Origin of the sequence: Pseudomonas sp. FR229a, from assembly GCF_030209115.1 — a bacterium.
Lineage (GTDB): Bacteria > Pseudomonadota > Gammaproteobacteria > Pseudomonadales > Pseudomonadaceae > Aquipseudomonas > Aquipseudomonas moraviensis_A.
In genome coordinates, this window is record NZ_JARVSP010000011.1 from 1 (window position 1) to 57,671 (window position 57,671).

The window sequence follows — 57,671 nt, forward strand, 5'->3', positions numbered from 1 at the left end:
ACGGCGGCCTTACGGTGGAAACTGCCGTGACCCTGAGCGGCGTCGCGGCCAAAGGCCAGAAGGTCGAAATCTTTGACGGCACGGTCTCCAAAGATCAGGCAACGGCACATGCCACAACCGGTGTCTGGACGCTGCTCGTCAGTGCCCTGGCTGTGGCAGCGCACAGCTTTACCGTCAAGGCATTGTACGGCTCCGGCGCCGTGTCGGCAGCCAGAACACTGACCGTGACGCCGGTTGTCGTCCCTACGCTGAGCAACGTGCTTGACGACAAGAACGTTGAAATCCCTGAGGGACAAATTACCGTCAGCACCGCCCTGAAGCTCATAGGCACCGCGAGCAAGGGCCAGAGAGTCGAAATTTTTGATGGAAACGGCCCGAGCCACACCTCCAAGGGGGTGGCCACCGCCTCGACAGCAACAGGCATGTGGGAGTTGCCTATTACTGTTGCAGTGGGTGCCCGGAGGTTATACGCAGGGTCGCTGTATACACCGTCCCCGCAATGGTCAAATGTGCGTAATTTGACTGTGAAAGAAGATATTGCCCCCACTATTGAGTCTGTTATAGGCACAGTCAGTGGTGAGGAAATTCCTCAGGACGGTACAACAGCAGAAACTACAGTGGTCCTGACTGGTATCGCCACCAAGGGATTAAAAGTCGAAATATTTGACGAAACAATCTCAATAGACCAAGCCATTGCCGATGTAACATCAGGCATTTGGAAACAGACAGTTCAAAACCTCAGCACTGGCCCACATAACTTCATAGCCAAAGCCTTATATGGAGCACATAAAGAATCAAACCCATGGAAGTTTAGAACAGGGGACATCGAAAACTTCGAAGGCGTCGAAGATATAACACTTGACACGGCCGGACAATCCGCGATGGCCGGCAAACTAAAATTAACCTTCATAAGTCAAAGTAACAGCGGCTGCTCCGTAGAGATCAGAAACTTTACTCAAGCTCCACCCATGAAAGGAAAAATGGTTTACTCATTCGTTAATTTTAGTGACTGGTCTATTACGTATCAATTAGACTTAATGAATCGAACAACAAGCAGAATACGATTTTGGGCCAAACCAGGCAACGTCTCATCAAGACCAAATGCAGCGTTCTCTTTTTTAAATTCATCCGGCACAACATTACGCATTATAAATATGCCCCTTATTGCCCTGGCACCACCTCAACAAATTGACTCGGGAACACTATCCGATATCGCATCAATCAGAGTAACTACATACGGGCAAGTCTTACTTGATGAATTTGAGTTTGGGGAATAAACGAAATCGGACTTTGAGGAATCTCCATAAAGCTACTCCAAGCTCTGCGCCTGAGATAGCACCTCATCACGCAAAGCTGTCTCCAATGTTCCCGGTGTTTACTGCGCTCTAATCTGGACGTTATCAGGCGCAGACCACGTTCATTCACCCAGACAATCTCCCACGAAAAGGGAACGAACTTATTTAATTAGTGATTTAAAACGGCGGGGCTTGATTGAGGTTGTTGTGCTGACCGCGAAGGGGCCAGTGAAGTCAGCGCAAATCGCCTTTTAAACTCAGGCGTTTAAAAGACACCTTCAGACACGCCTTTCAGGCTACAAATTCTTGCGCAATTGCCTACGGCCAAGCCAGAATCCGCCGGCTTGTGCGCTTTGGGGTCGGGTTCTATTGTGGTCCGGTCGCTGACGAATCAGCGATCGGGTTTAGCGACTCGAACTCAAGTCAAAGGTGCATCGGCGTTCCAGGCTTCGTTGCGGATCTGTATTTTCGCGATTTCGTCATGGTGGCTGTATGCGGGAGACCTTCGGGTCTGCCGGGTGCCTTTGACCGGTTCGCTAACCTGCGTACAGCCGCCACCCTCCTGTTTAGCGACAGGTTGTAGCGGCTCCACTTCAAAGGAGCTTCACCATGATCAAACCAACACCCAACCCACCCGAAACCGACCCCACCTCCCCCTACGAATCCCTCGATTCCAAAAAGCTCCACCAAGCCGCCGACCGTGCCCTCGACCACTACCTCTGCCCACCCGGCTCCACACCACCACCCTTCAGCCCTCGCGCCATGTACGCCGTCACCGCCGACACCAAAAACGAAGACCTGCTGGCCAACGCTTGCGAAACCCTCGCCTCGGCCAAAACCATCGCCCAGGAATTCGCCGGACTGGTCAAACCATCCCAGCGCCGGACGCTGATGGGCATCGCGCAGCTGATCATGCTCGGCGAATTGGCGGTGAATCGGGTGCTGGATAATCTGGAGTTGCCGGGTTGACGCAGGCATTGGGGACACCAGTTGATTGATCCAGCGTCAATTCTGACGCCTTCGCGAGCAGGCTCGCTCCCACCGTTGAACGGCTTCCAACGTGGGAGCGCGAATACTGGCTAAGGCGCAACACAAAACCTTGAGGCAGAAAAAGCCCGCTGCCCCCTTTCAATCGGGGCGGCGGGTTGCAGATCACTACGCCGTTAAAACCTGTTCAGGTGTAATCGGGCCGAAACCGAGATTCTTGCCGTTGATATAGCGCGCGCCCTTGAGCAGCTCCGTACCCTCGATAACGACGACCGCGTCCTGCGTGTACATAAACGTCACCACCGATACCGGCGTCGTACGCTCCGGCAGCCCCCAAGACACTTTTGTCCGCTGCTCTATGAGGGTCAGTGCCCAATCAAACCAAATGATGGGGAGGTCTTCGATCCTGATTTCGCGCTCCGGATCTTCCCAACGAAAGTCCTGCCGCGCCGTCATCAAAAGCGCACTTCCCTCAATGACGAATTCCGGCTTGCCAAATCGCCTCTCCATTTCATTGTTGATCCAGCCATCCAGGTACAAATCCGGATCGGTGAAGAGTTCGAAAAGCATCGCACTGTTGACGATTTTTCCTGCAGAACCACCAATCACACTGTAGTGATTGTGGTACGCCAAACCCTCCAGCTCCGGCCGAATCGCGTTGCTCGACACCTCCAGATAATTGGCGCTGTAGGCGTTGGCCATCTGCTTGAAATGGGTGAAGTCCAGCATCAACTTGAAAGTCACGGTGTAACCGATTGCGCGATCGGCTGTACGTCGTTCCAACACTCCCGAGACGAATTCAACCTCCATACCTTGCAACTTTATGTAGGGCTGGTCTGCCATGATTGCTTCCTCTGAAACCCGATGCAGGCGCCGCTCCCTGGTACTCGCATCAAATGATCAGAGCGACCAATGCAGGGAAATGCCGGGAGAATTCCCATGGCAATGAGAGCGCCGGCGGGCGCGGCCGTCTACTGTCAGACTTGACAGGTTGAGAGGTTTTCCAGACAGACGGTAACCGTCAGGAATCGCGCCGCAGATCAGGCGGAATCGGCAAATCATCCTTGAGCGGATCCGGCCGTTTACCCTTGCCCGCCTGGTGTTGGCGGATCTGGTAGACGTAAGCCAATACCTGCGCTACGGCCAGATACAGACCACCGGGGATTTCCTGCTCCAGTTCGGTGGAGTAGTAGATCGACCGGGCCAACGCCGGCGATTCGAGGAGCATGACGTTGTTGGCGACGGCGATTTCGCGGATTTTCAGGGCGATGAAGTCGCTGCCCTTGGCCAGCAGCACCGGCGCGCCGCCCTTCTCCGAGTCGTACTTGAGGGCGACGGCGTAGTGGGTCGGGTTGGTGATGACCACATCGGCTTCGGGGATCGCCGCCATCATCCGCCGCTGGGACATTTCGCGCTGGGTCTGGCGGATGCGCTGCTTGACCTCGGGACGGCCTTCCTGATCCTTGTGTTCGTCGCGCACTTCCTGCTTGGTCATCAGCAGTTTCTTGTGCGCTTCCCAAAGCTGCACCGGCACGTCGACGGCGGCGATGATGATCAGGCCGCAGGCCAGCCACAGCGTGCTCCAGCCCACCAGCAAAACGCTGTGGATGATCGCCATGTCCAGTGGCTCGTGGGCAATGCGCAGAAAGTCATCGACGTCGGCGGACAACACCACCAACGCCACGCCCAGGGTAATCAGAAACTTCGCCAGTGCCTTGAGCAGTTCGACCACAGCCTTGAACGAAAACATGCGCTTGAGGCCGGCGGCCGGGTTCATCCGGCTGAATTTGGGCGCCAGGGAGCTTGCGGCGAACAGCCAGCCACCGAGCGAGATCGGGCCGATCACGGCGGCGAGCAACAGGGTGATCATGACTGGCTGAATCGCCAGCAAGGCAATCAACCCTGACTCCAACAGAAAACGGCCCATGGCGCCCTGGTCCATGACCACTTCACGGGACAGGGTGAAGTTCAGGCGCATCACGTCCATCAGTTCTTGCGCGAGCATGCCGCCAAAAATCAGCAGCGCAGCGGCACCGGCCATCATCACCGCAAGGGTGTTGAGCTCTTTGGAACGGGCAATCTCACCCTTCTCTCGGGCATCCTTTTTACGTTTGTCCGTGGGGTCTTCTGTTTTGTCCTGACCGCTTTCGCTCTCTGCCATGACTCAGCGCGCCCGTGCCAGTTCGCGTAGCAACTGCAAGGCCTCGCTGGCCAGCGGTTGATACTGGTTGAGAATGTCCGCCAGACCCACCCAGACGATGAACAGGCCGAGCACCATGGTCAGCGGAAAACCGATCGAGAAGATGTTCAGTTGCGGCGCGGCGCGGGTCATCACGCCGAAGGCGATGTTGACCACAAGCAACGCGGTGATCGCTGGCAGCACCAGCAGCAACGCGGCGCCAAGCACCCAGCCGAGTTTGCCGGCCAGCTCCCAGTAATGCTCAACCATCAGGCCGCCGCCGACCGGCAGCGTGGTGAAGCTTTCAGTCAGGACTTCGAACACCACCAGGTGGCCGTTCATCGACAGGAAGAGCAGCGTCACAAGCATGGTGAAGAACTGACCGATCACCGCCACCGAAACGCCGTTGGTAGGGTCGATCATCGAAGCGAAGCCCATACCCATCTGCACCGCGACAATCTGCCCGGCAACGGCAAAGGCCTGGAAGAACAGTTGCAGGGAAAATCCGAGCACGGCGCCGACCAGAATCTGCTCGCCGATCAACAGCAGACCGCTGAGGTCAAGCGGGCTGACGGCGGGCATCGGCGGCAGCGCCGGGGTGATGACCACGGTGATCGCCACGGCGAAATACAGGCGCACGCGGCGCGGGATCAGGGTGGTGCCGAACACCGGCATGACCATCAGCATCGACGCCACGCGAAACAGCGGCAACATGAACGACGCCACCCAGGTGCTGATCTGGGTGTCGGTCAACTGAAGCAGCGATTGCATGGCTTAGCCGATGACCATCGGGATGTTTTTGTACAGCTGGATGATGTATTCCATGAACGTCTGCACGATCCACGGACCGCCGATGATCAGGGTCACCAGCATCACCAGAAGACGCGGCAGGAAGCTCAGGGTCTGTTCGTTGATCTGCGTGGCGGCCTGGAACATCGACACCAGCAGGCCGACCAAAAGGCTCGGCACCACCAGGATGGCGACCATCATGGTGGTCAGCCACAGCGCTTCACGAAAGATATCGACCGCGACTTCCGGCGTCATGGCGAAACACCTCCAAAACTGCTGGCCAGGGTGCCGATGATCAGCGCCCAGCCATCCACCAGCACGAACAGCATGATCTTGAACGGCAACGAGATGATCAGCGGCGAGAGCATCATCATACCCATGGCCATCAGCACGCTCGCCACGACGAGGTCGATGATCAGGAACGGGATGAAGATCATGAAGCCGATCTGGAACGCGGTTTTAAGTTCGGAAGTCACGAACGCCGGCACCAGGATGGTCAGCGGCGCCTGATCCGGGGTGGCGATGTCGGTGCGCTTGGACAGGCGCATGAACAGCTCCAGATCGCTGGTGCGGGTCTGCGCGAGCATGAAGTCCTTGATCGGCACCTGAGCCTTTTCCACCGCTTGCTGCGCAGTGAGGGTTTCCGCCAGATACGGTTGCAATGCGTCGTTGTTCACCCGGTCGAACACCGGCGCCATGATGAACAGCGTCAGGAACAGCGCCATGCCGGTGAGGATCTGGTTCGACGGCGTCTGTTGCAGACCGAGGGCCTGACGCAGGATCGAGAAGACGATGATGATCCGCGTGAAACTGGTCATCAGAATGACCGCCGCCGGAATAAAGCTCAGCGCGGTCATGATCAGCAGGATCTGCAGACTGACCGAATATTCCTGCGCGCCGTCGGCATTGGTGCCCAGCGTAATCGCCGGGATCGACAACGGATCGGCGGCCAACGCCAGCGGCGCGGCCAGCAACAGGACCAGCGTCAAGACGATGCGGAGCGCACCCATTACTTCGTATCCTTCTGATCCTTGCCGAGAATTTTCAGCAGATGCTGAGCAAATTCCGGCGTCGCTTTTTCACTGGCGGAGGGGACTTCGACCGGTTCCTTGAGCACGTGCAGCGCGGTGATGGTGCCGGGGCTAAGGCCGAGCAGGATCTGCTCATTGCCGACCTGCACCAGCATCAACCGGTCACGCGGGCCGAGCGCGCGCGAACCGATCAACTCGATCACCTGCCCCTTGCCCGCCGGCCCTGCCTGCTGCACGCGGCGCAGCAGCCAGGCGAGGAAGAAGATCAAGCCCAGCACCAGCAGCAAACCGAACACCAGTTGCGTCAACTGCCCGGCCACGCCGCTGTTGACCATTGGCGCGGTGGCGGCAGGCGCAGCCGTGGTTGCGCCCGGCTCGACCGCCAGCACGCTCAACGGCAATGCCAGCAGAACCCAGAGAAACCTTTTCACTCAGCGCAGCTTCTTGATGCGTTCGCTTGGGCTGATCACGTCGGTCAGGCGGATGCCGAACTTCTCGTTGACCACCACTACTTCGCCGTGGGCGATCAAGGTGCCGTTGACCAGCACGTCGAGCGGCTCACCGGCCAGACGATCGAGCTCGATCACCGAACCCTGGTTGAGTTGCAGCAGGTTGCGGATGTTGATGTCGGTACTGCCGACTTCCATGGAAATCGACACCGGAATATCGAGGATCACGTCCAGGTTCGGACCGTCGAGGGTCACCGGATCGTTGTTCTTCGGCACGCTGCCGAACTCTTCCATCGGCAGCCGGTTGGAGCTGGAAGTGCCGGCGTCGGCGGCCAGCAGTGCATCGATGTCAGCCTGGCCGGCGTCACCGGTTTCTTCCAGGGCCGCAGCCCATTCATCGGCCAGTGCCTGATCGTCCTGCGCGTTCATATCGTCGTTCATCATGTGTCCTCGGCGGGCAACAATTCGGTTAAATACGGGGGTGAAAGGCGCCGCCTCAGCGACGCTCGATCGGCTCGATCACTTGCAACGCGAGGTTGCCTTTGTGCGAGCCCATCTTGACCTTGAAGGCCGGCACGCCGTTGGCGCGCATGATCATGTCTTCCGGCATCTCGACCGGGATCACATCGCCCGGCTGCATGTGCAGGATGTCGCGCAGCTTCAACTGGCGGCGGGCCACGGTGGCACCGATGGGCACGTCGACATCGAGCACGTCCTGGCGCAGGGCATTGACCCAGCGCTCGTCCTGATCGTCGAGGTCGGACTGGAAACCGGCGTCGAGCATTTCCCGCACCGGCTCGATCATCGAGTACGGCATGGTCACGTGCAGGTCGCCGCCACCGCCATCGAGTTCGATGTGGAAGGTGGAGACGACAATCGCTTCGCTGGGGCCGACGATGTTGGCCATGGCCGGGTTCACTTCCGAGTTGATGTACTCGAAATTGACTTCCATGATCGCCTGCCAGGCTTCCTTCAGATCGACGAAGGCCTGCTCGAGAACCATGCGCACCACGCGCAGTTCGGTCGGGGTGAATTCACGCCCTTCGATCTTGGCGTGACGGCCGTCGCCGCCGAAGAAGTTGTCCACCAGTTTGAACACCAGTTTGGCGTCGAGGATGAACAGCGCAGTGCCGCGCAGCGGTTTGATCTTGACCAGATTGAGGCTGGTCGGCACGTACAGCGAGTGCACGTATTCGCCGAACTTCATCACCTGCACGCCACCGACGGCAACGTCCGCCGAGCGGCGCAGCATGTTGAACATGCTGATGCGGGTGTAGCGGGCGAAACGCTCGTTGATCATTTCCAGCGTCGGCATGCGTCCACGGACGATGCGATCCTGGCTGGTCAGGTCGTAGCTTTTGACACTGCCGGGTTCGGCAGCATTATCGGTCTGTACCAGACCATCATCGACGCCATGCAACAGCGCATCGATTTCATCCTGGGACAGCAGATCCTGCACGGCCATGTCGTGTTCCTACTGCAGTACGAAATTAGTGAAAAGCAACTGTTCGATGACCACTTTGCCCAGTTCTTTCTGCGCCACTTCCTGGACGCTGGCGGTGGCCTTCTGGCGCAACATCTCCTGGCCGACCGGGGTCGCCAGTGTGGCGAAATCCTGACCGGAGAAGAGCATCACCAGGTTGTTGCGGATAACCGGCATGTGCACTTTGAGCGCGTCCAGATCGGCCTGGTTACGCGCCAGCATGGTGATGCTCACCTGCATGTAGCGCTGACGGCCGTTCTGGTTGTAGTTGGCAACGAAGGCTGGCGCCATCGGCTCGAAAATCGCTGCCTGCTTGCCGACCGGCGCTGCTTCAGCGGCCTCGGCAGGCTTGCTCTGGGCGCCGTGCATGAAGAACCAGGTCGCCCCGACGGATGCACCAATGGCCACCAGCAACGCCAGCACGATCACGATGATCAGCTTGAGTTTGCCTTTGGTTGCGGGGTCTTTTACTGCTGCAGCTTCGCTCTTCGCCATGCCAATAATCCGTCACTAATCGGGGGTTTCACAGTCGCACGGCAAGGCAAGAGCAAGTGTTATGCCAGAAGTGTCGGAGGCTGAAGGGAGGGCGACATAAAACAAATGTAGGAGTGAGCCTGCTCGCGATTGCGGTGTGTCAGTCAACGAGTCCGCTAACTGACACACCGCAATCGCGAGCAGGCTCACTCCTACAGGGGGGGACTGTGCTTTATCAGGCGTAATAGTCGACCGCGCTGGTACCGATGACGCTGGTGGTCTGCGCCGCCACTTCAGCCACAGTGGCCGGTGCCAATTCTTCATCCGCCGAATCCAGGCGCCCGCCGGCGGCGCTGGTGCGTCCGGTGTGGCCCTGCTGCGCCTGTTCCTGGCCTTGCTGGCCCTGCCAGCCACGGTTCTGGTCGGAGACGTTGACGTCGACCTGGCCCATGCCCTGCTGGTTGAACATGTCGCGCAGGCGATGCATCTGGCTGTCGAGCGCTTCACGCACGCTCGGGTGCGCGCTCATGAAGGTCACCTGGGTCTGCTGATCGGGAACCATGTTCACGCGGATATCCAGACGCCCCAGTTCAGCCGGTTGCAACTGAATATCGGCGGCCTTCAGGTTGACGCTGGACAGATACATGACGCGGTTGACCACTTCTTCGGTCCAGCCGCTCTGGTGCATGGCGATCGGCTGATTCACCGGCAGCGCATTCGCAGTTTTTGGCGTAGCGGCCTGGGTCAGTGCCGCCAGACGGTTGGCGAAGTCGTCGACGCGGGTATCGCTGGTGGCTGATTTCAGATCCTTCAGACCATCATCGATCAGCCCGCTGAAGGCTTTTTCGCCACCTTGGCTGGTGCTGTCCTTGTCGGCCTGGACGTCGAGCATGCTGGCCATGCCGGCGGCAAAGTTCTGCGCAGCGGTCAATTCGCCGTCGGCCTGAGCCTGAGCGGGAGAGGCTTTCGGTTGTGCCTGACTGGCGGCAGAAATATGCCCGCCCTGCTCCATCGCCATGCGCACGGCCGGCATCGAGTCGAGCGGGTCGGCCGAGGGATCGAAATCGCTATCGGTAGCCGCCGGATCTTTGACCATGCCCGGCACGGCGGCCAAAGCAGGCGTTTCAGCTTCCGGCTGGGCTCGCGCCCCGACTACCGGGGTTTGCACGACAGGCGCTGCGACCAATGGCTGGACGACTTGCGCCAGGGCTGGATCCAGCGCCGGGTCTACAGGCGCGGTATCGACCACAGGGGTTTGTACGGTTTCAGCGGTGTCATCGGCAGTGGCAGCTGCGTCGTCACTCGCCGCCGCTTTCTCCGCAGGCAACGCTTTGCCGCTATCGGCAACTGCTGGCTCGGGCGCGGCAGACTGATCTATGCCGATATCCTTTTTGCCGCTGTTGTCAGCGACCTTGTCGCGTGCCGGTTTGACTGAATTATCGGCGCTGGCGGCAGGCTTGGCCGGCGCTTGATTGGCGAACACTTTGGCGAAGCTCGAAGCCTTGTCCCCGGCGTCTGCGGCCATTGCCGACGATTTGGCAGAGGCGGCTTGCGCCTTGGCCTGGGCGGCGGTCTGAAGAAGAATGTTGGGGGTCGCAGGCATGACACGGTCTCCGCTGCACTGGGATCGTAGGTACAGTTGAGCAAGATGACTGCAAGTGCCGGGCCAGTTTGGCCAGACACTTGCGAAAAACGCCGGAAGGCGGCTTCAGTGGGTATGGGCGTGGTGCTTTTCGTCTTCGTACACGGGGCGTACGTCGGCGAACTCGGAATGGATGTCGGCAACCAGCTGAGCGAGTGCTTCCGGGCTTTTGTCCTTGGCATTCGACTCCAGGTCCTGGCACAACTCAGCGAGTCGAACCGCGCCCATGTTGCAGGCGCTGCCTTTGAAACTGTGGGCACAACTCATTAGCTGATCGGCGTCTTTGGTTGCGCGCAAGTTGCTCAAGCGCTCCTCAGAGTCATTCAGAAAAGTATCCAGAAGCTCTGGGTAATCGCCCTCCATTACCTCGCGCAAGGTATCGAGAACGTCGCGATCTACATTTGGGTCAGTCACTTGCTCACTCCTTGATCAAGAATGGGCGGATTATGCCTCAATCTCCCAGAAAAACTCCACGCTGGCACTACGACCTTGGTCCGACCAGTTGGCGTTGTGCCCCAGTTGCCGGACCAGGCTGATGCCGCGTCCCGACAGGCGGACATTGTCCAGAGGCCGCTGCATGACCCGCGCCACATCGAAACCCTTGCCACTGTCCTCGACCCGGATGGCCAGACGCCCGCCCTCGCCTCGCGGTTGCACCTGCAGATGCACCCGCACGAACCCCTCCTGCAGCGCCTCCAGGCGTGCCGCACGCATTTCGTAGTAGCGGGCAAACCCGGCCGCATCGCGCTTGAGGCTGGAATCGAGCCCGAGCACGCCATGCTCCAGCGCATTGGAATACAACTCGGCGAGTACGCTGTACATGGCTCCGCTTTGCGAGCGCAGGCCGTGCACCTCAAGCAACAACTGCAAGAGAAATGGCAGCGGATTGAAGCGCCTGAGCGTGGCACCGCGAAACTCGAAACTGGCCGACCAGTCCAGCGGGCACGACTGGCCGCTGTCCGAATACACCGGTGCCGCGCCGTGGGCCTGCGTCGACTCGAGCAGGCTGACCTCGACCATGCTCACGTCATCACGCGCCTGTCCGCGAAAATCGCGCAACGCCTGCTCGATGTCCTCGAACAGCCGATCCGGATCGCTATTGGCGGCAAAGACCTGCTGCAAACGCTCGACACCGAACAACTGGTCATTGGCATCGCAGGTATCGATCACCCCGTCCGATAACAGAAACACCCGATCATCAACGGCCATCGGATACACATCCGTACGGTCATCGAAGGCCTGCGCACTGAGAATTCCCAACGGTAGATGCCGCGCTGGCAGCGGCACGCGCTCGCCACTCGCCATGCGGTGCAAGTAACCGTCGGGCATGCCGCCGTTCCACACCTCCACCGAGCGGCTCTGGAAACTCAGACAGAGCAACGTGGCGCAGCAGAACATGTCCACCGGCAGGATGCGCTTGAGCTTGGCGTTCATCTCGCGCAGGGTTTCGGCCAGACCGTAGCCCTTGGCGGTCATGCCGTAGAACACTTCGGCCAGCGGCATCGCGCCGACTGCCGCCGGCAAGCCATGCCCGGTGAAATCGCCGAGCATGACGTGCATGTCACCGGCCGGCGTGTAGGCCGCCAGCAACAAATCGCCGTTGAACAGTGCGTACGGCGATTGCAGGTAACGGATGTTCGGCGCACTCAGGCAGCCAGAATGCGCAACCTTGTCGAACACCGCTTTGGCCACGCGCTGTTCGTTGAGCAAATAGTCGTGATGTCTGGCGATCAAGTCGCGCTGCTGCAGAACCGTCGCCTGCAGCCGGCGCAAGCGATCCATCGCCTTGATTTTGGCGGCCAGGATCACCTGGTTGTACGGCTTCGCCAGAAAATCGTCGCCGCCGGCCTCAAGACAACGGGCCAGCGCTTCGCTCTCGGTCAGCGAGGTAAGAAAAATGATTGGCACCAGCGCTTCGCCCGCCAGCGCCTTGATCTGCCGCGCCGCTTCAAAGCCGTCCATCACCGGCATCAGCGCATCCATCAGCACCAGATCGGGTTGCTGCTTTTGGAACGTATCGACCGCTTCAGCACCGTTGGCGGCCGTCAGTACCTGATGGCCCTGACGACGGACGATGGTCGACAGCAGCAACCGGTCGGCGGCGCTGTCTTCGGCGATGAGAATGGTCAGCGGCTCTTGCGCCTGCATGGGCGTCAACTGATGTCGAAGAGTTTGTCGAAGTTGGAAATCGCGAGGATTTTCTTCACATCGGTGCTGCTGTTGACGACGCGGATATCCGACTCGTCGCCACCCGCGTGATCACGCAGCAGAAGCAGCATGCCCAGCGCGGAGCTGTCGAGGTAGGTGGCCTTCTTCAGATCCACCACTATGGATTCAGGCTTCTCGTTGAGTCGCTCATAGGACTCGCGAAATTCCTGATGCCGACCGAAATCGAATCGACCCTCGATCGAAATCGTGAGTTTTTTCCCATCTTGAGAGACTTCTGTAACGACTGACATTGACTGGCTTCCTTGTCATTGACGAACCTGTACAAGGTTTAGCAGCTGGATAGGGTTGGGGCAAGGCGCAACGCTGGAACAAGTGTGGGAGCGAGCCTGCTCGCGAATGCATTCTGTCTATTGACTACAGGGTTGACTGACACGGCGCTTTCGCGAGCAGGCTCACTCCCACAGGGGTTTGGCGGTGAGGTTTAGAAGGCATCACGCCGCGGCAAACGCTGCGACAGTTCATCCAGCAGCTTCTGCTCGCGTTTGTCTTCGAGGCGTTGCGCTTCTTCGCGATAGCGCTGCACCAGTTTGCGCAAACCTTCGACGCGGGCGAACGCCTGTTGCCATTCCTCACGCGCTTTGTCGAGCTTGTTCTGGTGCCAGACCAGGCTCTGCCGTTGCTGATCGACGGCGGTGTCGAGTTGCGCCAGAAAGCCCTGAAAACCCAGCAGCCACTGCCCGGTCACGCCGGTACTGCCGCGCACGATCCATTGCTGCGAGTAATCCAGACGAAAGGCATTGAGGTCGGCCAGTTTGCTTTCCGCAACTTTGACCTGACCCTGGAAATAGCCCAGTCGTTGCACGGCGGCTTTTTCGGCCTTCTCGGCCATTTCCACCACCGGTGCCAGGCGCGCTGCTCGGCTGACGGCCATGGCCGGTTACCCGCCCGCCGCTGGGGCGAACAGGGTTTCCAGGTAGGCCTGGCTTTCACCCATGGTGATTTTGTCGTTGAGGCCCTGGCGCTGATACCTGACCAGTTGCGGTTGCAGGGAAATCGCCAGATCGGTCTCGCGATCACCGCCGGCGACGTAAGCGCCGACGCTGATCAGATCGCGGCTCTGCTGATAGCGCGACCACAACTGCTTGAAGTACTGCGCACGCTGCATGTGATCCGGCGAAACCACCGCCGGCATGACCCGGCTGATCGAGGCTTCGATGTCGATCGCCGGATAGTGACCTTCCTCAGCCAGGCGCCGCGACAGCACGATGTGGCCGTCGAGCACGCCCCGCGCCGAGTCGGCAATCGGATCCTGCTGGTCATCGCCTTCGGACAGAACGGTGTAGAACGCCGTGATCGAACCGCCGCCCTTCTCCGCGTTACCGGCGCGCTCCACCAGTTTCGGCAGTTTGGCGAACACCGAGGGCGGATAGCCTTTGGTCGCCGGCGGTTCGCCGATGGCCAGAGCGATTTCCCGCTGGGCCTGGGCGAAACGGGTCAGCGAGTCCATCAGCAGCAGAACGTTCTTGCCCTTGTCGCGGAAATATTCGGCGATGCGCGTGCAATACATTGCCGCGCGCATACGCATCAGCGGCGCATCGTCCGCTGGCGAGGCGACTACCACCGAACGCTTGAGGCCTTCTTCACCAAGGATGTGCTCGATGAATTCTTTAACTTCGCGACCACGTTCACCGATCAGGCCGACGACGATGATGTCGGCCTCGGTGAAGCGGGTCATCATGCCCAACAGCACCGATTTACCGACACCGGTACCGGCGAACAGACCCAGACGCTGGCCACGGCCGACGGTCAGCAAACCGTTGATGCAACGGATGCCGACGTCCAGCGGCACGCTGATCGGGTCACGGTTGAGCGGGTTGATTGTCGGGCCGTCCATCGGCACCCAGTCTTCGGCTTTCATGCCGCCCTTGCCGTCCAGCGCGCGGCCGGCGCCGTCGAGCACTCGGCCGAGCATGCTCATGCCCATCGGCAGCCGACCGGTGTCGGCCAGCGGCACCACGCGGGCGCCCGGGGCGATGCCGGCGACGCTGCCGACCGGCATCAGAAAGACTTTGCTGCCGGAGAAACCCATGACTTCCGCTTCCACCTGGGACGGGTGATAGCTGTCGTCATTGATCACCATGCAGCGGGTGCCCATGGCGGCGCGCAGCCCTTCGGCTTCCAGGGTCAGACCGACCATGCGCAGCAGCCGACCTTCAAGGATCGGCGCGCCGGCAATCTCGGTGGCCTCGGCGTAGGTGCTCAGGCGCTTGGCGAAGCTGGTGCGTTCAAGGCGCATCGCTGGCGTCCGCGCGCGGCTCGTCGGAGTCGACAGGCGCTGGGGTGTCTTGAGGAATTTCCAGGCTCAGGTCAGGCGTCGCCGGGTGCAACGCTTGTTCGTGCAACTGGTCGAACAGTTTGGCCATGACCTGAGTCACCCGCGATTCGACGCTGGCATCGATGCGACTGTGCTCGGTTTCAACCCGGCAGCCGCCCGGCAACAGCGACTCGTCTTCGACGATGCGCCAGGTTTCTTCGTGGCGTTCGCGCAGGGCTTTGACCTGGGCGAAGTCCTGCGGATTGACGTACAGGCGGACGTTTTCCACGCCCAGCGGCAACAGCTTGAGGGCATCGCGCATGACGTGTTCGATCTGCGTCGAATCGATGGCCAGTTCGCGCTTGATCACCTGTCTGGTGATGTGCTGCACGAGGTCGACCAGCGACTTTTCAATCTGTGTGTCTTGCTCGGCGATCGGCTCGAACAGGTTGGCCATTAGCAGCTCAAGGCTGGCGACTTTCGCCGCCAGCGCTGTTTCGGCTTCCTGACGCACCTTCAGCGTGGTGCTGTGAAAACCTTCCTTTTCGCCAATGGCAAAGCCCTCGTTGTAAGCCTCCTGACGGATGCTTTCGAGCTCTTCCAGAGTCAGTGGCTGGACTTCTTCCAGCGGCACTTCTTCCATTTCCGGCGGTTCGGGTTCCGGCTCAGGTTCGGGTTCCGGTTTTGGCGGATCGAAGCTGGGCATCGCCCAGGATTCGAAGCCACGAACATCGCGGGCGCGGATCAGATCCGTCACAGACTCGTCAGGCTTATCCATGGGCTTAGATCATTTCCTCGCCGCCCTTGCCACCGAGCACGATCTCGCCGGCTTCGGCCATACGACGGGCGATGGTGAGGATTTCCTTCTGCGCGGTTTCGACATCGCTGACGCGCACCGGGCCTTTCGCCTCGAGGTCGTCGCGCAACAGTTCGGCGGCACGCTTGGACATGTTCTTGAAGATCTTTTCCTTGACGCCTTCGTCCGAGCCCTTGAGGGCCAGCACCAGCACATCGGAAGACACTTCGCGCAACAGCGCCTGAATGCCACGGTCATCGACGTCGGCAAGGTTGTTGAACACGAACATGAGGTCTTCGATCTGACCGGACAGGTCTTCGTCGACTTCGCGGATCGAGTCCATGAGCTGGCCTTCGATCGAGCTGTCGAGGAAGTTCATGATGTCGGCCGCACGCTTGATGCCACCCAGGGTGGTGCGCGAGGCGTTCGAGTTGCCGGAGAACTGTTTCTCGAGAATCTGGTTGAGTTCTTTCAAGGCTGCCGGCTGCACGGTGTTCAACGACGAAACGCGCAGGATGATGTCCAGACGCACCTTATGGTCGAAGTTGCCGAGCACTTCACCGGCCTGATCCGGGTCGAGGTACGCGACCACGATCGCCTGGATCTGCGGGTGTTCGTAACGGATGACGTCGGCGACGGCGCGCGGCTCCATCCATTTCAGACTGTCGAGGCCGCTGGTGTTGCCACCGAGCAGGATGCGGTCGATCAGGCCGTTGGCCTTGTCTTCGCCCAGGGCCTGGGTGAGCATCTTGCGCACGTAGTCGTCGGAACCGACGCCGAGGCTGGTCTGATCGCCGACGATGTCGACGAACTCGCTCATCACCTGCTCGACCTGCTCGCGGTGCACGTTGCCCATCTGCGCCATGGCCACGCCAACGCGCTGAACCTCTTTGGGGCCCATGTGGCGCAGCACTTGCGCGGCATCGGTCGAACCCAGGGACAGCAGCAGAATCGCGGCTTTGTCGACCTTGGTCAGTTTGACGGCGGCGGCTCGGTTATCACTCATCTGCGTTAATCCACTCTTTTACGACCTGAGCCACGCGACCCGGGTCTTCAGCTACCAGACTCTTGATTGCATTCAGCTGCGCGTCATAACCCTCGCTCGGGCTCGGCAACAGAATGCTCTGCGGACCACCGAGGCTCACGCGGTCGTTGGCCAGGTCGCCGTCCAGGCCGCCCATGCCACCGAGTTCCACGTCGCTGCCCAGACCGGCCAGCTCCTTGCCTTTGCCACCGCCGGTGATGTTGTTGAGCACCGGACGCAGCACACCAAACACCAGTACGAGGATGAACAGCACACCCAGCACTTGTTTGACGATGTCCCAGAACCATGGCTGGGAGTAGAACGGAATATCGGCAATCACTTCACCGCGCTCGGCGGAGAACGGCATGTTGATCACGCTGACGCTGTCACCACGGCTGGCGTCGAAACCGACGGCGTCCTGCACCAGACGCGTGAAGCGCGCCAATTCGTCGGCGCTCCACGGCGCACGGCTGGTTTCACCGTTGGCCGGGTTGATCTTGACCTGATCATCGACCACCACCGACACCGACAGGCGATTGAGACGGCCCTGTTGCTGTTTGGTGTGGCTGATCGAACGGTCGAGCTCGAAGTTCTTCGTCGATTGTTGACGCTTGTCGGCCGGATACGGCGCGAGCATCGGCTGGCCGGTGGCCGGGTCCATGATCTGCTGACCGTTGGCGTCAACCAGTGGCTGACCCGGCTGGATCATGCCGGCCGGTGCGGCGGTGCCACCGGTGGTCTGCGGCGCCGAGGCTGGCGACGGTGGCTGGTTGCTCAGGGCACCCGGCACACCTTGCGGGCCATTGCTGGCGGTGCGTTGTTCGTTGACCGACTGCTCGCTGCGCAACGCCGGTTGGTCCGGGTTGAACTGCTCGGCAGTCGATTCGACGGCATTGAAATCGATGTCGGCCGAGACCTCAGCCTTGTATCGATCATTGCCCAATACCGGCTGCAGAATGTTGTGCACGCGCTGGGTGAGCATGCTTTCCATGCGGCGGCTGTAATCGAACTGCTTGCCGGCCATGGTCATTTCCGAGTTCTCCGCCTGATCGGAGAGCAGATTGCCCTTCTGATCGACGACGGTGATCTGCGATTTGCTCAACTCCGGCACGGACGTCGCGACCAGGTTGATGATCGCTACCACCTGACCCGGCTCCAGCGAACGCCCGCTATACAGCTCGACCAGTACCGAAGCGCTCGGCTTGCGCTCGTCACGGACGAACACCGAACTCTTCGGAATTGCCAGGTGCACGCGGGCACCCTTGACGTTGTTCAGGCTGGAGATGGTGCGCGCCAGTTCGCCTTCGAGGCCGCGACGATAACGGGTCGCTTCCATGAACTGACTGGTGCCCAGACCCTGTTCCTTGTCGAGGATTTCGAAACCGATATTGCCGTCGCTGGGAGTGACACCAGCGGCGGCGAGTTTCATCCGCGCACGGGACAGGTCGTCGGCCTTGACCAGCAAGGCGCCGGAATTGGGTTCTACGTTGTAGGGGATGTCAGCGGCGGCCAGGGTTTCCATGACCTGCTTGGCGTCCAGACCGGCAAGGCTGCCGTACAGTGGACGGTAATCCGGCTGCTGCGACCACAGCACCACGGCAAAGCCAATCGCCACGCTCGCAGCCAGGCCGACCAACAGGCCGACCTGACGCAGCACGGTCATCTGTGAAAGGTTTTCCAGAAAGGACAGGCCGAACAGCGGCGGTTTGCCGTCGATCGGGGTGGCCTTGGCCGGAACGTTATCAGCGACTGCTTCTGCCATGACTTATTTCGCCCTTAAACCGGCATCTGCATGATGTCTTGGTAAGCCTGGACCAGCTTGTTGCGCACCTGGGTCAGAGCCTGGAACGACACGCTGGCTTTTTGCGATGCGATCATCACGTCGGTCAGGTCGACACCGCTCTTGCCGATCTCGAACGCATTGGCCAGTTGAGTCGACGCCTGCTGGGTATCGCTGACTTTATTGATCGCCTGACCGAGCATGTCGGAAAAGCTGCTGCCGGCAATTTCAGGGACAGCGGCAGTCGATTTACGCGCAGACATGGCATCCACTTTCATGGCCTGCATGTCCATCATCAACCGATTAAATTCAATACCTTGGCTCATGGTCTACTCTCTTGGGCGGCCCGCAATTTTTTGACACTCACTCGGCGGGTACACAGGTATTAGCAACAAGGGTGCCAGCTCATGGGCACCCTTCTGAGAAAAGCATCTGGAATGTTTTGCAGCTTCCGTCAGGTGGCGAACAGATAGCCTTCGACGTCCATCCCGGCGTCGCGCATTTGCGCCAGTTTGTAGCGCAGGGTGCGGGGGCTGATGCCGAGCTTTTCGGCAGCTTCCTTGCGGCGGCCACGCTCGGCGCGCAGGGTGTCGATGATCATCTGAAACTCCCGGCGGCGCAGGTCGTCGCCCAGGGCTCCGGTGGAATCCGCCTCGATTTCCACCTCGCGAATCACCGGTGCCGCGACCGGCAACGGCGCAAATGTCACCGCACCGCTCAGGCAGAAATCCTGCGGCTGGATCAAGCCGCCCTGCTGCAGAATCAGCGCGCGCTGAATGGCGTTATCCAGCTCACGCACGTTGCCCGGCCACGGGTACTCGGTCAGGCAGGCTTGTGCTTCGGGGGAAAGCTTCGCCGCAGCGTGCTTCATTTTATTGACGTGTTTGGCCAACAACTTTTCCGCCAGCGGCAGGATATCGGCAGTGCGCTCGCGAAGTGGACGCCAGGCCAGAGGAAAAACCGACAAGCGGTAAAACAGGTCTTCACGGAAGCGCCCCGCTGCCACTTCGCCAGCCAGATCACGGTTGGTCGTGGCGACCACGCGGATATCCAGACTGATCGGCTTGCGTGCGCCCACGCGCTCGACTTCGCGCTCCTGCAGGACCCGCAACAGTTTGGCTTGGAGACCCAGCGGCATTTCGGAAATTTCATCGAGCAGAATGGTGCCACCGTCCGCTTGCTCGAACTTGCCGGCCTGCGAGGCGATAGCGCCGGTAAACGAGCCCTTTTCATGCCCGAACAGTGTCGCTTCGAGCATGTTGTCGGGAATCGCCGCACAGTTGATCGCAATAAATGGCTGACTGGCCCGCCGCGATTGCTGGTGAATGTAGCGCGCCAATACTTCTTTACCGGTGCCGGACTCGCCGGAGATCAGGACAGTCGAATCACTGCGGGCGACTCGTGCGGCCAGTTCAAGCAACTGCGCACTGGCCGGCTCGACAGCAACGGGGCCCTCCGCTTCGCCAGCATCAATGCTGCCCAACGCGTGCCGGGCCACCAGATCAAGCAACGCTTTGGGTTCGAACGGCTTGACCAGATAATCCGCCGCGCCCTGGCGCATGGCATCGACCGCACGCTCGATTGCGCCGTGGGCGGTCATCAGCAGCACCGGCAATTGCGGTTGGCGCGCGCGCAGCAGGGCAAGCAATTGATGGCCGTCCATGCCCGGCATGTTGACGTCGCTGACCACCAGACTGAAGGCTTGCTGCGCGACGGCCGTCAGTGCTTCTTCGGCGCTGCCGACGGCGTGATAGTCGTGGCCGGCGAGCAACAGCGTATCGGCCAGCGCTTCGCGCAACGAGCGGTCATCCTCGACCAGCAACACCTTGATGCCCATGACGATCATTCAACTCCCTGTGCAGCGGAAAACAGCGGCAGGCTGACCTGCGCGCAGGTGCCGCGCCCGACCCGCGAACGCAGGGTCAATTCTCCCTGATGGGCACGCGCCACCGCTTTGACCACGGTCAGGCCAAGGCCGGTGCCGGTGACTTTGGTCGTAAAAAAAGGCTCGCCGAGGCGCGCCAAAACTGTCGGCTCAATGCCGCTGCCGCTGTCGCTGACACACACGCGCAGGGTGTTGCCCCTGGTGTAGCAATGCACTTTCAGCCGCGCTTCGCCGGCGCTGGCCTGGATGGCATTTTCAATCAGATTCAGCAATGCGCCGACCAGCGTATCGCGGTTGCACAGCAGCTCACCGGCATGGCTGTCGCACTGCCAGCGAATCGGCAGATCCTGCACGTGGGTCAGCGCCGCGGCCTGCAGCGACTGCATCAAGGCATCGGGGGTGAGGCGATCAGTCAGGGGCAATTCACCACGGGCGAACACCAGCATGTCGCGCACTTGATGCTCGAGTTCGTGCAGACGCTCTTTCAGGCGTCCGGCAAAGCGCTGCTGGGTTTCCACCGGCAATTGCTGCTCAGTCAAATGACTGGCGTAAAGCAAAGCGGCGGACAGCGGCGTGCGAATCTGATGCGCCAGGGACGCAACCATGCGCCCCAGCGAAGACAACCGCTCGTGCCGTGCCAGTTGATCTTGCAGATGACGGGTTTCCGTCAAATCATTGAGCAGCACCAACTGCCCCGGCTCGGCGTCCAGCGAGCGGGTGGAAATCGACAGGCGTCGACCGTTTTTAAGAGAGATTTCATGACCGTCGTCTTCACGCGGAGCGAAGCAGCGTGCGATCACATGGCGCCAGAGCTCGCCTTCGAGTGGCGAGCCAAGCAGGTCGATGGCGGCCGGGTTGGCTTCACGCACCAGGCCGTGGCCGTCGATAACGATCACGCCGCCGGGCAACAGGTCGAGGAGGTTTTGCAGGCGATTGGCCAGGCGTTCTTTTTCCGCCAGCTCCTGCATGCGCTGGGCGCTGACCACCGCCAGCTCACCTTTGAGCTCGGTGACGCGGGCTTCTAGCAGGCTGTAAGAGTCGGTCAGCTGGCTCGACATCTGGTTGAACAGCTGAAAGGCCTGCTCAAGTCCCTGACGACTTGCCTGCTCTACGGACGAGGGTTGCCCCACGATACTGGAGGCAGAAGAGATCTGGGCGGCTTGGGGCATTGGGCTCTCTCGCTTGGCTGACCGTCAGTGAAACGGAATGTTGCGAGGGCTATAGCAATACCCGTGCCTAAAAAAAACCGCTTATAAATGAAGCGGTTGAAAAACAGGCGTCAATCATCCGCCTGTTCATCTCCTCCAGCCCGGCTCATGCCGTACTTGCGCATCTTCTCGACCAGCGTGGTGCGACGAATACGCAGACGCTCAGCGGCACGGGCGACAATGCCATTGGCATCGTCCAGCGCCTGCTGAATCAGGCCCTGCTCCAAGCCACCGAGGTAGTCCTTGAGGTCCAGACCTTCCGGCGGCAGCAGTGCGTTGGCGCTGAAATCCGGAGTATGGCCATTGATCGCCACGCGCTCTTCAAGATCGCTACGCAGACTGTCGACCATTTGCTCGTCTTCGTCGTCGACGTAGCGGAATTTCTTCGGCAGCTCGACCACGCCGATCACCCCGTACGGGTGCATGATCGCCATACGCTCAACGAGGTTGGCCAGTTCGCGGACGTTGCCCGGCCAGCCGTGACGGCACAGCGACATGATCGCCGCGGAGTTGAAACGGATCGAACCACGCTTCTCGTGCTCCATGCGCGAGATCAGTTCGTTCATCAACAGCGGGATATCTTCGACACGCTCGCGCAGCGGCGCCATCTCGATCGGGAACACGTTCAGGCGATAGTAGAGGTCTTCGCGGAACGAGCCGATCTCGATCATGCTTTCGAGATTCTTGTGGGTCGCGGCAATGATGCGCACGTCGACGCTCTGGGTCTTGTTGCTGCCCACGCGCTCGAAGGTACGCTCCTGCAGCACGCGCAGCAGCTTGACCTGCATCGGCAGCGGCATGTCGCCGATTTCGTCGAGGAACAGCGTGCCGCCGTTGGCCAGTTCAAAGCGTCCGGCACGGCTGGTGATCGCACCGGTGAAGGCGCCCTTCTCGTGGCCGAACAGTTCGCTTTCCAGTAGCTCTGCAGGGATCGCCCCGCAGTTGACCGGCACGAACGGCGCGTCGCGGCGCTTGGAGTGGTAATGCAGGTTGCGCGCGACCACTTCCTTGCCGGTGCCGGACTCGCCGAGGATCAGCACGCTCGCGTCGGTGTCGGCCACCTGCTGCATCATCTGACGGACGTGCTGAATCGCACGACTGGTGCCGACGAGGCTGCGGAAAAGATTGGGTTCGCGATGACGGCCGCGTTCACGGGCCTGGTCGTACATCTCGCGATAGACCTGGGCGCGGTGCAGCGAATCGAGCAATTTGCTGTAGCTGGGCGGCATTTCCAGGGTCGAAAGGACGCGGCGACGCTGGTCTTCAGGCAGGTCAACGGAAGAATTATCGCCCATTAACAAAACCGGAAGGAACTCATCCCAGGTTGCGAGTGTCTTTAGCAAGCCCAAAAGCGCGCCAGGAGCATTAACGGTCCCGATCAGTACGCAAATGACCTCACGACTAGACGACAAAGAGCCGACTGCCTGCTGCCAGTCATGGCTGCCGCAGGGTAAATTTTCTTCGCCAAGAAAATTCAAAATCACCGCCAGGTCGCGGCGGCGGACGCTATCGTCATCGATCAGCAGAATTTTGGTTTCACGCCACATGCAATAGCAACTTCCCTAGTCAACTCAATGCCCGAAAAATAAGGCAAGCGAGACGCTTGCAGGACACCATGTGCCTGTAGACGCCCTAAACCTGATAATAGCCACTAGTTAAGTCAAAAAACCGTGCACAGTCAAATTTATGGCGCACATCTCTGGTTCAACTGACGGTTAATCAACCAAACAGATGGTAAACCTTTGCAGCCTTTTGCGCTTGGGTGATCTGCGACATCTCGTTGGCTATCGCCTGCCGCTCGCCCATTGCCACCTCAAGAAGCTCTTTGTACACGAATAGCAGCTCTTCAAGGTTATCGCGCAACGCAACTTCGTCCAGCGAAGCTTCCGCCATGACGTCTTCCATGCAGGAACGGCAAGCCAGATCCAGCTCGCCAATGGCTTCCCAGTTTCGCTCGGCCAGAGCACCGACCAACGCTTCACGGGTATCGGCTATTCGCTGCAATACAAGACTCATGGTGATCTCCTTCAGAACTGCGGAGCCGGCACAGGCGCGATGGCGTCCCAGCCTTCTTTGACCGTTGTCAGCAGACCGGCTACCTCGTCAAGAATCTTCGGATCGCTCTTGACGTTGGCTTCAGCCAGCCGCTTCATCATGTAGATATACAACTGATTGAGCTCGCCTACTGAATCGGCGCTGTTTTCCAGATCCAACCCCTCACACAAGCCGCCAATGATGCCGACAGCCTTGCTGATGGCCGTGCACTTGGCGGGGATGTCCTTGCGCTCGATGGCGCCTTTGGCCTGAGCGATACGTTCAAGACCACCTTCCATCAGCATCTGCACCAGACGATGCGGGCTAGCTTCGGAAGTCTGCGCGTGAGCGCCGACTTTCTGATACTGCCGAAGGGCTAACATTGGGTTCATGTTCTACCTCATTGCCACAATGACTCGTATAAGCAGTGTATCGCCAACGAATCGAAGAACTTTAGATCAAAAGACAAAAACCCGGCATACGCCGATAATGCGTAGCCGGGTTTTTGTCGTCCTTGCCTGTTACTTCGCAGACTGCTGAGCGTTCAGCGTACTGAAGAACGACGTGATGTTGCTGGCTGTGGCCTTCATCTGCCCGACCAGCAAGTCCATGGCGTTGTACTTGGCGGTCAACGTCTTCGTCAGGTTGGCGACACGCAGGTCCAGCGCCAATTGCTGATTGGTCAGGTTGCGCGTGTTCTTGGTGAGAATGGCCATGCGCTGGTCAAGCAGCCCGGTACCGGACTTGTCATCCGCTGGAGGCTTGAGATAAGGATCGACCGCCTTGCTCATGCGCGCCAACAGACCATTGGTGTCGTCGGTACCGGTGAACAATTGCTGAACCTGACCGGTCATGCCTGGCTGGGCCATGGTTTTGGTGAACGCATTGGTGTCAAACGTCAGGTTACCGGTGTTGCGGTCGGTCATGACACCCAATTGCGACAGTACCGCCAAAGGACCACCGGCGCCTGGCGCAGTCAATTCCGCTCGAACATTGGCAAGCAACGCGCGCGGCATGGCGTCGCCAGTGAACGCCGCCTGCACGGTCAGCTTGCCATCTTCGTCGGGCGTCGCCTTGGACAGCGTGTCGATGGTGTTTTTCAGCGTGTTGAATGCATCGACAAACGCTTGAATCGATGTTTGCAGGCCCTTGGTGTTGGCGTCTACACCGACAATGGTCGGTGTCGCAACGCTTCCTGTGACAGGACTTACAGTAGTCAGATTCAGGGTCAGGCCACTGATGGCACCGGTCACCGTGTTGCTCTTGCTGCTGACCTGAAGGCCGTCGATGGTCAGCTTGGCGTTTTGCGCAACCCCGTTGACCGCACCCGCAGCGCCTGCCGCCGGGTTGGTACCCATCGGCTTGGTGCCATCGATTTCCAGGCCGGCAATGCCGCTGACGGTGAGGTCGGAACCTTCGCCAGTCTTGCTCGAACTGATGACCAGGCGCGAAGCGCCGGTGCTGTCGGTCACGATGTTGGCGGAGATACCGTTGGCGCCCTGTGCCTTGTTGATCGCGTCGCGCGTGGTCTGCAAGGTGGAGTTCGCCGGAATATCGACGTTGTAATCAGTGCCATTCTGACTGATTTTCAGGGTACCACTCGGAATGGCACTGGCGGCACCGCCGGCGAATGAAGCGCTGGCAACTTTTGAACCGGTAGCCAACTGACTGACAACAACGCTGTAGCTGCCCGAAACCGCAGTGCTATCGGAGGTAGCGGTCAGCGTCGTGTTATTCGCTGAAGCGGTGAAACCGGCGAAGGCCGGGTTGGTTTTGTTGCCAAGATTACTCATCGCTGTCTGGAACGCGGTCAGCGCGCTTTTCAGCGACCCGATGCCGGAAATCTTCAGCGTGTTGGCTTTGGTTGCGGTGTCGATCTGCGTCTGCTTAGGCGCCTTGTCGGCATTGACCAGGGCAGTGACGATCGCACCGATGTCCAGGCCGGAACCCAGTCCGGAACCCGGTAGAATTGGACTTGCCATGTGCATCTCCCTTCAGATTGTTGCCATTCTTTTGACCGTTACAGGCGTCATGAGAACGAACAAACACTATTCATGCCAGCTATCAGACTTTGGCGTCGAACAGTACGTGGCTTGCATTGGCGAGGCTGTCGGCCAGCTTGAGGGCTTCTGCGGAGGGAATCTGTCGCACGATCTCACCCGTCTCGCTTGCAATCACCTTGACGATGACTTTGCCGGAATGCTCGTCGATCGAGAATTCCAGGTTGCGCTTGATCGACTGAACGAACTTCTCGATCTCCTGCACTGCCAATTTCAACTTGGTGTCGTCCGAATCCCGACTCTTGGCAGCGACCGGCGCTTGTGCCTTGGCCACCTCGGGCGTTTCCGACGGTTTTTCAGCAACCGGCGTGACTGGCTTGGGAGCCGGATAAGACAGGTTAAGCTTGACGCTCATGTCCATGCTCATCACCTCCTAACGTAAAAAAGCGAGAGAGCACGACCAGCGCACTCCCCCGCTCAAACTCATTCCGAATTACTGAAGCAGCTTCAGTACAGCGGAAGGCAGTTGGTTGGCTTGAGCCAGAACCGAAGTGGAAGCTTGCTGCAGAGTCTGCTGCTTGGTGAGGTTAGCAGTTTCAGCGGCGAAGTCGGTGTCTTGTACACGACCCTGTGCAGCGGTGGTGTTCTCAACGATGTTCTGCAGGTTGGAGATGGTGCTGGTCAGACGGTTCTGCGAAGCACCCAGGCTGGCACGGGTATCACCGATCGCAGCGATAGCAGCGTCGATCGCAGTGATAGCAGCGTCAATGTTGGTGCCAGCAGTAGCAGCGTCAGTACCGGTCAGAGCCAAGGTACCTTTATCTACGGACAGGCTGACGGCGTCGAACTTGGAGCTCAGTACCAGGTCGATGTGGTTGGCAGTACCGGTGTTTGCGCCAACTTGCAGAGTCACAGTACCAGCCGAACCGTCCAGCAGGTTTTTGCCGTTCAGGTTGGTGGAAGCTGCGATACGGCTGATTTCGTCGGACATGTCGGCGAATTCAAGGTTGGTTGCTTTCTGGTCAGCAGTGCCGTTGGTGCCGGTACGTGCTTTAACAGCCAGCTCACGCATACGCTGCAGGATGTCGGTGGTAGCTTGCAGAGCGCCTTCAGCGGTCTGGGCAACGGAGATACCGTCGTTGGCGTTCTGGATAGCCTGGTTGCCACCGCGGATTTGCGATTGCATACGAGTGGAGATCTGCAGGCCAGCGGCGTCGTCTTTGGCGCTGTTGATTTTCAGGCCGGAAGACAGGCGCTGCATCGAGGTGGACAGAGCGTCGGAAGCGCGGTTCAGGTTTTTCTGAACGTTCAACGATGTGGTGTTGGTGTTTACTGTTAAAGCCATGACGAATTCCTCGTTGGTTGGGTACTGCGGCTTCCGGCCCTGGCAACCGCCGGGTATGGCCTAGAGAACCTTCGTAATAGTTATCGTCGGGTTTGCAGGTTGCTTGAGGGCTTTTTGAAAAAATTTTGCCATCACCACGCCACCCCCGAGAAAACAATGACTTAGCTGTACTTCAACCGCATAAAAATGACGTCATAAAACTGCCTGTCACGCAAAGCCGCGGGCCAGTGCTGCGCAGCAGTTCAGCGCCTGGCACTTTCCAGCAATTCAACCAGTTCGTATTCCATAGAGTCGGCCAGTCCCAACCAGTCCTGGCGCTCCTGGCAATCGAGCATTTGCATGAGCACCTCCGCCCACGCCTGCTGGATCTCTATTGGGGCAGACGAAAGACATTGCTGGGCCTGTTCGAACACATCGACCATGGTCAACGCCGCTTCTACGTCACGCCCCAGACGAAACAATGCAGCGCATTGGCGACACTGATCCTGACTGTGATTCAGCGCACTCATTGCACGAACTCCGGATTGAAAGCGGTGCCGGCGATCAGCGCGCCGGCGCGGCTGCTGTTGAGAAATTCGACCTGTGGATGCGCGGCGATATAACGCTCGAGCACACACAGATAGCCGCGAAAATTCAGCTGGGTACTGACGCGCTGACCATGGCCATCGCGCACCCAGTGCCGCGCCTGGGCCAGCGGCGGGCCCAAATCGCCGTCGCCCCAACCGGCGTGAGTCTTGTTCATCGGGAAGGCGAAGTCGGCGCCAAACAAAGTGATTCGGGGCGCGCCCATTTTTACCGCGAGGTCCACCGCCGGATGGATCACGCTGCCGCCGACGTGCAGCTCGCCGCGTGGATACTGTTCTTTCAGCTCGGCATAGATCGGGCTGGCCGAATAGCCGCCATAGCGCTTGCCCTTCCATGCCTTCAATATCTGCGGATCGCTCATCGGCAGGTACACCAGCGTAATGCCGTCAGACTTCTCGAAGGGCAAATGCCGAAAGCCGATGCGTTGATCGATGCTTACCACCAGATCAGGCACGATGCCGTGTTCGCGCAACGGCCGATAAGCGGTATCAACACAGATGAACAACGGCCGCTCTGCAAGCTTACCAATCGCCGCCAGACGTTCGAAATGCTGCTCCAGTGTCGGCCCGGTGGCGATTACGTAGACTTCGCGGCCAGCGCAGCTGCCGAACAATTGCGCCACATCGGCATCGCCAAGCAACACCGGCAGACATTCCTGCAAGCGCTGCCGGATTTCCGGTGACTGCGGATCGAAATCGCGGTTATTGAATGTCAGGTGCACTTCATTGATCAGCCGGTCGCGAATCTTCGCATTGAAGTCATCGGCCAGCAGCATCTCGGCCGGCAGGGCAAAAAACGGCGTGAAGAAGTCCGGGTGATCGCCGGCGTAAAACAGTTCGACCCGAGGGTCCTGTAGCCACTGGCGCTGATCGAGCAGTTGCAGCACCAGCGCGAACAGCGCGCCATTGAGGATGTGTACGTACAGGCGCTCGAGCCCCGCGCGCTCGAGCAGCACACCGGGCAAGTCGCCCAGGCCGGTGCCATAGACGTGCAGTTGCGGTTTTTCCGGCAGGCTCGCTGCCTGAATCTTCGCCTCATGCAGGCGATCATGGCGGCTGGTGAGCTGAATGCCGTCGACGCTCAGCGTCGAGCCCAGCCCTTGCACGAGTTCGGCCTGCACGGACGCACTGTCTTCAGCCATCAATCGCTCGAACAGCGCCGGCCAGCGCCGTTGCAACACCTCGGCATTGGCTTGGAAAAACTCGCTCATGGCGCCTCGCGCTCCTTCTCGGGCAAAAAAATAGCGTTCAAGGTTAACCTTGAACGCTATTTTTGTATCAGTGGTTTTTAGCGCAGTTTACGGACGATAGATGATCGCCGAGCCCCACGACAGGCCGACACCAAAACCGCTCAGCGCAACGCGCTGCCAGTCAGAGTCGAGCACGTGCTTTTCCAGCAGCAGCGGAATGCTCGACGACACGGTGTTGCCGGTCTCGACCATGTCCTTGATGAATTTCTCCGGCTCGCCTTCGAAGCGGCGCGCCACGGCGTCGACAATCGCCGCGCTGCCCTGGTGAATGCAGAATGCATCGATGTCATCGGCTTTCAGCCCCGAATCGTCAAGCAGTTCATGCAAGTGCGCCGGGACTTTCAGCAATGCGAAATTGAAGACCTGACGACCGTTCATGAAGAACACGCCGTTGCTGACTTTCAGGTGCGGTGCCCCGGAACCGTCGGTGCCGAACTTGGCCTTGCCGAGCGCCCAGGTCGGGTTTTCGCCCATCCACGTAGCGGTGGCGGCATCGCCAAACAGCATGGTGGTGTTGCGGTCTTCCGGGTCAACGATTTTCGAATACGGGTCCGCGGTGATCAGCAGGCCGTTCTTCAGGCCGGCGGCTTCCATGAAGCCCTTGATCGCGTAAATGCCGTAGACATAACCGGAGCAGCCCAGAGAAATGTCGAACGCTGCAACATTGGTCGGCAGGCCGAGTTTGTCCTGGACGATGGCAGCAGTGTGCGGCAGACCTTCTTCGTCACCGTTCTGGGTGACGACGATCAGAGCATCGATGGATTCACGTTTCAGTTCAGGGTTGCTGGCAAACAGCGCATTGGCCGCTTCCACGCACAGATCGGAGGTTTCCTGCTCAGCGTCTTTGCGCGGCAGGAACGCCGAACCGATCTTGCCAAGGATGAATTCTTCATCCTTTTCGAATTTTGCACCTTGTGCGTAATTGTCCACGCCGGCTACAGGAACGTAGCTCGCAATGCTTTTTATGCCAATCATTACGGCTTCCCAATAAAAAACAGCCCAAAACCACCGCTCGCAAGGATTCGAGGGGCGCCGACAAACAGAAAACGGCCGCCACAACGGGCAGCCACGGGAAGCGCAAAGGGCTATCACTGGAACCGCAAAACGGGCCAGGCGCCATCTCCCCGGTCAATACAATACAGTGAAGATGCGCGTTATGACTCGCAGGTCACGCTATTTTGCCGAATCGATGGCAGATTGGCTTATTCGATCAGCGACCAATCCAGTGGCGTACCACGCTTGATCGCGGTGCGCGAGCGGCGTCCGAGAACGGCATCGGTGTGCTTGGGCGGCAGACCGAGGCCAGGACGGATGGCGCGTAGATTGTCCCCGGTAAAGGCTTCACCGGCGGCCATGTCAGCGGTGACGTACAGCGAACGGCGATAGACCAGCGATTTTCGCTCAGCCTCGGTCACGCCGTAATGCACCTGCCCCATGGCCTGCCAGGCACGTTCGGTTTCGACGACCAGACTGGCCAGTTCCGCCGGTTCCAGGGAAAAGCTCGCGTCGACGCCACCGGCCGAACGATCGAGGGTGAAGTGCTTTTCCACCACCGTCGCTCCCAGCGCCACCGCCGCCACCGATACGCCGACGCCCATCGAGTGATCCGACAGCCCGACCTCGCAGCCAAACAGCTCACGCAGATGCGGGATCGTGCGCACGTTGCTGTTGAGGGGTGTGGCCGGATAAGTGCTGGTGCACTTGAGCAGGACCAGATCCTTACACCCGGCCTCGCGGGCGGCACGCACGGTTTCATCCAGTTCAGCAATGCTGGCCATGCCGGTGGAGATGATCAGCGGTTTACCGGTGGCGGCAACACGGCGGATCAACGGCAGATCGGTGTTTTCAAAACTGGCGATCTTGTACGCCGGCACCTCGAGGCTTTCGAGAAAATCCACCGCGCTGTCGTCGAACGGCGTCGAGAACGCGAGCATCCCCAACTCCTTGGCTCGAGCAAAAATCGGCGCGTGCCATTCCCATGGTGTGTGGGCTTTTTCATATAGATCGTAGAGCGAAGTGCCGGCCCACAGACTGCCGGGATCCTTGATGAAGAATTCGCCTTCGGCCAAATCCAGGGTCATGGTTTCGGCGGTGTAGGTTTGCAGCTTCAAGGCATGCGCACCAGCCCTCGCAGCAGCCTCGACGATTTGCAGGGCGACATCGAGAGACTGGTTATGATTGCCACTCATCTCGGCAATGATGAACGGCGGCGCGTCGGCACCAATCGTGCGGTGGCCAATCTTGAAACTAGACATGCGAGTGATCCTTCAAAACACGGCTGAACGCGCAGGTTTCCTGGATGAACCCGGCGTCGCGGAAGACTTTCAATGAAGACTGATTGGCGGGCATGACCCGGGCATTGATGCGCGTCAATTGCGGCCAGTGCGCAGCGACGAACGCTTCGCCACGGCTGAGCACTGCCCTGCCCCAACCGAGGCCGAAACGCCCTTCCAGCAGATAGATCGACACTTCCGCTTCGAATCCGCGCAAGTCGTAGCGCAGCACCCCGACCGGGCCGTCATCCGCCTCGGCGATCAACAGCAGCCGCTGCGGATTGCGCAAACTTGCCATCAACCAGTTCAGATGCTGCGCCCAATCGATCACGCCGGATTCCAGCGACCAGCGCCGCACCGACTCGGCATTGCGCCCATCGAACAGCAACTGCGCATCGTCCAGCGTCGCCGGGCGCAGTTTCAGTACCGCGCCGGCCAGCGCCGCCGCCACGCGTTCGGCACCGCGTCCGTCGACCAGTTGCCGCGAGCGCTCGGCGAGGCTCTGGCGCAGAAAGTGATTGTCCATCACAAAGCCGACCGCATCGCGCAGTTGCTCGACGCTGACCTGCTCGCGCGCACCCATGAACACATGCGCGCCGGCCGCCGCCATGACTTCACCGTTGGCCTGCTGATTGTTCGCCACTGCGATGCAGATGGTCGGCAAGCCGAGCGCCGCACGCTCCCAACTGGTGCCGCCGCCGGCGCCGATAAACAGATCGGCTTCAGTCATGCGTTGATGGAAATCGCTGACGAAACTGTGCAGGCGCCAGTTCGGCCGTGTCTCGGCCAAGGCCTGCATCTGCGCCCACGCCGGGTTGTCGGCGCCCGCGACGAAATCAACCTGCAACTCAGTGAAATCAGCCAGCGCCAACATCGCGTGATGAGTCTGCATCGCCGCGTCGAAACCGCCGAAATTCACCAGCACCCGCCGCGCCTTCGGTTTGATCTCGATGGCTTCGCAGTTGAATTCTTCACGGAGCATGGCGTAGCGCGGGCCGAGCAAGGTGCGACAGCCCGGCGGCAGCAGCGGCGCGTAGTTTTCACTTAAGCCGGACAGGTTCTGATTGAGCAGCAGATCGACGCTGTAGCGCCGCGTCGCCAGATCATCCACTGCGGCGATTCGATGCGCCCAGCGCCGGGCAGCGGTTTGCCAGTGATGATCGAGGCCGTAGTGGTCGGCGATGATCCAGTCGAACGGCGCCTGCCCGTCCAGCAGCAGGCCCAGTGCATCAATGTCGAACTGCCACGGCAACATCGATTCGATGGCCTGCAGCGGGTCTTCATCACGATAGCGCTCGGGCAGCGCGAAGGTCTCGAAGCCTTCGGCATTCAAGGCTTCGAGTCGATGTCCCGGCAAGCGCCGACAGGCAAACGCAACATGACTGCCCTGCCCGCGCAACACTCGCGCCAGCGTCAGGCAGCGGGCGATATGGCCGCTGCCGATGGCCGGCGAAGCGTCGGCACGGATCAGCACTCTCATGGCAGTTCTCCGCCGGCCTTGAGCGCGGCGTAGAGGTATTCGGCGCGTTGCCAGTCTTCGGGGGAGTCGATGTCCTGGACCAGATGGCGCGGCAGGATCACCGGCAGGCTGGCTGGCGAGAACAGCGTCTCACCGCGCAACCACGCTTCGCTGCGCCCCCAGTAAAACTGCCCGGCATCCTGAAACGCTTCGGGCAGATCCTGCGAACGGGTGGTGCGAAACTCCGGATAAAGCGACATCAGGGCGCCCTCCTCGTTGAGGGTCAGGGCGCGCTGCACGGGAAACCCGAAGCCGCACACCGAGAAAGCGAACGACTTGTGCGGATGCTGCTTGAGCAATTCGAGGCCCTGACGCAGGTAGCGCACTTGCAACAGCGGTGCCGTCGCATACACGCAACAGGCGTAATCGAACGTCGGCAAGTGCTGCAGGGCATGCACGATCACCGCAGCGGTGCCGGTGAAGTCATCGGCCAGATCGGCCGGTCGCATGAACGGCACTTCGGCGCCGTGCGCCCGTGCGACGTCGGCAATTTCCGCATCGTCGGTGCTGACCACCACGGCGTCGAACAGCGCTGATTCCAGCGCCGTGCGAATCGAGCGGACGATCATCGGTACGCCGTCGAACGGTTTGAGATTCTTGCGCGGGATGCGCTTGCTGCCACCACGGGCGGGGATGATCGCGACGCAGCTCACGGTGCCTTACTCCTCAAGCAGCAGCCGGCGCAGTTGCTCGACCACCTGATCCTGTTGTACTTCGCTGAGCAAAGGGAACAGCGGCAAGCTGATCGCCTCGGCGTAATAGCGCTCGGCCTCGGGGAAATCGCCCTCGGCAAAACCCAGCTCGCGATAGTACGGCTGCAGATGCACCGGAATATAGTGCAGATTTACGCCGATGCCGACGGCGCGCAAACCTTCGAACACCTGGCGATGACTGAGGTTGCAGCGCTCGGCCTGCAAACGCACCACGTACAAGTGCCACGCCGATTCGGCCTCCGGCTGCGCACTCGGCAAGGTCAGCGGCAGGTAGGCGAGCAACTGATCGTAACGCGCTGCGAGTTCGCGGCGCCGTGCGACAAATTCGTCGAGCTTGCGCAGTTGTGACAGACCCAGCGCCGCTTGCAGATCGGTAATCCGATAGTTGAAACCCAGCTCGACCTGCTGGTAATACCACGGCCCGTGACTGGGCTCGGTCATCTGTTCTGCATCCCGGGTCATACCATGGCTGCGCAGGCGTCGCAGACGTTCGGCCAGCGCCGGGCGATTGGTCAGGACCATGCCGCCCTCGGCGCTGGTGATGATTTTCACCGGATGAAAACTGAACACCGTCATCGCCGCGAATTCACCACAACCGACCGGACGCCCGGCGTAGCTCGCGCCCACTGCGTGGGAGGCGTCTTCGATCACGGTGAAGTTGTAGCGCACCGCCAGATCGGCAATCTTGCGCAGGTCACAGCTCTGCCCGGAAAAGGCAACGGCGACGAGGACTTTCGGCAGCGTGCCGTCGCGCTCCGCCTGTTCGAGCTTTGCTTCAAGCGCGAACGCATCGAGGTTCCAGGTCAGCGGATCGATGTCGACGAAATCGACCTCGGCGCCGCAGTAGCGCCCGCAATTGGCCGAGGCGAGAAAGGTATTAGGCGAAGTCCACAAGCGATCGCCAGGGCCAAGGCCCGCCGCCAGACAGGCAATGTGAAGCGCCGCCGTGGCATTGCACACCGCCACGGCAAAATCCGCCTGACAGCGCTCGGCCATGGCCTGCTCGAAGCGTTCGATGGTCGGCCCCTGAGTCAGCCAGTCCGATTGCAACACCTCGACCACCGCATCGATGTCTGCCTGATCGAGGCTCTGCCGACCGTAAGGGATCATACCGACAGCTTCGCGTGCAGATCGGCGATCTGCCCGACCGAAAGAAAATGCGGGTTGGTATCCGAGCGATACTCGAAATCCTCGCCCACGGCACGGCCACGTTCGCCAAGTTTATCGACGGCGAAATCGACGTCGACGCTGGTAAAACGAATCGACGGCTGGATCGTGTAATGGTCGTCAAACTCAAGGGTCATGCGCGCATCGTCCAGCGGCACCATCAGCTCATGCAGCTTCTCGCCGGGACGGATGCCGACATTCTTGTGCGGCAGATGCTCGGCCATGCCGCGCGCCAGATCGACGATGCGGATCGACGGAATCTTCGGTACGAACACTTCACCGCCGTGCATGCGCGCGAAGCTGTCGAGGACGAACTGCACGCCGTGATCCAGGGTGATCCAGAACCGCGTCATGCGCTCGTCGGTGATCGGCAATTCTTGCGCGCCTTCAGCGATCAGCTTGCTGAAAAACGGCACCACCGAACCGCGCGAGCCAGCGACGTTGCCGTAGCGCACCACGGCGAAACGGGTCTGCTGCTCGCCGGCGATGTTGTTGGCGGCGACAAACAATTTGTCCGAGAGCAACTTGGTCGCACCGTACAGATTGATCGGGCTGGCCGCCTTGTCGGTGGACAGCGCGACGACCTTCTTCACGCCATTGTCGATGGCGGCGGCGATGATGTTCTCCGCGCCATTGACGTTGGTGCGGATGCATTCGGTCGGGTTGTATTCCGCCGCCGGCACCTGCTTCAACGCAGCGGCATGGACGACGTAATCGATGCCGCGCATGGCCTGACGCAAGCGCTCGGCGTCACGCACGTCACCGATGAAATAACGCATGCATGGCGCGTTGAACGTCTGCTGCATCTCGTACTGCTTCAGCTCGTCGCGAGAGAACACCACGACGCGCTTGGGCTGGTATTGCTCGAGCAAGCGGCGAATGAAGTTACGGCCGAACGAGCCAGTGCCGCCGGAGATGAAAATCGATTGTCCGTTGAACATGTGGTGATTCCTGTCCGGCCTGCTCAGGCGAGCAACTGCGCCCAATTGATCGAGGCGTTTTCGCCAAGAGTGAAACCTTTGCCACTCAGGGCCAGGTTGGCGTTGTACGCCGGGTCCTGCGCGAAAGCATCCGGCCACTTTTCACGCAGTGCCGCCAATGCCGCTGGCGCCTGTGGCAGCTCGCCGGTGTGCAGCACCTGCACCAGTGGCGTCCACACGGTGAGGTAACCGGCCTGACCGGCCTTGAGGCACAGATCGACATCGGCATAGCCCGCAGCGAAGGTCACCTCGTCCAGGCCGCCAAGGGCATTGAACATGTCCTTGCCAATCATCAGGCACACCTTGGAAACCGCCGAGTAATTCTGCTCGACAGCCAGACGCTGCATGTAACCCTCGGCCTTGTGTTTCTCGCCGATGAAGGGCGAGCCGACGCCATCGTTGAGGCCGAGAATCAGACCGGCCTGGGCAACCTTGCCGTCACGATCGACGAGTTTGGCGCCGACGACGCCGACTTCCGGACGCTGGGCATGGTTGAGCAGCGAATCGATCCAGTTCGGGTTGACCACTTCGCTGTCGGCGGCCAGCAGCACCAGGTATTCACCCTGCGCCTGCTCGCTGGCGGCGTTATACAACGCGATTTCGCCGAGCGGCTGATCGGCACGCAGTACGTTGACCTTGGCGTGGCGCAGCGTGCCCAGCCAATCGTTGACCTCGGCCGACTGATTGCCGTTGGCGGCCAGCAGCACTTCGTAGCGGCTGTAACGGGTGCGCAGCAGTACGCCTTCGAGGCAGCGACGCAGTGCCGGCAGATCATCAATGACCGGCACAATGATCGACACCAGCGGTTGTTCGGTATGGCGATAATCGATCTGCCAGGTACCCGGCAGCGCCGAGGTGACCTTGGCTTTGTAACCGCGATTGCCCAAGTGACGCAGCAGCGCCAGACGCTCATGGGCGTTTTCTTCCAGAGGCGCCTGCTCGGTGATCAGCAGCGGCTCATCAAGATGCGCCAGGCCGTCGAGGCCGCCCTGTTCGATGATGCGCAGCAACAGATCGAATTCCAGCGCCTTGCTGAAGTCGGCCTGATAACCGCCGGCTTCAAGCAGGACTTCGCGGCGGATCAGCCAGTGCCGCGCCATCAGCGACGGCACGCTGTGCAGCAGATCAAGATTGAAACCGGGGCGGAATACGTCGACCAGTGCGCCTTCGGCAGTGCGCTGAATTTCATCAGTCGCTACTGCGCGAACACCGCTGGCCGCCATCAGTTCCAGACCGGCGCGCGCCAGGCCGGCCGGTGTGAATTCGTCGCCCACGTTCGCCAGCAGCAACCAGTCGCAAGGCGACTGCGCAGCGCTCTGGTTGAGCTTGTCGACGAGATTGCCCGGGGTAACCCGAACAAAGTGCAAGGTGTTTTGCGCGGTGGTCGCGGTCTGCGGTTCGCCAGTGGTGAAGACCACGATCTTGAACGCTTTACTGACACCTTCGACCAGGCTGTCGAGGGTAATTTGCAGCTTCTCGACGCTGTCATCCAGGTCAAGCAGGAAAATACCGAACTGCGGTCCGCCGTTGCTGGCGGCCAGACGGGCAGCGATTGAAGCAGATTGTTCGGCGTCAGGCTTGCGCGCCGCCAGCCAATCGAGCAAACGCCCCGAGCGCATCTTGCCAAAGACCGGATAGTGATCAATGTTCGACACGGCTTGAAGACGCGCGTCCCACTCAAGCATTTCCTTCGCAGGCACTTCCTCGCCAGCCGACTGCAGTTGCTCGGCCAGACGCTTGACCACGCGACGGTTGAACGCGTTGCTGTCATGGGCTTGCCACAGCCGGTCGATGACGCTTTGCGGAGTGTCGTTATTTCGCGCCTGCAACAGATACTCCTGCCGGGCCCAGACGCCTTCAAGCTTCTCAAGCTGAATACGCCCGGCGGGCATCGCATGCAGGAGGAGTTCGAACTGGGTCAGCAAGTCGAAGAAATGCTGGTTGTAAAACGGCATCTCGACGTATTGCCGTGGGCCGAATTTGCGTTCTGGTGCCTTGGTGAAGTTGTTCCAGGTCGACTCGAAAATCAGCTCGGTCGTCAACGCTCGCCCAGAGACCAGACTGTCGGTCATGGCCTCGAAGCTTTTCAGGGCAAATGCCTTGCGCTGCGCCTGATCGAGATCGGTGATGGCGGTCGGCAAGGACGCAAGGAATTCGGCGAAGGCTTCGCGCTCGGCCACCGATTTGGCATCGGTATAGGACAGTGCGTGATAGACCTCGGTGTTGTGGTCAGAGAAGCCGATGTTGATCTCGCGCACGACATACGGGATCGGCAGGATCCGCGCCTTGGCGTTCGCCAGCAGATAATAGGTGTGGCCGATTTCCTGCCATTCGAAGCTGGTGCCCGCCGGCAAAGCGGCGTACCAGTCCTGAATGATCGAAGTACGGCACACGCCGTAAAACGGCGGTACGTACTGATGCATGAAATCGAGGACGCGATCCTCGGCGCGCTCGGACGCGTAGTCTTCACAGATCTTCTTGTCGCGACGGTAGTAGCTGACGCTGCCCGCCAGCGCCAGATACATCAGGCAGTAACCGTGGCACAGGCCGTAGTCACGGTTCGCTTCGAGGAACCTGACCGATTCGGCCAGCGACTCATGCAGGATGAAGTCGTCGTCGGCGGCAAACACCATGTACGGCGTGGTCAACTGCGCAACGCCGTAAGTCAGTTTGGCCTGCATGCCCCAGTAGGCAAATTGCGGCAAGTGCTGATAATCGACCGCCGAAAAATCACCTTCCGGGCGCTCGGGGGAAGAGTCCAGCACCAGCACCTTGCAAGGCAGGTTGCTGTAGTACTGCAGCGCCCGGCGCAGAAAAGCCGGGCGGTTGTGGGTGATCAGTACCACTGTCAGCAACTCGCTCAATGGCAGCGTGTTTTCAGAACCGTACTTGCCTTGCATAACTTCTCCTGCCGCGATCAAACCGTGCGAAAACGCTGTAATGAAAAAACTGTCAACGAACCCGACGCAGATAACCGTCCGAAGCAACGGTGATCAGCAACTTGTCCTGCATCTGCTGATCGATCTCAAAATCAGCGTTTTCCTTGAGATAAGCCCACACCGCAGTCTTCGGGTTGTCACCCGGGCCCCACGGACGATCCGGGAAAGCATCGGCCGGCATGTCCTCGACGACGGTGTCCATGACCACGCAATAGCTGTCGACCGACACCAATGGTGCGTAGAGACGCAACTCTTCGAGGACGTGTTCGTGGGTATGGTTGGAGTCGAGCACCACGATGACTTTCTTGCCAGCAGCCGCCTGACGAACCTGCTCGACCACCGCCGGGTCAAGGCTGGAACCTTCGATCATGCTGATGCGCTTGATCATCGGATGGCTTTCGATGGCCTCACGGTTGTGCGCGCGGATATCGCGATCAATGCCGAGCACTTCGCCATGGCCCTGCAGTTCCAGCAGCGAGGCGTAGTAGATGATCGAACCACCGTGGGCGATACCGCACTCGATGACCAGGTCCGGTTTGATCCGCCAGATCAGTTCCTGCATCGCCATCATGTCTTGCGGCAACTGAATGATCGGTCGGCCCATCCACGAGAAGTGATAGGTGTACTTGTGCTTGGCCGACTCGTTATAAAACTGCTGGGCCAACGCCTTGAGTTCCTGGTTCTGGCCTTGGGCAACCACTTCAGCCTGGCACTCTGCTTCGAAGGTCTTGATCAGGTTATCGCTCATTGTCCGGTCTCACTGAAAATTCATTGGGTTTGCACATGGCCAAAAGGCCTTCGCGGCAGGCGCATCAGTTGCTGCGCTGCGCCTCGAGTAATTGTTGTAACCGCTCCACCACAGCCCAGAACGCCATGGGTTCATGGGTCGGATAGGGGTAATGGCCGAGGTTCAAATCCAGCGTTGCGCCACGCTCACGCAAGCGCTGTTCGACCAGCGCACGCACCGACACTGGTTGGCCACTGGCGCAGTTGATAACGGCATTGAAACCGCGTTCTTGCAGTATCGAGGCGAGGTATTGCGCGGCGTTTTCGATTGGCAAAAAATCGCGCAACTGCTCACCGGCCGACATGTTGAAGGTCGGCTCACCGCTATCGATCGCCCGGTCCAGCGCGGCCAGCAGGCTGTTGGGGTTCTGCCCTTCGCCATGCAGATAGAACAACCGCGCCCACTGCAAAGTGAACGGCCGCTCCTGCTGCAGGTTCTGCAAAAACAGGTGCAGCGTGTGTTTGGCCAGACCGTAAGGATTGCTCGGCCGTGGCTCGGTTGACTCGCTGAGCGGGCCGCTTTGCATGCCGTATTCGAAACAGGTACCGGTCACCAGAACCTGCTGCACGCCCGCCTCGACCGCACTTTTGATAAAGCGGTAATCGGCCATCAGGTTGTGCTCGAAATGAAACAGCGCCCGATAGTTCGGCAGCCCCGGCCAGGCCAGATGCACGAGTGCGTCGATGCCTTCGGTCAGCGCGACGACATTCAGATCAGCAGCGTGAATATCCGCGCTGACGAACTCCACGTCATCGATCCACGGCATGCTTCGCGCCGTTTCTGCGTTGCGCGCCACTGCACGAATTTCGCAGCCGCGTTCAAGCAATGCAGCAACCAGATGCCGACCGACAAAACCGGTTGCGCCAGTAACCAGAACCTTCACAGCACTTTCAACTCAGGCACGGCGATGACGAAGCGCCCGTCCCACTGACGCACCTGCGCCAGTTGCTGACTGACTTCTTGCAGCAGGTTCCACGGCAGCACCAGCACGTAGTCCGGTTTGTCGATTTCGATCTGCGCCGGCGCCACGATCGGAATGCGACTGCCCGGCAAGAATTTGCCCTGCTTGTGCGGATTGGCATCGGCCACCCAGGCCAGCAGATCCGCTTTGACGCCGGCGTAATTGAGCAAGGTATTGCCCTTGGCCGCCGCGCCGTATCCGACCACACGTTTACCGTCGGCTTTGGCCTGCAACAGAAAGCGCAGCAGGTCATGTTTGATGCGTTCGGCAGCCGGCGCGAGGGTCGCGTAGTACTCGGCGGTTTTCATCCCGGCAGCAAGTTCGGCCTGCAGTTGTTGCTGCACTGCCGGAAGAACAGCACGACGCTGGCCGTCCTTGCGTTGCACGAATACGCGAAGCGATCCGCCGTGGGTGCTCAACTGGCTGACGTCGAACACTTCCAGGCCATTGCGCTCGCACAAGGTCTGCACGGCGGTCAGTGACAGGTAGGAATAGTGTTCGTGATACAGCGTGTCGAACTGCGCGCCGGCCATCAGCGTCAGCAGTTGCGGAAACTCGAAAGTGGCGACGCCGGTCGGCTTGAGCAACGTCGCGAAGCCGGCGAGGAAATCGTTGATGTCCGGCACATGGGCGAGCACGTTGTTGGCCGCCATCAGGTCAGCGCTCCAGCCTTCGCTGCGCAATTGCGTGGCGGTGTCGCGGCCGAAGAACAGCTCGCGAATTTCCAGGCCTTTTTTCCGTGCCGCTTGCGCGGTGCTGCGGGTCGGCTCGACACCCAGGCACGGGATGCCGCGCGCGGCGACGTATTGCAGCAGGTAACCATCGTTGGCGGCGACTTCGACCACGCGACTGTCGGCGCTGAGACCGAAGCGCTCGCTCATCTCGGCGACATAGCGCTCGGCGTGATTCAGCCAAGTGCTGGAGAACGAGCTGAAATAGGCATATTCGGCGTCGAAAAGGCTGTCGGCACTGGTGTAGTCCTCGGTCTGCACCAGCCAGCATTGCTCACACACGGCAACCTTCAACGGCACCCATTGCTCGGCCTGCTCCAGGCGATCGGCATGCACGTAGGCGTTGGACGGCGGCGAAGTTCCGAGGTCGATCAGCGGCAGGCTCAGCGGTGCGGCGCACCCACGGCAGTTCATAGACGCACTCCAGCAAAGTGTTGATCGAGCGCGGGATGGCTGGAATCACGCGCTGACAAATTATTGACAGGCAACGGCCAGGCAATCGCCAGTCGAGGATCGTTTACCGACAAGCCGCCCTCGTGTTCCGGCGCGTAATCGGCGCTGTGCAGATAGAGCAATTCGGCGTCGTCGGTGAGCGTCTGAAAGCCATGAGCGAAACCGGCCGGAATCAACAGGCTGCGGCCATCGCCCGCCTTCAAGTGCTCGGCGTGCCAGTGCAAAAAGGTTTCCGAGTCAGGACGCAGATCCACCGCGACATCCCAGACTTCACCGCGCAGGCACGTGATCAGTTTGGCTTCCGGGGCGTCGGCATTCTGATAGTGCAGGCCCCGCACACTGCCCTTCTCGCGAGTGCAGGAATGGTTGATCTGGCGGATGTGGAAAGCGCTGCCAAACGCACTCAGGCTGCCCTCGCAGAACAACCGGGCAAAGTGCCCGCGCTGATCTTCGAAGCGCTTGTGTTGAACGCAGAACAGACCGGCCAGCGGCAACGCTTTCAGGGAAAACTCGCTCACAGCGCGCCTCGGTACAAATTCAATTGGCCCAGAGTTACGGCGCGCATGTCATCGCCGTTCTGCCACGCCAAGTGCCAATCGAGGGTCTGCGCCAGGCAAGCCTGCAACGACCAGCGCGGCTGCCAGCCGAGCACCTGCCGCGCGCGACTGCTGTCCAGACGCAGCAGACCGGCTTCGTGCAGTTCACTCGGTTCGATGCGCAAGCCACGGGCCAGCGGCCAGCGATTGGCGAGCAGTTCAACCACTTCACCGACGCTGCACATGTCTGCCTCACCGGGGCCGAAGTTCCACGCACCGGCGTATTCCGGGCCGTATTCGTACAGCGCGGCAGCCAGTTGCAGATATCCGGCCAGCGGCTCCAGCGCGTGCTGCCACGGGCGCACGGCTTGCGGGTAGCGCAGGGTCACCGGCTCGTCGGCGGTCCAGGCTTTCAGTACGTCGGGGATCAGTCGCTCCGGCGCAAAATCACCACCGCCCAGCACATTGCCGGCGCGTGCGGTAGCCAGGGCCAGCCCGTGTTGGGCATGTTTGTCCGCCGGGAAAAACGACGCGGCATAGGACTGCGCGAGCAATTCGCAGCAGGCCTTGCTGCTGCTGTAAGGATCGTGGCCACCGAGGGCTTCGTCTTCGCGGTACGGCCACAGCCATTCCTTGTTGGCGTAGACCTTGTCGGTGGTCACCAGCACGCATGCCCGCACGCCGCCGACCTGACGGATCGCTTCGAGCAGATTCAGCGTGCCCATGACGTTGCTGGAATAGGTGCCGAGCGGATCGCGATAGCCCTCGCGCACCAAGGGCTGCGCCGCCAGATGCAGAACGATCTCCGGCTCGGTCTCGGCGATGATCTCGAGCAAGGCACCGAGGTCACGCAAATCGCCGCGCTGGTCGTTGATGCCTTCGTGTACGCGCGCCAGTTCGAACAGGCTCGGTTCGGTTGATGGGTCTAGCGAAAAACCGCTGACCTGCGCGCCGAGGCTTTGCAGCCACAGGGTCAGCCAACTGCCCTTGAAACCGGTGTGTCCGGTGACCAGCACGCGTTTGCCACGCCAGAAATCCGCATTCAGGCCCATTGCTTCCATGGGGCCTCCCCGGTCTGCCACAGCGCTTCGAGATGATTCTTGTCGCGCAGGGTGTCCATCGGTTGCCAGAAGCCGTCGTGTTCAAACGCTTTCAATTGCTCCTCGCGGGCCAGACGCGCCAATGGCTCGGCTTCCCAGGTAGTTTCATCGCCAGCGATGTAGGGCAAGACTTTCGGCGACAGGACGAAGAAGCCGCCATTGATCCAGCCGCCGTCGCCACGGGGTTTTTCAGTGAAGCCGAGGACCTGATCGCCTTGACGCTCAAGCGCACCGTAGCGCCCCGGTGGCTGCACGGCGGTGACGGTAGCCAAACGACCATGGCCCTTGTGGTAATCGACCAATTCACGGATGTTCAAATCGGAAACGCCATCGCCGTAGGTGAAGCAGAACGCCTCTTCATCCTGCAGATAACGGCCGGCGCGCAACAGACGGCCACCGGTCATGGTCTCCTCGCCGGTGTCGATGAGGGTGACGCTCCACGGCTCGCTGTAGTTCTGATGTACGTCCATGCGGTTCTCGCGCATGTTGAAAGTGACGTCGGAGGTGTGCAGGAAATAGTTGGCGAAGAAGTCCTTGATCGCGTAGCCCTTGTAGCCCAGGCAGATGACGAAGTCGTGGATCCCGTGGGCGGAATACTGCTTCATGATGTGCCAGAGAATTGGCTTGCCGCCGATCTCGATCATCGGCTTGGGCTTGAGGTGCGACTCTTCACTGATGCGCGTGCCGAGGCCACCCGCCAAAATAACTGCCTTCATCATCTCCCCTCTCGTACGTCACCGGGCTGCGCATGGCTTTCTTGAGCGTTGCGGGCCAACTGCCTCTACCTTTTGCCGGACCGGGCGCCGCTGGAAAGACCGCGAGCGCTCGTTTTATGGCGATTTGCGGGGCACTTGCAGGAAACGCGCCAGCTCATAGTCGGGTTTTGGGAGCTGGGCTGATCAGGGTTACCTTGAGTGATGGCAGAGGTTTTTGACCTTCGTTACGGGACCGATCCCGTAACGAAGCCTGCCGAAGGGGCAAAAGATCAACAGCCGGATCAAAAGCAACAGCAAAAGCCAGATCAAAAGATCGCAGCCTTCGGCAGCTCCTACAGTTGGATCAGGTGCGGGCAGAGAGAAATCGGTCGGCTGTCAGGCCGCCTTCGCGAGCAGGCTCGCTCCCACAGAAAAGTAAAGCAGCGCAGCTGCCCGCGGCAAAGCCGCCCCACTCAACAATGAGCGCAAGCTCGAGTGCTTTTGACCCACCGGCGACGTCGGAAGGCTGAGTGGAGGGATTGATCCGGGCGTGGGAGCGCAGCGACCGTCTGGCGCAGCCAGACACAGCGCAAGGAGGTGCAGCGAAGCAAACCGTAGCCGCTGCGCCCGGCCAAGGCCCCAAAAAAAAGGCGACCCAAAAGGGTCGCCGATCTGAAAGATCAATCCGCCAACCACCCATATTCCCAATGCCGCAAATTATCACCACGCAGGACATAGTCACGCAGTACCACCTCACGCAATTCGTCGCCCATGCGATAGCTGGCATCCGGATCAGCCAGATGCATGCGGATAGCCTGCAGCCACTCATCGGTCGTATTGGTCTTGATCCGCGTGCACGGCAGGTAACCTCGGTACGCCTCGGTGTTCGTACAAATGACCGGGTAGCCGCAAGCGCCGTATTCCAGCAGACGCAAATTGCTCTTGCAGTCGTTGAAGATATGAAACTCCAGCGGCGCCAGAGCCAAGTCGAGATTAAGGCTGGCCAGTTTCGCCGGGTATGCGTCAAGTGCGATGACGCCATGGAATTCATGCATATACGGGCGCAAGTCATCCGGGCACATGCCAAAAAACACCCAGTCAACCTCGTCAGCCAGTTCGCGCACTACATCAGCAATCACTGCCAGGTCACCATGGTGACTGGTGCCGCCACCCCAGCCCACACGCGGTTTTTTTGAAGTACGGCGCTGGCTGCGCAGACTGCTCCAGAACTCTTTTGCCAACATGTTAGGCACCACACGGATATCGTGATGCATGTCTGACAAGGCATTGGCCAACGGCTCGGTCGAGACCACGACGCGATCACACAAGCCGATCCCCCGGCGCACGATCCGCTCCATCTCATGCTTGTCCGGCATGTTGCGAATGTGGGCGTTGCGATGAGGCACATCGATGACGTAGTCGTCCAGTTCATAGATGCGTCGGGCGTGGAAGTAGTTGCGCAGCAGCGGAATTTCATTGACCGGTGCTTCGGTGTAACGCCCTTGCAGAATGATCACATCCGGTGCCAGCCGCTCGATTTCGACGATCGGCGGCAGGTTTACGCTGTAGCGGATCTGCCCTTGCACCCTGCCCGCCGCCTCAAGCTCGATCAGCGGTTGCGTGACACGATAATGTCCGATAGCCGATGCATTGATAGGCAAACCCAGAATCTTCGGCAAGGTGCTGTGGCTGAAGGGCGTCCAGCCAGCGCGCAGGCCTGGCTCGAGGGTGAAACTGGAACCGGTATGCTTGTACAGCGCCAGATTGGGATTGTAGGCCGGATCCCGCGCAATGAACGGCAGCCACCGTTTGTAGAATGTTTCTTCCTGCTGGCTGTGCGAGGTGGTTTCTTCATTGTTGACCGTCTCGATCGGCTGCGCACCAAGCGCCAGCGCCGCATAGGGCGTCCACACCACGAGATATCCCTGGCGGGCCACGCGCATGGCCAGGTCGACTTCATGCAGTGTGCGCGGCAGCTCCTGCTCGTCCATACCGTCAACCGCTTCGTATACGGACTTGCGCACCATCAGGCAATCGGCGCCGACGGCGCTCAAGTTCTGCACCGCCTGCAAGCGGAACATGTACCCGGACGAATGCATCGCCTGTCCGTAGAACGGCAGACCGGCAGCGCCCTGCAAACCGAGCACCAGTCCCGCATGCAGCACATGACCGTCGGGGTTGAAGAGTTTCGCCCCGACGATACCGACTTCCGGACGCTGGGCGTGGTTAAGCAACTCATCCAGCCAGTCACGCTGTGTGATCACGGTATAGGCGTTGAGTAACAGCACGTATTCGCCCTTCGCCTGGCCAACGGCAAAATTGCGCAATGCGGCGATGTTACCCAGGCGCGGGTAACTCAGCACCCGCACGCGCTCGCTGCCCAGTTGCGCCATACCGTCCAGCCAGGCGCGCGCCTCGGCTGTCTCGCTGGCGTTGTCGACCAGCAACAGTTCGTACTCGCTGTAGACGGTTTTTTCCAACAGGCTTTCGACGCAGCGTTGCAAGGCAGCGACCTGGTCGCGGGTGGAAATGATGATCGACACCAACGGGCGACGCGCATGGCGGTAATCGACCCGATTGAGCAGCTCGACGCTGCCGCGGCGCAGATCATGGGCGATCCCCAGGCGATCAAGATGTGCCGACAACAATCGCGGGTTGGTTTGCGTCACGGCTGGCAAAGACAACCATTGGCTCAGGTCGAATGACGACTCGAGGGCAATTTCGGCCAGATGGCCCACCACCTGAGTGCCCTGATCTTCAACCATGCGCCAGAGCATGTCGTGAGGCGCCAGCTCTGTGAACGTTGAGTCGAAACCACCCAGTGCAAGAAAAGCGTCGCGACGAAACGCCAGCGCGCGGCCGACATAAGGAAAGGTACGCATCAGGTCGAGGTTGAAGTCGGGTTTGAACGCCGGCTCCGCTGACTCACCTGCGCGTATGCTGCCTTCATCGGTGTAGAAACAGTTCAAGTCTTTATTGAAGGCGATGCGTTCAGCCATCATCAGCAAGGCCGGGGCCACCAGACGATCACCGGCGCGCAGCAAGTAGAACCAGTCGGCGCCTTCGAGCTGCGGCAGCAACTGATTGATCTGTTGCAGATAATCTTCCTGCAACGGCAGATGGAACACCCGTTCATCCAGAACCGGCTCAGCGCAATCGCTCGACAGCACCAGTGTCAGTTCCGGCGCATAGATCTGCGCGGCGAGACTTTCCAGGGTTCGCTCCAGCGCCGCAGGGCTGCCTTGCTCATCAATCACAATGGGCACAAAACGCGGTGTGGAAGGCCATTCGGCCAGTGTGTCGGGCAGCAACCGACGCTGCACGTCACTGAGCGTGCGACACTCCAGCCACTGCGCATAAAGCTCGGAAAAACTCTGACTTTCGCCACCCACTTGCCATTTCTGTGCACTTTGCTTGGTGCCGAGCGTTCGGCTCAGCGGCAACTCCTCCCAGACTCTCGGTGAGTCATCGGCCTTGGGCATGGGGACATAACGCACCCATCCCGGCGCAGGCGCCGACTCACCGCTGCGAGCCTTGAGCATTTGCAACAGCCATTGCCGTTCGACCTCAAGCGCGTCCTTCATCGCTTGCTGAGCGCTGAGACGATCGGGATAGAGGCGTTCGACGCTCAAGACATGATTGGAGACCATTGCATTGCCGCGCCGCAGCAGACAAACGAACAGGGCAAAATCGAGGCTTGCGACAAAACAATGGTCCGGCTGTGTCAACGCTGGCAGTAGTTCGGCCACGTCAGCACGGCGGAACAGGGCATTACTGAACCCACCAAGAATGTTCGCTGGAAACGACTCGAAGAGCGCCAGCAGGTCATCGCCCTTGAACAGCCCACTGATCGGCGACAGCGGCGTGTTCTCCAGCCGAGACGGCAGAACCATGTCATCGGCGTCCCAGAACAGACGCTGAGCCAGCACGAGATTGACTTCGTCGCGATGAGCCAGCACGTCGGCCTGGCGCTCGATGCAACTGGTGAATAACTGATCGTCGTCACACAAAAACTTGATGAACTCGCCCTGCGCCTGATCCAGGCAGGCCCGCAGATTGCCGACCATGCCCAAGGTGCGCGGATTACGCACATAGCGCACGGCAACGCCGCTCTGCTCGCTCTGCGCGACGACAATCGCCTCGATTTCATCGCCACGACTGTCATCGCAGACGATGATTTCAAGATTGCCGTAGCCCTGACCGATAGCGCTGCGCAGCGCCCGCTCGAAGAAGCGCGGGTTGAAGGCAGGAATGACAAGGCTGACAAGGGGGAGAGAATTCACGGCGGACTCGCAGGCGGCGCGAACCCGACCGGAACAGCGAGTCCTCAAACCGCGAAAAAAAGACAATAAAAACTCAAGAGCCAACGTACCGGGTGCTCGCACACCCGGTCGATATCAGATCTTGTTGAACAGACCCAGCTGGCTGATTTTGCTGAACGCCAGTTGCGCAGCCTGCAACATGGTCTGCTGCAAGGTCAGGCGGGTCATGACTTCAGCCGGATCCGAATCACGGATCGAGCCCTGCGTCGTAGTGTTGGCCGTGCTCAGGCTGTCATTGGTGACGCTCTGCATATCCAGCGCCTGCCCGCGCGCACCGATCGAAGTGACCGCGGTGCCGATCTGGTTGGTAGCGGCGTCGATATTGCCGAGACCTGCTTCCATCGCACCTTGCAGTTTTTGCTTGGCTACAGGATCGCCATCGATTGGCGTGTTCAGTGCGCCAATCATCTGACCCAGTGTGTCGAGAATATTCTGCGTCTGATGATTGTTCGGCTGAATCGAGAACTGATCACCGGTTGCCGGGGTGTTGCCCAAGGCAAACGTCACACCGGCGGCCGTTGCGTTGCCACCGACCACGGTGCCCGAAGACACTGGTTTGCTGTCGGCGGTGACCGGTGCTGCGTACAGATCGAAATCGGTGGCGCTGGTGAACTTGAGAACCGCGCCGCCCTGCGGGAATGCCGCAGTGTAGGCTGCCTGATCGGTGATCGTCGATCCAGTAATCACCGCTGTAGAGGTATTTCCCGGGCTGCGCGTGGTGGTGAACGTATCAGGGCTTACCGCCAACTGAAAGCTGTGCCCGGCAATGACTGCGTCCGGGTTGGTGTCGCCTTCTTTCAGGTTGATGTTCAGCTTCATGTCGATGCCACGGAAGCTGAAGCTCTGGTTGGAGCCGCTGGTATTGCTGATAACACCGTTCTTGCTCGCTTCAGCAGTCACGTCGTTGCCCAAGGCGTCGGTGATTTGCATCTGCGTGCTGCTGATGAAGCTGACGGTATAGGGTTGACCACTGGTGAACTTGGCGTTGTATGTAGCTTCGGTACCGACCGTGCCGTTGGACAGCACGACGCGACCATCGTCCACCGCCGGAGCGGTCATCTTGACGCTGGTGCGGGCGGTATTGATGGTCTGCTGAAAAGCATCCCAGCCCGTGGTGTTGGTTCCGACCGTCAAGCCATCGCCGATGCCCAGATTGATGGTGGTCTGGTCGCCGTTGTACGTGTAAGTACCGTCGGTATTCTGCGAATACGGCGCAGTGTCGGTTTTCGAACCGGAGAACAGGTAGTTACCGTTGGCATCCTTGGCGTTCATCAAGCCGAGCACTTGTTGCTGAATCTGGCCCAGTTCCGCAGCGTAAGCCTGGCGATCCTTGTCGGTGATCGTGCCGTTGTTCGCGGCCAGCGCGAGTTCCTTGGCACGGGCCAACGCCGTGGTGATCGAGTCCAGCGTGGACTCCTGCACATTCAACGCGCTTTTGGTGGTATCGACGTTGGTCTTGTACTGATCCAGCATCGCTGCCTGCTGACCCAGCTGCAGCAGACGTCCGGCACCGATCGGATCATCGGCGGCGGTGTTGATGCGCTGCAGGCTGCTCGCCTCGCTCGCGGTGGCAACGGCCTTGTTGAAGTTACGCTGATAATCCGAAGCTTGCGTTCCGTAATACTGGGCGGTGGAAATGCGCATGAATTACGACTCCTTAAAGGCTGTTGATCAGCGTGGCGAAAGTTTCCTGCGCAGCTTTGATGATCTGCGAAGACGCTGTGTAGTACTGCTGGTACTTGACCAGGTTGCCGGTTTCTTCGTCCAGGTTGACCCCGGACAGCGAATCGCGGGCACCCTTGGCGTTCTCCAGAATCGCCGTGGTCGCGGCGCTGTCGGATTTGCCTTGGGCGGTCTTGGTACCGACGTTGGTCACCAGGGTGTTGTAGGCGTCAGTCAGGCTGATGCCCTTGCTCGCCGAACCGGTGTCCACGGTCTGTTTGGTTTGCAACGCGACCAGTGCCTGAGCGTTGCGGTTGTCCGAAGACGCCGCGCCGGTCAGGTTCATGGTGAAGGTCTCGCCGGATTTCGGCGTGCCGCCCACGGTGGTCTGCACGGTGAAGGTCTTCTGTACGTTCGGCGTGACGGTAGTGTCCATCACCGGGTTGCCGCTGGCATCGACGATGCCGACTTTCAGATTCAGCGTGTTCGACTGGCCAGGCACGATGGTGCCGGTGCCGATGGTCGCGCCCTTGGCGTCGACCAAATTGTACGATTGACTGCCACCGCTGGCTGCGCCGAACACCAGTTTGACCGGTGTCGAGTTCTTCAACGCCGCCTGCATGTCAGCCTGGGCGGTCGGGTTGTAGATGTCGATCTTGTCGCTGAGCGTCGGCTGGGTGTAATTGCCCAGGCCGTTGGCGCTGGCGACGCCGGTCAAGGGACCTGCCGCAGCGATTTTCTTCGGATCGCTGAGCACGGTCTGAATGCTCGCCGCCGCGTTGCGGGTCGGCGTGATCTTGAACGAGTCACCCGCGCTAAGCGCGCCGCCATTCAAGGCCAGGGTGAAACCGTCGATCACTGGCGGCGGATTGGTCGTGGTGCTGAATGCGCCCAGATCGGTGCCGTCGGAACGCTTGACGGTGTAATCGGTGGCGCTGGTGAAGGTCACCTGATAATCGCTGGTGGTCAGCTTGCCGGTGTCCTTGATGGTCACATCGAGGTTGCCCGAACCGGCGCTGTTGCCATCCTTCGCAATGCTGCGCTGACTGATCAGTGCGGCACTGTTGATGTTGTTGAAAATCGCCGCGCCGAAGTCACCGTTCTTGTCGATGCCCTGGGCTTGCTGGCTGTTGATCTGATCGGCAATCACCAGGGCCACGCGACCGAGCTCGTTGAGCGACGGGTCGAGGACTTCCTTGCGATAGGTCAGCAGGCCACCGATTTCGCCACCGCTGATCACCGAGGTGATGTCGATGGTGCTCGAACCGCGATCCATCTGGATCGCCATGCGCGACGGGTCGGTCTTGCTCGCGACCATGCTCAGGCTGTTGGTGGTGTTGCCGATGACCAGTGGCTGACCGCTGCCGACATAAATGTCGAAGCTGGTGCCGCGCTCGACGACCTGGGCGCCGGTCAGTTCGGACAGCTGACGCACCGCTTCGTTACGGCTGTCGAGCAGGTCGTTCGGCGCCCCGCCACTGGTGGAGATTTCGCCGATCTTCTGGTTGAGATTGGCGATCGCCGTGGCGAGTTTGTTCACCTGGGCGGTCATGTCGCCGAGGCTGCCGTTGATCGTGGTGTTCTGATCGTTGAGCTGCTTGGCCAGGGTATTGAAGCGGCTGGTCAGCGCCTGCGCACCGGTCAACACCGACTGACGCGAAGTGTCATCGGTGGCCGACGTCGATACGCCCTGCATCGAGGTGAAGAATTTCTGCAGCACACCGGTCAGGCCGGTGTTGGTGTCCGACAGAATGGAATCCAGCGGCGTCGCCTGCTTGAGGAACGCGGCCGATTCGCTGTCCAGGGAAGTCGCGGTGTGCAGCTGCGACTCCAGGTACGAGTTGTACACCCGACGCACGTCGGCCAGGGTCGTGCCCGTGCCGATGAAAACGCTGCCGTACTGCTGCGAGGACTTGGTGCCCTGCACGGTTTGCTGACGTGAATAACCGGCGGTGTCGACGTTGGCAATGTTGTTGCCTGTCGTAGCCAGAGAGGACTGGCTGGCCGACAGTCCCGACATCCCGATATTGAGCAAACTCATGGTTCAGACCTTATTACCTGGTGCCTTATAAAGGCGTGGTGGAGACACCCGCCGCAGCGTAGTTTTCAAAACTGTTCATCTGCTTGGCAATTTGCGAAATCTTCGTCGCGTAGTTCGGGTCGGTGGCGTAACCGGCCTTCTGCAACTCGCGTACAAACTGTTCTGGGTTATCGGCAGACTTAAGCACTTCTTGATAGCGATTGTTGCTCTGCAGCAACGTCACCAGATCGTGGAAGCTGTCCTTGTACGAGGCATAGGAACGGAACTCCGCGGTCTCCTTGACCATCGCACCATTGCGGAACTCGCTGGTGATCGCGCGGGCCGAATCGCCCTTCCAGTTGCTGCTCGCCTTGATGCCGAACAGGTTGTGGCTGCTGCTGCCGTCCTGGGCGCGCATGACCGATTTGCCCCAGCCGGTTTCCAGTGCCGCTTGCGCCACCAGATAACGCGGATCGACGCCGATGCGGTCGGCGGCTTCCTTGGCCATCGGCAGCATGGTGTTGACGAATTCGTCGGCCGAACTGAAGGCCTTCTTCGCCGGTGCCAGCGGAATCTGCGCCATGGCGCGGCCGTAGACCTGCATCTGCCCGCCGGCGGCTTTCTGTTCTTCGGCACGGGCCAGCCAGTCGCCGTTGTACAACGCGCCGGAACCGCTGATGGCGGTGATCGCAGCACGTTGCGGCAAGGCGTTGGTCGCCGCCGTCGTGGTGGTCGCAGTGGCAGCGCTCGGCGCCGACGGCACCAGGCCCGCGAGCAAGCGATCGGCCAGTTTCGGCGGCAGCGCCAGACGCCGCTGATTGATCAGCGCCATGTCGTTGCGATGGGAAATATCGGTGTTCGGCGCATGCACCGAGCGCGATGCCCACAACGGACGCTCGCCGTTGACGCGGGACAGCGGACCGGTGGCGACGGTGCCGGCGGCAATCGGTGTCGGCACGGCGGCGGCCTTGGCCAGCGCTTCCTGTTGCTTGGCGGCGGACGCAGCCGCAGCCTCGCCCGGCGCCATCGGTTTGTTCTTCGACATCTGCCGGATCAGCACGTCAGCCAGGCCGATACCACCGCCCTCGCGGGACATGGAAACCGCCAATTGCTGGTCGTACATTTCCTGATACTGCTTGGCCGCCGGCGTGTTCAGCGGGTTGTCCTGGCCGAGCGCTTCGGTGGCCGAACGCATCGACTTGAGCATTTCGCCAAGGAACAGCGACTCGAACTCCTGCGCCACCTTGCGCATGTTTTCGTCGCTGTTCTTGTCGCCGACCTTGAGCTGGTTCAGACGATTGAGGTCCGAGTAGGAACCCGAATCGCTGCTGCTGACCAAACCGCTTTTGCGCATATCCATGGTGGTCGGCCTCAGATCACGATCAGGTCGGCTTGCAATGCGCCGGCCTGCTTCAGAGCTTCGAGAATCGCCATCAGGTCACCCGGTGCTGCGCCGACCTGGTTCACCGCACGGACGATCTCGTCGAGGGTGGTGCCCGGGCCGAACTTGAACATCGGTTTGGCTTCCTGTTCAGCATTCACCCGCGAGCGCGGCACGACGGCGGTCTGGCCGTTGGACAGCGGGCCCGGCTGGCTGACGATCGGGTCTTCGGTGATGGTCACGGTCAGGCTGCCGTGGGTCACGGCGGCTGGCGACACTTTCACGTTCTGGCCGATGACGATGGTGCCGGTGCGCGAGTTGATGATGACCTTCGCCACCGCCTGACCCGGATCGATTTCGAGGTTTTCCAGGATCGACAGGTAGTCGACACGCTGGCTCGGATCCAGTGGCGCAGTCACGCGCACCGAACCGCCGTCGATGGCTTGGGCGACGCCAGGGCCGAGCATGTCGTTGACCTTGTCGACGATGCGCTTGGCGGTGGTGAAGTCGGAGCGGTTGAGGTTCAGCGTCAGGCTGTTGCCCTGGTTGAAACCGCTCGGCACCGCACGTTCCACCGACGCACCGCCAGGGATGCGACCGGCCGACGGAACGTTGACGGTGATCTTCGAACCGTCGCGACCTTCGGCATCGAAACCGCCGACCACGAGGTTGCCCTGAGCAATTGCATAGACGTTGCCGTCGATACCCTTGAGCGGGGTCAGCAACAAGGTGCCGCCACGCAGGCTCTTGGAGTTACCGATCGAGGACACGGTGATATCGACCTGCTGACCCGGTTTGGCAAACGCCGGCAGATCGGCACTCACCGACACCGCCGCGACGTTCTTCAACTGCACGTTGCCCGATCCCGGCGGTACCTTGATGCCGAACTGCGAGAGCATGTTGTTGAAGGTCTGCAGGGTGAACGGAGTCTGCGTCGTCTGGTCACCGGTGCCGTTAAGCCCGACCACCAGGCCGTAACCGATCAACTGGTTGGAGCGCACGCCGGAAATGCTGGCGATGTCTTTCAGCCGCTCGGCGTGTGCGGTGAAAGCCGCAGACATCAGTAATGCGGCCACCATAAGGCTTTTCAGATTCAACGTAGCCACCTAGAAAGGGAACAGCGGGCTGAGGAAGAAACGGTCGAACCAGCCTGGCTGACTCGTATCGGCAAACGCGCCGGTACCCGAGTAGGTGATGCGCGCATCGGCGACGCGGGTCGACGACACGGTGTTGTCGGTCGCGATGTCATCGGCGCGAACCATGCCGGCGATGCGCACCAGTTCGTCACCGGTGTTGAGCGTCAGCCACTTCTCGCCACGCACGGCGATGATGCCGTTGGGCAGCACGTCGGCCACGGTCACGGTGATCGAGCCGGTCAGGCTGTTGCTCTGCCCGGACTTGGCGTCGCCCTTGGTCGAACGGTCGGCGCTGTAGCCGGCGTTGAGGCTCAGGTCGTTGCCACCGATCGGGTTGTTGGTCGTCAGGCTGGAGCCGAACAACGAGGTCAGACCGATCTTGTTGTCGCTGTTCTTGTCCATCTGCGAGTTGGCGTTCTTGCTCGCCTGGGTACGCTCGTTGAGGGTGATGGTGATGATGTCACCGACCCGGAACGCCTTGCGGTCGCTGTACAGGTTCTGCTCGAAGCCGGCCTGATAGATCGAGCCGTTATTGGCGGCCGCCGGCAACGGTGTGCGCGGCAACACCGGGGCGTAGTAAGGGTCATTGGGCTTGGGCGCCGGAGCGACGCAGCCCGCGAGCGAGACGACCCCACCCAATGCCAGAACAGATACAAAGCGCTTCATGACCCTACCTCACGGTGTTGCTGGCGACCTCAGGCCGCCCCATAGACTGGATTACAGATTCTGCGTTACGAACGAGAGCATCTGGTCGGCGGTGGAGATCACCTTGGAGTTCATCTCGTAGGCGCGCTGAGTGGTGATCATGTTGACCATCTCTTCAACGGTGCTGACGTTCGAGGTTTCCAGGGTGTTCTGCAGCGTGGTACCGAAACCGTTCAGGCCCGGAGTGCCGATTTGCGGCGCGCCGGAAGCAGCGGTTTCGAGGAACAGGTTGTTGCCCACGGCTTGCAGGCCGGCCGGGTTGATGAAGTCGGCGGTCTGCAGGTTGCCGATCACTTGCGACGCCGGGTTGCCGGCGATGGTGATCGACACGGTGCCGTCACGGCCGACGGTGAAGGTCTGCGCATCGTTCGGGATGATGATCGCCGGCTCCAGAGCGAAACCGCTGGCGTTGACGATCTGGCCGTTGGAGTCGAGGTGGAAAGTACCGTCACGGGTGTAGGACGTGGTGCCATCCGGCTGCAGGATCTGGAAGAAACCGCGACCGTCGATGGCCATGTCCAGCGGCTGCTCGGTGGTTTGCAGGCTGCCGGCGGTGAAGTTCTTCTGGGTGCCGACAATGCGCACACCGGTACCCACTTGCAGACCCGACGGCAGTTCGCTGTCCTGGGTCGACTGAGCACCTGGCTGACGCTTGATCTGGTACAGCAGGTCCTGGAACTCGGCACGGTCACGTTTGAACCCCGTGGTCGAAACGTTCGCCAGGTTGTTGGAAATGGTGGTCAGGTTGGTGTCCTGGGCGGACAGACCGGTTTTGGCAACCCATAGAGCCGGAAGCATTCGATTCTCCTCGTGCGCCTGTTTTACGGCGCGACGTTCTGATAATTAGCTGATCTGCAAGACCCGAGCCATGGCCTGGTCGTCGTCTTTGGCGGTGTTCATCATCTTGACGTGCAACTCGAACTGCTTGGCCAGGGCCAGCACCGAGGTCATTTCTTCCACGGCATTGACGTTGCTCGACTCGAGGAAACCCGAGACCAGTTTGACGTTGGCGTCGGCTTGCGCCGGCTGGCCGTCCTTGGTGTAAATCGAACCGTCGAGACCTTTGTTCATGTTCTTGATGTCCGGGTTGACCAGCTTGATGCGGTCGACTTCGGCCATCACGCGCGGGCCTTCACCCATGGCGCGGATGCTGATGGTGCCGTCTTCACCGACTTCGACCTGCTGCTCGGGCGGCACAGCGATCGGGCCGCCGTTACCGATTACCGGCATGCCGTTGCCGGCGCGCAGCACGCCGAGGGCGTCGATGTTCAGGCTGCCGGTGCGCACGTAACTTTCACCGCCACCGGGATTCTGCACGGCGATGAAACCGTTGCCGGATACCGCGACGTCGAGTTCACGACCGGTCTGCACCAGCGAGCCCGGGGTGAAATCGGTGGCAGGACGCTCGCTCATGGCAAACGCGCGCGCCGGAAAGCTGTCACCAAACACCGGCATCGACCGCGCCTGTTCGAGGTCGCGCTGAAAGCCGTTGGTGGAGATGTTCGCCAGGTTGTTGGCATGCGCCCGCTGCGCCAGTGCGTTCTGGCTGGCGCCGGTCATTGCCACATAAAGGTACTTGTCCACTGTGTTTCCTCTGCATGCCGGACGTTTGCCGCCCACCGCTGTACTGCTCAGCCATAAGCAATTTGCAGACCAACTTTTTATTGGCGGACGAAGGCCCGGTAAACAAGGGACTTGAGGGGGATGGAGGGGGAATTTGAAATGTGCAGAAGACGAAAAACCGGCGGTGTCATGCCGCTTCGCGGCAATCCCTGATTACGAGTGAAATCAGTCCCTGTGGCGAGGGGGCTTGCTCCCGCTCGGCTGCGAAGCAGTCGTAAACCCGGTGAGTGCGGTGTGCCTGACTCACCCGGCTGAATGGATTTGGGGCTGCTGCGCAACCCAGCGGGAGCAAGCTCCCTCGCCACAAGGTTATTCGGCCGCGTCTTTGCCCACCTCATATTCACGCAGCTTGTTGGCAATCGTGGTGTGCGAAACACCCAGCCGTTTGCCCAGTTGTCGACTGCTCGGGTGCTCGGAATACAACCGTTCCAGTACCGCTTTCTCGAAGCGCCCGACGATCTCGTCGAGATTTCCATCCAGGGAAAAATCGCCAAGCGGCTGACGCACGCCGTAATCCGGCAGGCGGATATGTTCGGCCTTGACCTTGCCGCCGTCGCACAACGAAACCGCTTGGAACAGCACGTTCTCCAGTTGCCGCACGTTGCCCGGCCAGTGGTAATGGCTGAGCCGCTCCATCGCCGCCGGGGCCAGTTTCGGCAGCGGGCAGCCGATCTGCCGACTGGCCTGATCGAGGAAGTGCTCGACCAGCGGCGTCAAACCGTCGAGGCATTCGCGCAGTGGCGGGATGTGCAGCGACAGCACATTCAAGCGGTGATACAGATCCTGGCGAAACTCGCCGCGCGCGCACAGTTCGGACAAATCCACCTGGGTCGCGCAGATTACCCGCACGTCGAGATAGACCTCTTCATCGCTGCCGACACGGCGGAAGCAACCGTCCTGGAGAAAGCGCAACAGCTTGACCTGCAAGCGCGGGCTCATCTCGCCAACGCCATCGAGAAACAGCGTGCCGCCAGCGGTCAACTCCAGCAGGCCGAGCTTGCCTTCGGCCCGCGCACCTTCGAAGGCGCCTGGGCCGTAGCCGAACAGTTCAGTCTCGGCCATCGACTCCGGCAACCCGGCGCAGTTGAGCGCCATCAAAGGCGACTGCCCACGCGGACTCGCGAGGTGGCAGGCGCGCGCGAGCAGTTCCTTGCCGGTGCCGGTTTCGCCTTCTATTAATAGCGGCGCATCCAGCGGCGCCATGCGTCGCGCTTCGCGGACCACGGCGGCCATGACTTTCGAGCTCTGGA

The 57,671-nt window shown here is 60.2% G+C and carries 52 protein-coding genes and 1 pseudogene (1 of these 53 running past the window's edge); 2 read left to right on the top strand and 51 right to left on the bottom strand.

All coding sequences use genetic code 11. From position 1 onward, the window contains the following. Positions 1 to 1,277 (top strand): annotated as a pseudogene (locus tag QRN33_RS10150) (hypothetical protein); the annotation flags it as partial. A 627-nt stretch (positions 1,278 to 1,904) separates the two neighbouring features. Further along, on the top strand, positions 1,905 to 2,264 hold the full coding sequence (locus QRN33_RS10155; protein WP_042607541.1) for a DUF6124 family protein: 360 nt from the start codon (positions 1,905 to 1,907) through the stop codon (positions 2,262 to 2,264). Positions 2,265 to 2,450: 186 nt separating this feature from the next. Here the strand turns inward: QRN33_RS10155 and QRN33_RS10160 are convergent, their stop codons facing one another. From QRN33_RS10160 to QRN33_RS10410, 51 genes are all read right to left on the bottom strand, one after another. Next, positions 2,451 to 3,125, bottom strand: a complete 675-nt coding sequence (locus tag QRN33_RS10160; protein ID WP_285408340.1) for a hypothetical protein — start codon at positions 3,123 to 3,125, stop codon at positions 2,451 to 2,453. A gap of 178 nt (positions 3,126 to 3,303) precedes the next feature. Then, positions 3,304 to 4,443 carry a flagellar biosynthesis protein FlhB gene (flhB, locus tag QRN33_RS10165; RefSeq protein ID WP_039761196.1) on the bottom strand — a complete coding sequence of 380 codons (1,140 nt, stop codon included), beginning with the start codon at positions 4,441 to 4,443 and terminating at the stop codon, positions 3,304 to 3,306. Positions 4,444 to 4,446: 3 nt separating this feature from the next. Further along, on the bottom strand, positions 4,447 to 5,232 hold the full coding sequence (gene fliR / locus QRN33_RS10170; RefSeq protein WP_064362059.1) for a flagellar biosynthetic protein FliR: 786 nt from the start codon (positions 5,230 to 5,232) through the stop codon (positions 4,447 to 4,449). A gap of 3 nt (positions 5,233 to 5,235) precedes the next feature. Continuing rightward, a complete protein-coding gene (fliQ, locus tag QRN33_RS10175; protein ID WP_016771067.1) occupies positions 5,236 to 5,505 on the bottom strand; it encodes a flagellar biosynthesis protein FliQ in 270 nt (89 codons plus the stop codon). After that, positions 5,502 to 6,260 carry a flagellar type III secretion system pore protein FliP gene (gene fliP, locus QRN33_RS10180; protein ID WP_042607538.1) on the bottom strand — a complete coding sequence of 253 codons (759 nt, stop codon included), beginning with the start codon at positions 6,258 to 6,260 and terminating at the stop codon, positions 5,502 to 5,504. The genes fliQ and fliP overlap by 4 nt, the downstream gene beginning before the upstream one ends. After that, complete coding sequence (gene fliO, locus QRN33_RS10185; protein WP_285408370.1) at positions 6,260 to 6,712, bottom strand: flagellar biosynthetic protein FliO; 453 nt, start codon at positions 6,710 to 6,712, stop codon at positions 6,260 to 6,262. Before fliO ends, fliP begins: the two co-directional genes overlap by 1 nt. After that, complete coding sequence (gene fliN, locus QRN33_RS10190; RefSeq protein ID WP_016771070.1) at positions 6,713 to 7,171, bottom strand: flagellar motor switch protein FliN; 459 nt, start codon at positions 7,169 to 7,171, stop codon at positions 6,713 to 6,715. It abuts the gene before it with no gap. Positions 7,172 to 7,226: 55 nt separating this feature from the next. Beyond that, positions 7,227 to 8,195 carry a flagellar motor switch protein FliM gene (gene fliM / locus QRN33_RS10195; protein ID WP_003222890.1) on the bottom strand — a complete coding sequence of 323 codons (969 nt, stop codon included), beginning with the start codon at positions 8,193 to 8,195 and terminating at the stop codon, positions 7,227 to 7,229. Between the two features lie 9 nt (positions 8,196 to 8,204). Beyond that, positions 8,205 to 8,708 carry a flagellar basal body-associated protein FliL gene (gene fliL / locus QRN33_RS10200; RefSeq protein ID WP_016771071.1) on the bottom strand — a complete coding sequence of 168 codons (504 nt, stop codon included), beginning with the start codon at positions 8,706 to 8,708 and terminating at the stop codon, positions 8,205 to 8,207. A 214-nt stretch (positions 8,709 to 8,922) separates the two neighbouring features. Next, on the bottom strand, positions 8,923 to 10,290 hold the full coding sequence (locus tag QRN33_RS10205; protein WP_285408372.1) for a flagellar hook-length control protein FliK: 1,368 nt from the start codon (positions 10,288 to 10,290) through the stop codon (positions 8,923 to 8,925). A 105-nt stretch (positions 10,291 to 10,395) separates the two neighbouring features. Continuing rightward, positions 10,396 to 10,743 carry an Hpt domain-containing protein gene (locus QRN33_RS10210; protein WP_285408374.1) on the bottom strand — a complete coding sequence of 116 codons (348 nt, stop codon included), beginning with the start codon at positions 10,741 to 10,743 and terminating at the stop codon, positions 10,396 to 10,398. A gap of 30 nt (positions 10,744 to 10,773) precedes the next feature. Continuing rightward, positions 10,774 to 12,477, bottom strand: a complete 1,704-nt coding sequence (locus tag QRN33_RS10215; RefSeq protein WP_285408376.1) for an ATP-binding SpoIIE family protein phosphatase — start codon at positions 12,475 to 12,477, stop codon at positions 10,774 to 10,776. A gap of 5 nt (positions 12,478 to 12,482) precedes the next feature. After that, positions 12,483 to 12,788, bottom strand: a complete 306-nt coding sequence (locus QRN33_RS10220; RefSeq protein ID WP_064362063.1) for an STAS domain-containing protein — start codon at positions 12,786 to 12,788, stop codon at positions 12,483 to 12,485. 191 nt (positions 12,789 to 12,979) lie between these two features. Beyond that, on the bottom strand, positions 12,980 to 13,429 hold the full coding sequence (gene fliJ, locus QRN33_RS10225; protein WP_064362064.1) for a flagellar export protein FliJ: 450 nt from the start codon (positions 13,427 to 13,429) through the stop codon (positions 12,980 to 12,982). Between the two features lie 6 nt (positions 13,430 to 13,435). Further along, the gene (fliI, locus tag QRN33_RS10230; RefSeq protein ID WP_039761176.1) at positions 13,436 to 14,794 is read right to left on the bottom strand and encodes a flagellar protein export ATPase FliI; all 1,359 of its coding nucleotides are present in this window, start codon (positions 14,792 to 14,794) and stop codon (positions 13,436 to 13,438) included. Further along, positions 14,784 to 15,590, bottom strand: a complete 807-nt coding sequence (fliH, locus tag QRN33_RS10235; RefSeq protein WP_065617407.1) for a flagellar assembly protein FliH — start codon at positions 15,588 to 15,590, stop codon at positions 14,784 to 14,786. Before fliH ends, fliI begins: the two co-directional genes overlap by 11 nt. A 4-nt stretch (positions 15,591 to 15,594) precedes the next feature. Continuing rightward, entirely contained in the window at positions 15,595 to 16,614 is a 1,020-nt protein-coding gene (gene fliG, locus QRN33_RS10240) for a flagellar motor switch protein FliG (RefSeq protein WP_039761172.1), read from the bottom strand. Next, positions 16,607 to 18,394 (bottom strand): flagellar basal-body MS-ring/collar protein FliF, encoded by a 1,788-nt coding sequence (fliF, locus tag QRN33_RS10245; RefSeq protein WP_042607530.1) that lies wholly within the window; start codon positions 18,392 to 18,394, stop codon positions 16,607 to 16,609. The genes fliG and fliF overlap by 8 nt, the downstream gene beginning before the upstream one ends. 14 nt (positions 18,395 to 18,408) lie before the next feature. Continuing rightward, positions 18,409 to 18,738 carry a flagellar hook-basal body complex protein FliE gene (gene fliE / locus QRN33_RS10250; protein ID WP_016771081.1) on the bottom strand — a complete coding sequence of 110 codons (330 nt, stop codon included), beginning with the start codon at positions 18,736 to 18,738 and terminating at the stop codon, positions 18,409 to 18,411. A gap of 128 nt (positions 18,739 to 18,866) precedes the next feature. Then, positions 18,867 to 20,249 (bottom strand): sigma-54-dependent transcriptional regulator, encoded by a 1,383-nt coding sequence (locus QRN33_RS10255; RefSeq protein ID WP_285408438.1) that lies wholly within the window; start codon positions 20,247 to 20,249, stop codon positions 18,867 to 18,869. A gap of 5 nt (positions 20,250 to 20,254) precedes the next feature. Beyond that, a complete protein-coding gene (locus QRN33_RS10260; RefSeq protein ID WP_285408382.1) occupies positions 20,255 to 21,466 on the bottom strand; it encodes a sensor histidine kinase in 1,212 nt (403 codons plus the stop codon). Between the two features lie 110 nt (positions 21,467 to 21,576). Next, positions 21,577 to 23,052, bottom strand: coding sequence for a sigma-54 dependent transcriptional regulator (locus QRN33_RS10265; protein WP_041479014.1), 1,476 nt, complete (start codon positions 23,050 to 23,052; stop codon positions 21,577 to 21,579). 172 nt (positions 23,053 to 23,224) lie between these two features. Continuing rightward, complete coding sequence (gene fliT / locus QRN33_RS10270) at positions 23,225 to 23,521, bottom strand: flagellar protein FliT (protein ID WP_016771085.1); 297 nt, start codon at positions 23,519 to 23,521, stop codon at positions 23,225 to 23,227. An 11-nt stretch (positions 23,522 to 23,532) separates the two neighbouring features. Further along, entirely contained in the window at positions 23,533 to 23,931 is a 399-nt protein-coding gene (gene fliS, locus QRN33_RS10275; protein WP_071171435.1) for a flagellar export chaperone FliS, read from the bottom strand. A 129-nt stretch (positions 23,932 to 24,060) separates the two neighbouring features. Then, positions 24,061 to 25,521, bottom strand: a complete 1,461-nt coding sequence (gene fliD / locus QRN33_RS10280) for a flagellar filament capping protein FliD (protein ID WP_285408387.1) — start codon at positions 25,519 to 25,521, stop codon at positions 24,061 to 24,063. A gap of 82 nt (positions 25,522 to 25,603) precedes the next feature. Next, positions 25,604 to 25,960, bottom strand: coding sequence for a flagellar protein FlaG (locus QRN33_RS10285; RefSeq protein WP_285408389.1), 357 nt, complete (start codon positions 25,958 to 25,960; stop codon positions 25,604 to 25,606). A gap of 72 nt (positions 25,961 to 26,032) precedes the next feature. Further along, positions 26,033 to 26,884 (bottom strand): flagellin domain-containing protein, encoded by an 852-nt coding sequence (locus QRN33_RS10290; RefSeq protein ID WP_285408391.1) that lies wholly within the window; start codon positions 26,882 to 26,884, stop codon positions 26,033 to 26,035. 242 nt (positions 26,885 to 27,126) lie between these two features. Continuing rightward, on the bottom strand, positions 27,127 to 27,393 hold the full coding sequence (locus QRN33_RS10295) for a hypothetical protein (protein WP_285408393.1): 267 nt from the start codon (positions 27,391 to 27,393) through the stop codon (positions 27,127 to 27,129). Next, positions 27,390 to 28,679: a motility associated factor glycosyltransferase family protein gene (locus QRN33_RS10300; protein ID WP_285408395.1), complete on the bottom strand. Its 1,290-nt coding sequence runs from the start codon at positions 28,677 to 28,679 to the stop codon at positions 27,390 to 27,392. Before QRN33_RS10300 ends, QRN33_RS10295 begins: the two co-directional genes overlap by 4 nt. Before the next feature lie 87 nt (positions 28,680 to 28,766). After that, positions 28,767 to 29,693, bottom strand: a complete 927-nt coding sequence (locus QRN33_RS10305) for a ketoacyl-ACP synthase III (RefSeq protein ID WP_042607522.1) — start codon at positions 29,691 to 29,693, stop codon at positions 28,767 to 28,769. A 227-nt stretch (positions 29,694 to 29,920) separates the two neighbouring features. Next, entirely contained in the window at positions 29,921 to 30,973 is a 1,053-nt protein-coding gene (pseI, locus tag QRN33_RS10310) for a pseudaminic acid synthase (protein ID WP_285408398.1), read from the bottom strand. Then, positions 30,966 to 32,471 carry a UDP-2,4-diacetamido-2,4,6-trideoxy-beta-L-altropyranose hydrolase gene (gene pseG / locus QRN33_RS10315; protein ID WP_285408400.1) on the bottom strand — a complete coding sequence of 502 codons (1,506 nt, stop codon included), beginning with the start codon at positions 32,469 to 32,471 and terminating at the stop codon, positions 30,966 to 30,968. The genes pseI and pseG overlap by 8 nt, the downstream gene beginning before the upstream one ends. Continuing rightward, positions 32,468 to 33,163, bottom strand: coding sequence for a pseudaminic acid cytidylyltransferase (gene pseF, locus QRN33_RS10320; protein WP_123417943.1), 696 nt, complete (start codon positions 33,161 to 33,163; stop codon positions 32,468 to 32,470). Before pseF ends, pseG begins: the two co-directional genes overlap by 4 nt. A 6-nt stretch (positions 33,164 to 33,169) precedes the next feature. Then, entirely contained in the window at positions 33,170 to 34,333 is a 1,164-nt protein-coding gene (gene pseC / locus QRN33_RS10325) for a UDP-4-amino-4,6-dideoxy-N-acetyl-beta-L-altrosamine transaminase (RefSeq protein WP_285408403.1), read from the bottom strand. Beyond that, positions 34,330 to 35,331 carry a UDP-N-acetylglucosamine 4,6-dehydratase (inverting) gene (gene pseB / locus QRN33_RS10330; RefSeq protein WP_042607517.1) on the bottom strand — a complete coding sequence of 334 codons (1,002 nt, stop codon included), beginning with the start codon at positions 35,329 to 35,331 and terminating at the stop codon, positions 34,330 to 34,332. Before pseB ends, pseC begins: the two co-directional genes overlap by 4 nt. A gap of 23 nt (positions 35,332 to 35,354) precedes the next feature. Next, a complete protein-coding gene (locus QRN33_RS10335; RefSeq protein WP_285408406.1) occupies positions 35,355 to 38,270 on the bottom strand; it encodes a glycosyltransferase family 2 protein in 2,916 nt (971 codons plus the stop codon). Between the two features lie 52 nt (positions 38,271 to 38,322). Further along, complete coding sequence (locus QRN33_RS10340; RefSeq protein ID WP_042607515.1) at positions 38,323 to 39,057, bottom strand: cephalosporin hydroxylase family protein; 735 nt, start codon at positions 39,055 to 39,057, stop codon at positions 38,323 to 38,325. Between the two features lie 64 nt (positions 39,058 to 39,121). After that, entirely contained in the window at positions 39,122 to 39,979 is an 858-nt protein-coding gene (locus QRN33_RS10345; RefSeq protein ID WP_285408409.1) for an NAD-dependent epimerase/dehydratase family protein, read from the bottom strand. Further along, a complete protein-coding gene (locus QRN33_RS10350; protein ID WP_285408411.1) occupies positions 39,976 to 41,202 on the bottom strand; it encodes a class I SAM-dependent methyltransferase in 1,227 nt (408 codons plus the stop codon). The genes QRN33_RS10345 and QRN33_RS10350 overlap by 4 nt, the downstream gene beginning before the upstream one ends. Beyond that, complete coding sequence (locus tag QRN33_RS10355) at positions 41,199 to 41,759, bottom strand: dTDP-4-dehydrorhamnose 3,5-epimerase family protein (RefSeq protein ID WP_116657933.1); 561 nt, start codon at positions 41,757 to 41,759, stop codon at positions 41,199 to 41,201. The genes QRN33_RS10350 and QRN33_RS10355 overlap by 4 nt, the downstream gene beginning before the upstream one ends. After that, positions 41,756 to 42,838, bottom strand: a complete 1,083-nt coding sequence (gene rfbG, locus QRN33_RS10360; protein WP_083353320.1) for a CDP-glucose 4,6-dehydratase — start codon at positions 42,836 to 42,838, stop codon at positions 41,756 to 41,758. Before rfbG ends, QRN33_RS10355 begins: the two co-directional genes overlap by 4 nt. Further along, positions 42,820 to 43,593 carry a glucose-1-phosphate cytidylyltransferase gene (rfbF, locus tag QRN33_RS10365; protein WP_123418118.1) on the bottom strand — a complete coding sequence of 258 codons (774 nt, stop codon included), beginning with the start codon at positions 43,591 to 43,593 and terminating at the stop codon, positions 42,820 to 42,822. Before rfbF ends, rfbG begins: the two co-directional genes overlap by 19 nt. 659 nt (positions 43,594 to 44,252) lie before the next feature. Continuing rightward, positions 44,253 to 47,855 (bottom strand): glycosyltransferase, encoded by a 3,603-nt coding sequence (locus tag QRN33_RS10370; RefSeq protein ID WP_285408415.1) that lies wholly within the window; start codon positions 47,853 to 47,855, stop codon positions 44,253 to 44,255. A gap of 114 nt (positions 47,856 to 47,969) precedes the next feature. Further along, the gene (locus QRN33_RS10375) at positions 47,970 to 49,538 is read right to left on the bottom strand and encodes a flagellar hook-associated protein 3 (protein ID WP_285408417.1); all 1,569 of its coding nucleotides are present in this window, start codon (positions 49,536 to 49,538) and stop codon (positions 47,970 to 47,972) included. A gap of 13 nt (positions 49,539 to 49,551) precedes the next feature. Continuing rightward, positions 49,552 to 51,597, bottom strand: a complete 2,046-nt coding sequence (flgK, locus tag QRN33_RS10380; RefSeq protein ID WP_042607507.1) for a flagellar hook-associated protein FlgK — start codon at positions 51,595 to 51,597, stop codon at positions 49,552 to 49,554. Between the two features lie 25 nt (positions 51,598 to 51,622). After that, a complete protein-coding gene (gene flgJ / locus QRN33_RS10385; RefSeq protein ID WP_285408420.1) occupies positions 51,623 to 52,936 on the bottom strand; it encodes a flagellar assembly peptidoglycan hydrolase FlgJ in 1,314 nt (437 codons plus the stop codon). Between the two features lie 11 nt (positions 52,937 to 52,947). Beyond that, on the bottom strand, positions 52,948 to 54,036 hold the full coding sequence (locus QRN33_RS10390; RefSeq protein WP_024012083.1) for a flagellar basal body P-ring protein FlgI: 1,089 nt from the start codon (positions 54,034 to 54,036) through the stop codon (positions 52,948 to 52,950). A gap of 27 nt (positions 54,037 to 54,063) precedes the next feature. Then, positions 54,064 to 54,759 carry a flagellar basal body L-ring protein FlgH gene (gene flgH / locus QRN33_RS10395; RefSeq protein ID WP_042607505.1) on the bottom strand — a complete coding sequence of 232 codons (696 nt, stop codon included), beginning with the start codon at positions 54,757 to 54,759 and terminating at the stop codon, positions 54,064 to 54,066. A gap of 51 nt (positions 54,760 to 54,810) precedes the next feature. Further along, positions 54,811 to 55,596, bottom strand: coding sequence for a flagellar basal-body rod protein FlgG (gene flgG / locus QRN33_RS10400; protein ID WP_016771111.1), 786 nt, complete (start codon positions 55,594 to 55,596; stop codon positions 54,811 to 54,813). A 45-nt stretch (positions 55,597 to 55,641) separates the two neighbouring features. Then, the gene (locus QRN33_RS10405) at positions 55,642 to 56,382 is read right to left on the bottom strand and encodes a flagellar basal body rod protein FlgF (RefSeq protein ID WP_042607504.1); all 741 of its coding nucleotides are present in this window, start codon (positions 56,380 to 56,382) and stop codon (positions 55,642 to 55,644) included. Positions 56,383 to 56,730: 348 nt separating this feature from the next. Then, positions 56,731 to 57,671, bottom strand: the 3' portion of a protein-coding gene (locus QRN33_RS10410) for a sigma-54-dependent phenylalanine hydroxylase transcriptional regulator PhhR (protein WP_042607503.1). 622 nt of this gene lie beyond the right edge of the window; only the last 941 of its 1,563 coding nucleotides appear in the window; its start codon lies off the right edge, out of view; the stop codon is at positions 56,731 to 56,733.

What these genes read in the sequence shown, in the direction of transcription:
- pseG (WP_285408400.1), bottom strand. Translation starts at nt 32,471, where the DNA reads ATGAGAGTGCTGATCCGTGCCGACGCTTCGCCGGCCATCGGCAGCGGC.
- QRN33_RS10375 (WP_285408417.1), bottom strand. Translation starts at nt 49,538, where the DNA reads ATGCGCATTTCCACCGCCCAGTATTACGGAACGCAAGCTTCGGATTAT.
- rfbG (WP_083353320.1), bottom strand. Translation starts at nt 42,838, where the DNA reads ATGGAAGCAATGGGCCTGAATGCGGATTTCTGGCGTGGCAAACGCGTG.
- QRN33_RS10300 (WP_285408395.1), bottom strand. Translation starts at nt 28,679, where the DNA reads ATGAGCGAGTTTTTCCAAGCCAATGCCGAGGTGTTGCAACGGCGCTGG.
- fliT (WP_016771085.1), bottom strand. Translation starts at nt 23,521, where the DNA reads ATGAGTCTTGTATTGCAGCGAATAGCCGATACCCGTGAAGCGTTGGTC.
- QRN33_RS10350 (WP_285408411.1), bottom strand. Translation starts at nt 41,202, where the DNA reads ATGAACTGCCGTGGGTGCGCCGCACCGCTGAGCCTGCCGCTGATCGAC.
- fliR (WP_064362059.1), bottom strand. Translation starts at nt 5,232, where the DNA reads ATGCAATCGCTGCTTCAGTTGACCGACACCCAGATCAGCACCTGGGTG.
- flgH (WP_042607505.1), bottom strand. Translation starts at nt 54,759, where the DNA reads ATGAAGCGCTTTGTATCTGTTCTGGCATTGGGTGGGGTCGTCTCGCTC.
- QRN33_RS10290 (WP_285408391.1), bottom strand. Translation starts at nt 26,884, where the DNA reads ATGGCTTTAACAGTAAACACCAACACCACATCGTTGAACGTTCAGAAA.
- fliF (WP_042607530.1), bottom strand. Translation starts at nt 18,394, where the DNA reads ATGGCAGAAGCAGTCGCTGATAACGTTCCGGCCAAGGCCACCCCGATC.
- QRN33_RS10305 (WP_042607522.1), bottom strand. Translation starts at nt 29,693, where the DNA reads ATGATTGGCATAAAAAGCATTGCGAGCTACGTTCCTGTAGCCGGCGTG.
- fliN (WP_016771070.1), bottom strand. Translation starts at nt 7,171, where the DNA reads ATGAACGACGATATGAACGCGCAGGACGATCAGGCACTGGCCGATGAA.
- flgG (WP_016771111.1), bottom strand. Translation starts at nt 55,596, where the DNA reads ATGCTTCCGGCTCTATGGGTTGCCAAAACCGGTCTGTCCGCCCAGGAC.
- pseB (WP_042607517.1), bottom strand. Translation starts at nt 35,331, where the DNA reads ATGTTCAACGGACAATCGATTTTCATCTCCGGCGGCACTGGCTCGTTC.
- fliD (WP_285408387.1), bottom strand. Translation starts at nt 25,521, where the DNA reads ATGGCAAGTCCAATTCTACCGGGTTCCGGACTGGGTTCCGGCCTGGAC.
- QRN33_RS10390 (WP_024012083.1), bottom strand. Translation starts at nt 54,036, where the DNA reads ATGGTGGCCGCATTACTGATGTCTGCGGCTTTCACCGCACACGCCGAG.
- QRN33_RS10335 (WP_285408406.1), bottom strand. Translation starts at nt 38,270, where the DNA reads ATGCAAGGCAAGTACGGTTCTGAAAACACGCTGCCATTGAGCGAGTTG.
- flgJ (WP_285408420.1), bottom strand. Translation starts at nt 52,936, where the DNA reads ATGGATATGCGCAAAAGCGGTTTGGTCAGCAGCAGCGATTCGGGTTCC.
- QRN33_RS10205 (WP_285408372.1), bottom strand. Translation starts at nt 10,290, where the DNA reads ATGCCTGCGACCCCCAACATTCTTCTTCAGACCGCCGCCCAGGCCAAG.
- flhB (WP_039761196.1), bottom strand. Translation starts at nt 4,443, where the DNA reads ATGGCAGAGAGCGAAAGCGGTCAGGACAAAACAGAAGACCCCACGGAC.
- fliJ (WP_064362064.1), bottom strand. Translation starts at nt 13,429, where the DNA reads ATGGCCGTCAGCCGAGCAGCGCGCCTGGCACCGGTGGTGGAAATGGCC.
- fliM (WP_003222890.1), bottom strand. Translation starts at nt 8,195, where the DNA reads ATGGCCGTGCAGGATCTGCTGTCCCAGGATGAAATCGATGCGCTGTTG.
- fliL (WP_016771071.1), bottom strand. Translation starts at nt 8,708, where the DNA reads ATGGCGAAGAGCGAAGCTGCAGCAGTAAAAGACCCCGCAACCAAAGGC.
- pseC (WP_285408403.1), bottom strand. Translation starts at nt 34,333, where the DNA reads ATGATCCCTTACGGTCGGCAGAGCCTCGATCAGGCAGACATCGATGCG.
- fliP (WP_042607538.1), bottom strand. Translation starts at nt 6,260, where the DNA reads ATGGGTGCGCTCCGCATCGTCTTGACGCTGGTCCTGTTGCTGGCCGCG.
- fliI (WP_039761176.1), bottom strand. Translation starts at nt 14,794, where the DNA reads ATGCGCCTTGAACGCACCAGCTTCGCCAAGCGCCTGAGCACCTACGCC.
- fliS (WP_071171435.1), bottom strand. Translation starts at nt 23,931, where the DNA reads ATGAACCCAATGTTAGCCCTTCGGCAGTATCAGAAAGTCGGCGCTCAC.
- pseI (WP_285408398.1), bottom strand. Translation starts at nt 30,973, where the DNA reads ATGTCTAGTTTCAAGATTGGCCACCGCACGATTGGTGCCGACGCGCCG.
- fliQ (WP_016771067.1), bottom strand. Translation starts at nt 5,505, where the DNA reads ATGACGCCGGAAGTCGCGGTCGATATCTTTCGTGAAGCGCTGTGGCTG.
- fliE (WP_016771081.1), bottom strand. Translation starts at nt 18,738, where the DNA reads ATGAGCCAAGGTATTGAATTTAATCGGTTGATGATGGACATGCAGGCC.
- QRN33_RS10255 (WP_285408438.1), bottom strand. Translation starts at nt 20,249, where the DNA reads ATGGGCATCAAGGTGTTGCTGGTCGAGGATGACCGCTCGTTGCGCGAA.
- fliG (WP_039761172.1), bottom strand. Translation starts at nt 16,614, where the DNA reads ATGAGTGATAACCGAGCCGCCGCCGTCAAACTGACCAAGGTCGACAAA.
- QRN33_RS10160 (WP_285408340.1), bottom strand. Translation starts at nt 3,125, where the DNA reads ATGGCAGACCAGCCCTACATAAAGTTGCAAGGTATGGAGGTTGAATTC.
- QRN33_RS10220 (WP_064362063.1), bottom strand. Translation starts at nt 12,788, where the DNA reads ATGTCAGTCGTTACAGAAGTCTCTCAAGATGGGAAAAAACTCACGATT.
- QRN33_RS10285 (WP_285408389.1), bottom strand. Translation starts at nt 25,960, where the DNA reads ATGGACATGAGCGTCAAGCTTAACCTGTCTTATCCGGCTCCCAAGCCA.
- flgK (WP_042607507.1), bottom strand. Translation starts at nt 51,597, where the DNA reads ATGAGTTTGCTCAATATCGGGATGTCGGGACTGTCGGCCAGCCAGTCC.
- QRN33_RS10215 (WP_285408376.1), bottom strand. Translation starts at nt 12,477, where the DNA reads ATGCAGGCGCAAGAGCCGCTGACCATTCTCATCGCCGAAGACAGCGCC.
- QRN33_RS10340 (WP_042607515.1), bottom strand. Translation starts at nt 39,057, where the DNA reads ATGAGCGATAACCTGATCAAGACCTTCGAAGCAGAGTGCCAGGCTGAA.
- QRN33_RS10265 (WP_041479014.1), bottom strand. Translation starts at nt 23,052, where the DNA reads ATGTGGCGTGAAACCAAAATTCTGCTGATCGATGACGATAGCGTCCGC.
- QRN33_RS10260 (WP_285408382.1), bottom strand. Translation starts at nt 21,466, where the DNA reads ATGCCCCAAGCCGCCCAGATCTCTTCTGCCTCCAGTATCGTGGGGCAA.
- rfbF (WP_123418118.1), bottom strand. Translation starts at nt 43,593, where the DNA reads ATGAAGGCAGTTATTTTGGCGGGTGGCCTCGGCACGCGCATCAGTGAA.
- QRN33_RS10155 (WP_042607541.1), top strand. Translation starts at nt 1,905, where the DNA reads ATGATCAAACCAACACCCAACCCACCCGAAACCGACCCCACCTCCCCC.
- QRN33_RS10295 (WP_285408393.1), bottom strand. Translation starts at nt 27,393, where the DNA reads ATGAGTGCGCTGAATCACAGTCAGGATCAGTGTCGCCAATGCGCTGCA.
- fliH (WP_065617407.1), bottom strand. Translation starts at nt 15,590, where the DNA reads ATGGATAAGCCTGACGAGTCTGTGACGGATCTGATCCGCGCCCGCGAT.